The following is a 57,671-nucleotide window of genomic DNA, read 5'->3' as shown; positions in this document are numbered from 1 at the left end:
TGGCCGAGTCGGTCAGCACCCTGCTACCGAGCATCTTGTTCGCTGCCTCGAACTTGGCCGCGCGGTTCACCGCGTCGCCGATCACGGTGAACTCCAGCCGCCCCGCCGCGCCGACGACGCCCGCCGTGACGGACCCGGCGGCAACCCCGGCGCCCGTGCGAAACACGCCGGGCCATCCGAGCGCTGCAAACTCGGCGGCATGCCGATCCATCTCGGCTATCGCCGTCGAGGCCGCCAGCAGCGCATCGGCCGCCGGTGTCGCGCTGTCGCGTACCGCACCGAAGGTCGCCAGGATGCCGTCGCCCAGGAACTTGTCGATCTGCCCGCCCCGCGCCCCGATGACGTCAAGCGCGATCTGCTGGTAGCGGCCGAGCACGGCCATCACGGCGCCCGGCTCCATGCCTGCGGCGGTCGGTGTGAACCCCCGCACATCCAGAAACAGGATCGCGGCCTCGCGCACCTCGGACTGTCCCGCAACCGGCATCGCCTCGGCATGGGTGATGGTCCGCGCCACATCGGGCGCGAAGAACTGCGACAGGTCATCGGCCGCGCTGCGCGACGCTATCGCATCCATCAGCACGGACCTTGCCCGGTAGAGCGCGAAGGACAGGATCAGGGTGACCGACAGAAGCGCCGCCGCCTTGTCGATCTCTGCCCCGACAAGGATGGCGTTCGAGGTCAGGTACTCGACGTAGTTGCGTGTCACATACATCTTGCCCATGTCCGACAGAAGCGCATAGGCGACCATGCTCATCCAGCCGGCCACCGAAGCCAACCCGGCGAGCAACACGAAGCGCGGATCGAAGCGCAGCGCGCGAAGGCTGATGAAGATGAAGAAATGGATCATCGTCGGCGCCTTCAGATAGAAGGCGGGCGGCTGCGCATACTGGATGTGGAACGAGAAGATGAGCCCGCACAGCAGCGCCACGTCGACCAGGATCGACAGCATCAGGAACCAGTCGGGCAGCACACGCCGGTAGGACAGGATCAGCCGGAACAGCGTGAAGACGAAATATGCGGCCAGCGTCGCGGGCACAAGGCTCTGCCCCTCGCCACCTTCGGCCCGGGGTGCGATGGCGTACAGCAGGCTGAAGAACAGCACGAATACCAGCTGCGCCCAGCCGATCGTGCGTTCCGCTGCGGCTTCGCGCCGGGCGATCTCGGCGCCGACGCGCGCGGGCAGGGCGGCAGGGCCGGGTCCGGCTGTCGCCGTCCGTTCCTGCCCCGCCTCGACTGCGCGCCGCAGCGTTCCGTCCAATCCGGGCCACCCCATGCGTCCGCCTGTCGCCGCAGTGTCGCACGCCACCCGGGCGCCGCAAAGCACTTCGCCATCCGCGCCAAGGGTGACCGACGCACGATGCGGTGAAGCGGGCGGCTAGCGGGGCAGACCGACCGGGCGCAGGGGTGGCGCCGGGGGAAGAAGCATGCGGATATCGGCAAAGGGAAAGCGCGGGGCAAAGTGGAATGCCTCGGCCCGCGCCTCGGGCGGGGCATTGCACTCACCGGCGCGGAAGGCGGCGGTGCGCTCTGCCAGGGCGACGAAGCGTTCCGGCCTCTGGCTGGCATGGGCACGGATCGCCGCGCATTTCGCGGGCCAGTGCGCCGTCACATCCACCCAGTGCGTCGGTGCAAAGCCGGTGCCGCCCATCGTGTCCATGTGCAGCACAGGGGCCGCGAAGTTCGCGGCCTGGCTGACCGCCGCCGAGAGGGCGCGGTGGTCGGCGTGATAGTCACCCGGGGCATGGGTCACGATCAGGTCGGGGGACAGGTCTGCGATCACCTCGCGCAGCGCGCGGTCCAGGGTGGCATCCGCCATCAGGCGACCATCTGGAAAGTCCAGGAAGCGCGGCATGGTGCCTAGCGCGGCGGCTGCGGCCTCGGCCTCGGAGCGGCGGGTGGCGCGCAGCGCGTCGGGCGGTGCCTGCCCGCCTGCCGCGCCATCGGTCGCAACGGCCACCGAGACTGCCGCGCCCATCGCGCGCCACGCCATCAGGCTACCGAAAACGAATATCTCCACATCGTCCGGATGCGCTCCGATGGCGAGGATCTTCACGATTCCAACCTATCCATCGCCAGGAACTCCAGCACCATTGCGGCAGTCCAGGTGAAGCGCCCGCCTCCCAGCGGTTCGCCGGTATGGGGATCGTAATACTCTGCGAACCCCGATGTCCGGATCAGGTCGAGCGAGGCGCGCGTGATCGCCTCGGCGGCGGCCGTCTCGCCCGCGCGGGCCAGCCCGTCGGCGATCATGTAGTTCACCACCAGCCAGACCGGGCCGCGCCAGTAGCGCTTGGCGTCGAAGCGAGGATCGTCGGGGGCGTGGCTGGCGACGCGAAAAGGTGCCCCATGCGCGGCAATCGACCGCGCGATTGCCCCCGCACGGGCAGCCGGGACCGCGGCAAACGCCGCCAGCAGCCCGCCGATCGAGCGCGAAGGGACCAGTTCGCCACTCACCCGGTCGCGGCACAGATACTGCCCGTCCGCCTCGGACCAGAGCGACTCCATCGCTGCCACGCCACGTTCGGCGAAGGCGCGGTTCTCGGCGGCGACATGGCCATCGCCCAGCGTCTCGGCCAGATCGGCCAGATCGGCGCAGGCCCGCAGCAGGATGGCGTTGAACCCCGGATCGACGATGCGGAAGGGCGAGGCGTCGTGCAGCTGCGCGGTATCCCATCCCAGGCTGCGGAAGTGTTCGACCAGCCAGAGATAGCGGTCGTACTGCGCCTTGGTCGGGCGGTGTTCGGGGTTTGCGTGCTGGGTGTCACGGCGGGTGTAGGGGGCAATGCCCTCGGTCGGGACGCGGTCGAAGGCGACGTCCCAGTCGATCGAATTGTCACGCCCCGATTCCCAGGGATGGATGATGGCCACCAGCCCCTCGGCCTCGGGATCGCGGGTCCGAAAGAACCAGCGGTGCCAGGCCGCCACCCTGGGAAGCAGCGCGCGCACGCGGGTTTCGGCCGCGGCGCGGTCCGCGGCACGGTCGAACAGGCGGCGCAGGGCAAAGCCCGCGACCGCGGGTTGCGTGATGCCCGAGGTCGCCACCGGGCGCCCCGTTGCCCATACGTCGGGCCCGGGAAAGTACCCGTCGTCATGCTTGTGGAACACGATATGCGGCACCATTCCGCATGGCCACTGATGGGCGAACAGCGTCTCGATCTCGGTCCAGGCCCGGGCTTCGTCGAAATGTCGCTGGCCAAGCGCGGTCAGGCAGGAATCCCAGTTCCACTGAAAGGGATACAGACCGCGCGTCGGCACCGTGTAGGTCCCTCGGTCGTTTTCGCGCAGGATGTCGATGGCGGCGGCGGACAGATCTGTCATCACAGGGCCTTCTGTGTCTCGGGGTCGAACCAGCGGATGCGGTCGGGTTGCGGGGCCAGCGTCAGGCGGTCGCCCGGCGCCGGGGTGAGGTTGGAATCGAGAATGGCGCGCAGAAGGGCGCCGTCGGCATCTGCCGTGACCAGCGTATGCGGCCCCAGCGGTTCGACCACCCGGACGGTGGCGGTGATGCCGTCGGGCGCCGGTGCCATGTCTTCGGGGCGGATCGCAAAGTCGATGCGGTCCCGGGCGGTTTCGGGGCCGGGAAACAGGCGGCCGGCGACCTGCCAGCCACCCGGTGCGCGTGTCGCGGGCAGGAAGTTCATCGGCGGGTTGCCGATGAAGCTGCCGACGAAGCGCGCCGCCGGGTTGCGGTAGACCTCGACGGGCGGGGCCGCCTGCACGATCCGCCCGCCGTTCATCACCGCGATCCGGTCGGCCATGCTCATCGCCTCGACCTGGTCGTGGGTGACATAGATGGTCGTGGTATTCGATTCCGCCAGCACGCCCTTCAGTTCGGCGCGCATCTCCATCCGCAGCAGTGCGTCAAGGTTCGACAGCGGTTCGTCCATCAGGATGACATCGGGCTCCATCGCCAGGGCGCGGGCAACCGCCACGCGCTGCCGCTGGCCACCGGACAACTGGCCCGAATAACGCTTCAGCAGCATCTCGATATGCATCAGTTCGGCGGTGCGCTTGACGCGCCTGTCCACCTCGGCCTGCGGCAGCCGCTTCATCCGAAGGCCGAAGGCGATGTTCTCGAACACGGTCAGATGCGGAAAGACCGCGTAGTTCTGGAACACCATGGCAATACCGCGTTCGCGCGGGGGCAGGTGATCGACCCGCCTGTCGCCGATCCAGACCTCGCCCTTCGAAGGCGTCTCGAGGCCCGCGATGATGCGCAGCAAGGTGGTCTTGCCGCAGCCCGAGGCCCCGAGCAGGACCATGAACTCACGGTCGGCGATCGTCAGGTCCACCTCGTGCAGCGCGGTGAAGGCGCCGAAGGACTTGGCGACACCCCTGATGCGGATTTCGGCCATGGCAAACTCCTATCGGTTGGCGATGCCCCACATCGCGAACAGGTATTTCCGCACCGCAAAGATGAACAGCAGTGCCGGGATCACGAGCGCGGCCCCGCCCGCGAACTTCAGGTGCAGGGGCGACACGTCCAGCGATTGCAGGAGGAACGCCGTCAGCGTGCGGTTCTCGATGGTCAGGACAGCGGCGGCAAAGACCTCATTCCACGAGATCACGAAGGCAAAGACCGCGCTGGCGGCGATGCCGGGGGCGGCCAGCGGAAGCACCACCTTGATGAATGCCTGCACCCGCGTGCACCCCAGGGTCCAGGCGGCCTCTTCCAGCTCCAGCGGGATGCCGGAAAACAGCGAAAAGGTGATCAGCACCGCGAAGGGCAGGGCCAGCGTGGCATGGACCAGGGCCAGGCCCAGGATCGTGTCATCCAGCCCGGTGCGGATGAACATGACCGCCAGCGGCAAGGCGAGCAGCGGCAGCGGAAAGGCCCGCGTCATGATCACCAGAAAGCGGAACGCCTCCTTCCCGGGAAAATCGAAGCGGGACAGCGCATAGCCCGCCGGTGCGCCAAGCCCGATCGCCAGCACCATCGTGACGGCGGCGACCTTCACCGAGTTCCACAGCGCATCGACCACGCCGCGGAACCCGAAGAAGAATTCGAGCGAGGCGGTATCGAACGATGGCCAGAACCGTTTGGGGAATGCGGTCACCTCGGCCGGGGCGGACAGCGCGTTCACCATCAGCAGGTAGATCGGCACCAGGACCCAGAGGCAGAGCAGCGTCACGCCGGTGACGAACACCCAGCGACCTGACCGGCGGATCGCATCGGGGGCATTGCTGGTATCGGTCATGTCCGGGCCCCCTTCGGCACGTGAAGCAGGCGCAGCAGGACCAGGGTGAAGGCGATCGAGATTCCAAGGATCACCATGGCATAGGCGGCGGCGACACCGCGTTCCTGCATCGCGAACTGCCAGTGGTAGGTTTCGCCCATCAGCACCGGGAAATTGGTGCCGCCAAGGGCCGCGACGACCGCGAACACCTCGAAGGCAAGGATCACCCGCAGGATCAGTGCGGTCTGCAGGCTTGGCTTCAGCATCGGCAGCGTGACCCGCGTGAAGCGCTGCCACCGCGACGCGCCGAAGACCTCTGCCGCCTCGCCGTATTCCTTGGGGATCAGGCCCATTCCCGCGACGATGATCACCATCATGATCGCGGTCGCGCGCCAGACCTCGGCCAGCACGATGGCGATGAAGATCGCCCAGGGGTTCTGGTAGCCGAGGAACAGGACAGGCTTGTCGAGCACCCCGAACCCGGTGAGCATCGAGTTGAGGAAGCCCGACTGTTCGAAGATCGTGAGCCAGACCAGACCGGCAGCCAGATCCGAGATGCCGAGCGGTATTGCGAAGATGTAGAGGATGGTGGACCGCCCCCGGTCGAGCTTCGTCACGACCGAGGCCATGGTCAGCGCCATCACCAGCTGGATCGGGACCACGACGGCGGCCAGCAGCATCGTGTTCCAGAAGGTCGTTCCGAACTTCCAGTGCCCGGTCATCCGGGTGAAGTTCTCGGTCGTCCAGGCGCCGTTCCGCGTGAAGGCGTCGATGGCGACCAGAACGAACGGATACAGGAAGAAGACGCACAGGAACAGCGTCGCCGGCAGAAGCAGAAGATAGGGAAGGCTGCGGGGCATGGCCGATCCTCGCGGCGGGCGGTGAGCGGGGGCGCGGGCGCCCCCGTGGGTCGGTCGCGTTCGTGGCCGCGCCCCCAGCGATGCAGGAGGCGCGGCGGGGCCGGGCGTCAGTTGACCGGGCAGGGTCCCTCGGACGGCTTGTCGGGCGCCCAGCAGGGGGCGTTCGCCTCGACCATCAGCGCGCGCAGCACCTCGGCCTGGGCATCCAGAACCTGCCGAATATCGCGGCCGCCGAGGACGATCTGTTCGAACGTGTCGATGTAGATCTGGTTGAACTGGCCGCCCTTGTCGCCAAGGCCCATGGGCAGCAGGGCAGGCAGCGCATCGGGCGCTCCGGTCATCGCCGCGATGGCCGGACCGGATGCCTTGACCGATGGCGGCATGTCGTCGGGCAGTTCGACATCCTTCACCGGGAAGAAGTTGGTGGCACGCAGCGTGGCGACCTGCGTTTCCGCCTTCAGCATGTAGTCGACCAGTGCTTTCGACTGCGCCTGATCCGGCGCTGTCACCGGCACCGCGATCCCTGCGATGACGGGCATGAAGGCCCGGCCCTTGGGCCCTGCCGGGGCCGGGAAGGCCACGAAATCGTCGGGCCGCTGGTTGAAGGCATCGGCGATCCGGGCGACGTGGTCGAAGGCCAGCCAGACCTCCTCGGTCACCAGCTGTTCCTGCATGAAGTTGTAGTTGGTCGAGGCGGGGTTGGTGTGCGCCCAGAGTTCCCTGAACTTGCCCCATGCTGCCTCGGCCTCGGCCGAGCGGAATTCGCTGACCGTCGATGCGGTGTAGGCGGGCAGCATGAAACCCTGGAAGAACCGGTGCTTCAGGCCGCGCGGACCGGCGGGAAATCCGAACTTCGGCCCACCCGTCGCGGTGTTCAGCGCGGCGGCCCATTCGATCAGCTGGTCGTAGGTCAGGGCGTTGAGGTCGGCCCCGGCAGGCAGATGGTCAAGCGCCTTGCGGTTGGCCACCATCAGATAGGTCGCCTGCATCCAGGGAATGTACTTCTGTTCCGAGGTGCCCAGCTTGCCGAGGTCCATGAGCGCGGGACCGACGCCATCGGCGGCGGCGCCCGAAAGGTCCACCAGGCTTGCGCCCAGTCCCGAAAGATCACCGTGCAGCCCGCCCAGAACGGCAATCGTGCCGGAACCGGCCTGCACCTCGGCCTGAAGGCGTGTCAGCCAGGGGCCCTCGTCCGAAGGCTGGTAGTCGACGCCGCCCGGAAAGCCCGACAGCACCTGCTCGCGCATCTTCTGGCTTTCCTCGACGGGCTTGGCCTGGGTGGACCAGAACAGCGGCTCGGCGGCGGCGGTGCCTGCCGCAAGCGCGCCAAGTCCGATGACGAGCGTGAAGGTCTTCAGGGGATGGTTCGGTCTCTGCATCGTATCCTCCCGTTGTGCAGATGTTCTTGTCAGTCGATCAGTCGGGCACCGGCCCATGGCTGTGGCGCAGCACAAGGCGCGGTGTGATCAGGCGATGGCGCGGCGGCGCGGCGGGCCGGGTGATCCGGTCGGCCAGCATGTCGGCAAGCGCATGGGCGGCCGCCAGCGTGTCGCTGTCGAATGTGGTCAGCGCCGGGCGGGCGTGGGCGGCGGCGGCGATGTTGTCGAAGCCGATGACGGACAGGTCGCGCGGAACGGAAAACCCCATCTCGGCGGCTTCTTCCAGCACGGCGAGCGCCAGGCTGTCGAACAGGCAGAGGATCGCCGTGGGGCGGTCGGGGCGTCCCAGCAGATCGCGGATCACCTCGCGGCGCCGCTGCGCATCGTGGCGCGGCGACGTGGCGACGCGCAGTTCCGCATCCCCGGCCCGGGCGAGCGCATTGGCCAGGCCCTCGGTGCGATGGCGGCGGAACGCCATCGGTTCCTCGATCGTGACCAATCCGAAGCGTCGATGCCCGAGTCCGTAAAGCAAGTCGAATGCCCGGGCGAAGGCGGCTTCGCCATCGGTGTCGATCCAGTCGAACGCGCCGGTCTCAGCGCCGGTCCGGCCATGGGTCACGAAGGGAAAGCCGTTGCCCAGAAGCCAGTCGACACGCGGGTCCACCTCGGACGTTCGCGCCAGCACCAGACCGTCGGCCCGGCGTGTCGTCACGATGTTGCGGATGATGGCCAGTTCCGACTGGCCATTCGGAATGAAGCTGAGAAACAGGTCGATGCCGCGCTCGGCCAGGCCCTGGCCCAGACCCTGCACGAACTCACCCAGATAGCTCGGCTCGCGGCCGTAGCCCGGGTCCTGCAGCACAAGACCGGCGAAGCCGGATGCCCGGCCCGATACCAGGGACTGCGCCGCGCGATTGGGCACATAGCCTGCGGCCCTTGCCGCCGCTGCCACCCGCTTGCGCGTTTCATCCGAGATGCGGGGGTTCCCGGCCAGGGCCCGCGACACGGTGGCCGGGGATATCCCCAGTTCCGCCGCAAGCGCCTTGAGCGTCGTACCACCGTCTGCCACGTCCCCTCCCAAGGTGTCTGCGGCCGCCCGTCGTGTTCCACAAGAATAGCGCAGACGGCCCGGTTGCGCAATCGTTTGCGCAAGACCCCAAAACGAAAGAAAAATGCGGCGCCAGCGCGACGCCGCATCGGAACCGGTCAGGGGGCGTGGGAAGGTGCGCCGGTCTTACGTCCTGCGGCCCGCGAATCGCGTCTGCCAGTCCTGACGCTCCTCGTCGGTGATCTTGCGGAACAGGTTTTCCGGCACCGCAAAGGCGTGGCCGACCGGAAGCAGCGACAGGGCGGCCGCCATGTCGGCGGGCCACGTCCAGTCGTCACACTGCATCGCGGCCATCATCGCCGCCGCAGCGTCGGGGATGAAGGGGCGCGACAGCACGGCATAAAGCCGGATCAGGTTCAATGCCAGCCGCACCTGGGCGGCGGCCTGCGCCGGGTCGGTCTTGACGACGGACCACGGTGCCGCGGATTGCAGGTATTCGTTGCCGGCAACCCAGATCGCCCGCAATTCCTGCGCCGCGCGGCGCACCTCGATGGCCTCCATGGCGGCCTCATAGGCTGCCAGCCGTTCCGCCAGCTCCCGGACCAGGGCGTCTTCCCGCTCGCCCCATGCCCCGCCGTCCGGCAGGGCCTCACCGAACTTCGAGCGAGCGAACTTGGTGACGCGGCTCACCAGATTGCCCAGCACATCGGCCAGATCCTTGTTCACGCCCGCCTGGAAGTTCTCCCAGGTGAATTCGCTGTCGGCGGATTCCGGAGCATGCGACAGCAGCCACCACCGCCAATAGTCCGCCGGCAGGATCGACAGCGCCTGATCCATGAACACCCCGCGGCCCTGCGAGGTGCTGAACTGGCCGCCGTCATAATTCAGGTAGTTGAAGGATTTGATGTAGTCGACCAGCTTCCACGGCTCACCCGAGCCCATGATGGTGACGGGGAAGGACAGGGTGTGGAAGGGCACGTTGTCCTTGCCCATGAACTGCACGTAGCGCACGTCGCCGGCTCCTTCGTCCAGCCGCCACCAGCGGCGCCACGCGGCCTCGGGCAGGCCATGGGCATCGGCCCATTCGGCGGTGCCCGCGATGTACTCGATCGGCGCGTCGAACCAGACATAGAAGACCTTGCCCTCCATCCCCGGCCAGTCGCTGTCGCCCCGCTTGACCGGCACACCCCAGAACAGGTCCCGGGTGATCCCGCGGTCCTGCAGCCCCTCGCCGTCGTCCAGCCATTTCAGGGCGATCGAGGTGGTCAGCACCGGCCAGTCTGTCCGCGTGGTGATCCATTCGCGCAGCCGGTCACGCAGGGCGCGCTGCCGAAGGTAAAGGTGCTTGGTCTCGCGCACCTCCAGATCGGTCGAACCCGAGATGGCCGAGCGGGGGTTGATCAGGTCCGTCGGATCGAGCTGCTTCGTGCAGTTCTCGCACTGGTCGCCGCGGGCGCGGTCGTAGCCGCAGTTGGGGCAGGTGCCCTCGATGTAGCGGTCCGGCAGGAACCGGTTGTCGGCGTTCGAGAACATCTGCTTCTCGGACACCTCGGCGATCAGCCCGGCATCCGCAAGCCGACCGGCAAAGTGCTGGGTCAGGCGGTGATTGCGGGCCGACGACGAACGCCCGAAATGGTCGAAGGACAGCCGGAACCCCGCCGCAAGGTCCGCCTGCACGGCATGCATCTCGGTGCAGTAGTCCGCCACGGGCTTGCCCGCCTTGGCAGCGGCCAGTTCGGCCGGCGTGCCGTGTTCGTCGGTCGCGCAGATGAACATCACCTCATGGCCGCGCGCACGCATGTAGCGCGCGTACAGATCGGCGGGCAGCTGCGATCCGACCAGGTTCCCGAGATGCTTGATCCCATTGATGTAGGGAATGGCGGAGGTGATCAGTATGCGGGCCATGCGTCTATCCCTGCCTTCGACGCGCATCGTCTAGCCTATGCGCAAGGCAGGTGCCAGCATCGGTTGCCGCGTGTCGGGCGCGGCGCTCCCCGGCGGAATTCAACGCGTTGTCGCTGCCTGACCGCGGCCGGTCAGTCGCGGTCGCGCTCGCGCGCCCGGCGCAGCAGCCGTCCGATCAGGAACGAGGTGCGCGGCTCGTAGGTATAGGCCGTGCGTTCCCGGCCCGCGGCAGGGCGCGACCGCATCCGCGCGATCCCGAAGATGATGAGCGCGACATGCGACGCGGCGATCATCAGGAACATGGCCGAGGGACCGAAGCCCTCGATCACCAGCGAGGCCAGCCATGGCGCGGCAATCGCGCCGACCGCATAAAGAAACATGTGCGCCGCCGACAATTCGACGCGTTCGTGGCTTGCCGCAAAGTCGTGCGCATGCGCGGTCGAGACGGAATAGACCGGCATCGTGGCAAATCCGAAGGCTGCGGCGGTGACGAAGACGGCGACAGTACCCGACCCGGACAGCAGCACGGTGGCGGTGCAGGCTGCGATCGCCGCGACCGAAAGGCCGATCAGCACCGATCGTCGGTCATAGCGGTCGGCAAGCCAGCCCACCGGCACCTGCGCAAATGCGCCCCCCAGCACATAGGCCGCAAGGAACAGCGCGATCTGGTCGGCGCGCAGCCCGACCTCGATGCCATAGACAGGGCCGACCATCCGGAACGAGGCGCCGGTGATGCCCGAAACCACCACCCCGGCCGCGGCGAGGGGGGACCGGTCCCATGCCAGGCGCGGACGCAGGCGCGGCGCGGCGCCGGTTTCCGGCGCCTCGGCCCGGGTCAGCGTGAGCGGGAAGATTGCCGCGCAGCACAGCAGGGCCAGCAGGTTGTAGGACACGTAGGACGCCGGTTCCAGGACCCCGATCATCAGCTGGGCGCCCAGGTTTCCCATGATGTCGACCACGCGGTAGACGCCCATCGCGCGGCCCCGCGTCGCGTTCGTCACCTTGGCCTGCATCCACGCCTCGATGATCGTGTAGCACCCCGCGACGCACAGCCCCGAGGCCATGCGCATGATGCTCCAGGCATAGGCGTCGACCACGAGCATGTGCGCAAGGATGCCGATGGTGCCCGCGGCCGTGAAGGCCGCGAAGGCGCGCGAATGCCCGACCTGGCCCATCAGCCGCGGCGCCCACCAGCATCCGATGAAGAAGCCGAAGAAATGCGCGGAACCCAGAAGCCCGATCTGCCCCGTCGAGAAGCCGAGCGTGACACCCGATATCGCGTCGAGCACCGCCACCCCGCCCGAGCCAAGTTGCAGCAGGACGACGGACAGGAAGAGGGCGGCAAAGGAAATCATCAGGCGCATGGCAAGTGCCATCCTGACCGTGTTTTTCGGATGGGGTCCAGTGGCGTTGCGCCCGAAGTCCGCCGTCGGGCGTTTCTTCGGGGTGCGGACGGCGGGCGCCGACCGGCCGCCCACGCCCTTTTTGCTTGCCCCCGCCGTGACGACGGTTAGGGTCCGGCCATCCGACGACACAGGACAGGAGAGCACCATGCGCCGGATTCCCCTTGGACACAGCGGGATCGAGGTATCCGAGGTTTGCCTGGGCACGATGACCTGGGGCAGCCAGACCACGACGCGGGCAGCGCATGACCAAATCGCGCTGGCGCTCGAGCGGGGCGTGACCTTCTGGGACACCGCCGAGATGTATCCCACCAACCCTGTGCGCGCCGAGACCGTGGGCGAGACCGAACGCATCATCGGCACATGGTTCGCCCGCGAAGGCGGCCGCGAACATGTGCAACTGGCGACCAAGATCTCCGGTGCGGGGCAGGCGGCGGTGCGCGACGGCGCCCCGATCACCGGCGCGCAGGTCCGCGCCTCGGTCGACGCCTCGCTCGCGCGGCTTCAGACCGATTACATCGACCTCTACCAGCTGCACTGGCCGAACCGGGGCAGCTATCACTTCCGGCGCATCTGGGGCTATGTGCCACCCTCGGATCGCGCCTCGGCGATCGCGCACATGGATGATGTGCTGGGTGTGGCTGCGGACCTGATCGCCGAGGGAAAGCTGCGGGCAATCGGCGTGTCGAACGAAACCGTCTGGGGCGCCAGCCAGTGGATCGCGCGCGCCGAGGTCACGGGCGGACCGCGGATGATGACCGTGCAGAACGAATACTCGCTGCTCTGCCGTCAGTTCGACAGCGACTGGGCCGAGTTCTCGGCCATGGAGAACATGCCCCTGATGGCATTCTCGCCGCTGGCGGCGGGGCTTCTGTCGGGGAAGTATGCGGGCGACGTGACGCCCGAGGGGACACGGCGGTCGATCACGCCCGACCTTGGCGGGCGGATCACGCCACAGGTCTTTCCTGCGGTCGCGGCCTACCTGGGTATCGCCGCGCGCCATGGAATCGATCCCTGTGCGATGGCCATCGCCTTTGTCCGCACGCGGCCCTTCCCCTGCATCCCGATCCTCGGGGCCACGACGCTTGATCACCTGGCCACCAACATCGGGGCTGTCGATCTGGAACTGACGCCCGAGGTGATGGCCGAGATCGCCCTCGCGCGGCGCGATCATCCGATGCCGTACTGACGGGGTGCCGGTGTGCGCGGGCTGGTTCTTGCCGGGTTGATGCTGGCGGCCTGCACCCTGCCGGGGGCAGAGCCGCGCCCCGTGCCGCCCGATGCCGCCGCGATCGAGGTGACGACGCTGGATGCCCCGGCGGCCGAGGCATCGGCGGCTGCCGGGCCGCCTGCGGCGCCCGAGACCGCCGCGCCGTCCGCACCCGGGCCCGAGGCCGCGCCGCCTGCGCCCGAGGCAGTGCCCCCGCCGGTTCGTCCGTCGCCCCAGGCGGCGGCGTGCACGCGGCAGGGCGGCACCTATCTGTCGCTCGGGAAGGCCGGGCTTGCCGCGTGCCAGCTGCCGACGCGCGACGGGCTGCGATCCTGCCGCCGCAAGGGCGACTGCGAGGGGGAATGCCTGGCGCGTTCCGGAACCTGCGCGCCGGTGCGGCCGCTGTTCGGCTGCAACGAGGTGCTGGACGACATGGGGCGGCGGATGACGCAATGTCTCGACTAGCGGGGCTGATCCTGCTGCTGGGCCTTGCCGCCTGCGCGGCGCCGGCGCCATCGGTTGCGCCCTTCCGGGCGCCTGCCGCGCCGATCTATTCGGTGGCGGCCTTCGACCCCGCGCGCCTGCCGGGCGCGTGGCGGCAGGTCGCGGCCTTCGCGGCGCCCGGGGCAGCGGAATGCGCGGGCGTCCTGCGCATCGGGGCGGACGGGCGGGTGGCGGGGCAGCTTTGCCTGAACGGACGGGTCGTCCCGGTGGGGGGAGCCCTGCGGCCCGCCGGGCCGGGCAGGCTGACCGTTGCCGGGATGGCGCCCTGGTGGGTCGTCTGGTCCGACGAGGGCTATCGCACGCTGGCCGTCGGCACGCCGTCGGGCGAATTCGGCTTTGTGCTCGACCGGTCCGGCAGTCCGGCCGAGGACCGGCTGCGGGCCGCTGAGGAGATATTCGACTTCAACGGCTATGACCGGCGGCTGATGCGGCGCCTGCGCTGAGCGTCCCATCGTGGGACGCTTCCTGGCGTCAATGATTTCAATGGTTTGAGGTGGTGATCTTCATCACTTGTTAACATCCGTCCGTCACCCCAGCCCCGCCCGCAGCGCGGCCAGGTGGCCCGGCACCTCGCGCGCGCCCATCGTCGCCTCGCGCACCAGGCTGTCGAAATGGGCCGCGATCCGGTCGACCCGCGCGCGGTCGCGGAAGGCGAAGTAATACCGCCCCAGGTAGATCACCGCCAGCAGCGGGCCGAACACGGTGACCGGGGCGGAAAAGACCCGCCGCGCATCGAAAAGGTAGAGCCGCAGCGAGGGATAGAGCGTCTGGGTCAGGTCGATCAGGTGGTCAAGCTGGTCGCGCCGCATCCCGGCCGAAAGCCCGTCGTAATATCCGGTGCCGGAGGCAAAGGCCGCCAGTTCGTGCAGCGGCAGCGCGATCTCATAGTCGCTGCGGGCCTGCCGCATCCATGCCTGGCGATCCTCGGAGGCGCCGATGGCCTGTTCGGCGGACCGGCCCAGCTGCATTTCATATTCCCACATCAGCATCGCGCGGGTCTTGAGCATGTCGGGCAGGGTCGCGGGAACATGCCGGATCTTGTAGCCCGCCGCCTCGCGGTGCCAGGAAAAGATCGTCTCGTCGATCAGGGCGCGCGGCGCCTCGGCCACCGAAAGCGAGGCGGCAAGGATGTCGGCCAGGGGTTCGGGGCGTTCGGAAAGGCCAAGCAGCCAGTCTGCCGAAATGCCCAGGGCCTGCGCGCAGGCGGCGGCCAGGTCGGCGTTCGGCATGCGCTTGCCCGGCGCAAGCAACTGCGAGACGGTCGAGCGGTCGACGCCGCAGGCGCGGGCCAGTGCCGATTGCGACAAGCCACGGTCCGTCATCGCCTCGGCCAGCCGGGCGCGGAACAGCGTTGCGCGGTCGCGCTTGTCATGAATTTCCGACATTGCTGATATTTATCACCAACGATGACCATATGTTGCGTATCTACCCGATATCGCAACAGCCGCGCAAGTGTTACATCATGCTGAATTCCCTTTCGGAGTCATCATCTTGCGCGAACGCGCCCGAGTCGAATGGCCAACAATCCTGATGATGGCTGCCACCTGGGCGGTCTGGCTTGTGGGCACCAGCCTGGCCTGGCAGGCCTCACCGATCCTGGCGATCCTGCTGACCGGCCTTGCGATTGCGCAGTATTCCTCGTTGCAGCACGAGGCGCTGCACGGCCATCCCTTTGCCGATGCCCGGCTGAACGAGGTGCTGATGACGCCCGCGCTGTCGCTGACCGTGCCCTACGGCCGGTTCCGCGACACCCACCTGGCCCACCATCACGACCCGATCCTGACCGACCCCTATGACGACCCGGAGTCCAACTATCTGGACCCGGCGGTCTGGTCGCGTCTGCCGGGCCCGGTGCGGGCGGTTCTGTGGATGAACAACACCCTGCTGGGGCGAATCGTGATCGGGCCGGTCCTGGGAAACGCGCTGTGGCTGCGGGCCGAACTGCGGGCCATCGTTGCGGGCGACAGGGCAGTACGGCGCGACTGGCTGCTGCATCTGGCGGGGCTGCTGCCGGTGGTTGCCTGGCTGTGGATCGCGGCGATGCCGTGGTGGGCCTATCTGCTGGCCGCCTGGATCGGCCATGGATTGCTGAAGATACGCACCTTCCTGGAACACCGCGCGCATGAGGCCGCCCGCGCACGCACCGTGGTGATCGAGGATCGCGGGCCGCTGGCGCTGCTGTTCCTGAACAACAACCTGCATGTCGTGCACCACATGCACCCGGCCGTGGCATGGTATCGGCTGCCTGCGCTTTATGCCGCGCAGCGCATGCACTATCTGCGGCGCAACGACGGCTATGTCTACCGGTCCTATGCCGAGGTCTTCCGGTCCTTCCTGTTCCATGCCAAGGATCCGGTGGCGCATCCGCTGTGGGTTCCCGGCTGGACGGCGCGGGGCCTGTCAGAGCAGGCGCCGGAAGGTGGGGCGGTCGGTGCGGTTGTCGAAGAACGGCACCCCGACCGGATGGCCCCCGGCGCGTAGCAGCACCGTCACCTCGGCCAGAACGACCTCGGTGATGAAGGGCAGGTCGAGCGCGCGCGCCGCGTCGAGGCCGATCCATCGCAGGTGGGCCAGTTCCCCGGAGGCTCCGGCGAAGCGGTCGGCATCGCCGGTCGCCGCCGCCGCGGGTGCAAGAAAGAACCTGGCGTCGAAGCGGCGGCTGCGCCCGGGCGGCGTGATCGCGCGGAACACGAAGCGCAGGGGGGACGCGGCGGGCGCCGTGCCCATGCGGCCGAACACCGCCCAGCCGGGCGTATCCGGCACCGAAACGGGCGCCGGCGCGGCCATCGCGAGACCGGTTTCCTCATGCAGTTCGCGGATCGCCGCCGCTGCGAGCGCCTCGGGTGAGGGGCCATCCGGCGCCTCCTGGCGCAAGCGGGCATGGCAGGGGGCGGGCAGCGCGCTGGCCAGCGGCACGGCGGCATCATCGGCATCGACGGCGCCGCCGGGAAACACGAATTTCGACGGCATGAAGGCCGCGCCGCTGCCGCGCTGGCCCATCAGCACCTGATGGCCATCCGGCCCGGCCCGCCACAGGATCACCGTGGCGGCGGGACGGATCGCCTGGTGGTCACGCGTCATGGCCACCGAAGCCGTGCATCCGCCTGGCCCATTGCATGCCGATCAGCGCGCCCTTCAGCCGCGGCAGCAGGTAGAGCGACAGCGCCACGGTGCCGACGGTGAACACCGAAGCCAGCGTCAGCGGATCGGGGCGCCACGCGGTGAAGACGTACAGAAGCAGCGGGGCCATCACATGCCCGACGATCAGGATCGTCAGATAGGCCGGGCCGTCGTCTGCCCGGTGATGGTGCAGGGCCTGCCCGCAGGACGGGCAGGTGTCGCGCACCGCCAGATATCCGCGCAGGATCGGGCCCGCGCCGCAGGCGGGACAACGGCCGCGCCATCCCCGCATCAGCGCCTGTCCGACGGGGCGTTCTGCGCTGACCATGTCCGTGGCGTCGGACCGGGAAACGGACGGGGTGGATGACATGGCGGACCTCGGGACTGCGAAGCGCCAGACATAGTCCGCGGCGCGCGCAAAGGGGAGGGGGCGCGGTGGCCTTGCGTCGCGATGTCGCGAAACCGCCGGCCGCACCGCGACGGAAACCCCGGGATGCCGCGTAGAATGGGCATGAAGACGGCAGGACGACCTGTCGCCGATCAGGGATCAGGAGAGATCGATGACCCTTTCGCGCAAGTTTGTCATGGTGGCCCCCGCGGTGCTGGCTGCCGCATTTGGCCTGTCGGTGGCGGGTTCCGCCCTTGCCGACCGGGACGGCCCCCGCATGGGCGGTCACGGCATGGAGCGCGGCGCCGGGCCGATGTTCGACTTCGACACGCTGGACGCCGACGGTGACGGCCGCGTCACCCGCGACGAGATGAACGCCGCCCGCACCGCCCGCGTGGCGGCGCTGGATGCCGATGGCGATGGCCGGATCAGCCGCGACGAGCTGAAGGCCGCCCAGATGCGCGAGTCCGAGGCGCGCGCCGACCGCATGGCGGACCGGATGATGCAGATGATGGATGCCGATGGCGACGGGTTCCTGAGCGCTGCCGAAATGATGGTGCGGCCGGCGCCCGCCATGCTGTTCGACCGCATCGACACCGACGGGGACGGCGCGATCTCGAAAGCCGAGGCTGACGCGGCCCGCGCGCGCTTCGCCGAGCGGAGCGGTCGGCGCGGTGATCATCGGGGGCACGAGCGGCGCCCGCAGGCGAACCCCGAGAACTGATCGGGCCGGTATCCGCCCCCGGGGACTGTTCCCGGGGGCGGGCAGGATTGCGCGGACGGTGGTGAAGGTTAAGATCGCACACGATGATCCAGGGCCGGACAGCGGGAATGCAGGCGTCTGTTGCGGCGCAATCCGGCGATGCCCGGTTGCTGGCGGCCTATGCGGCGGGCGATGCCGCCGCGGCCCGCGAACTGGCCGCGCGCCATCTGCCGCGCGTCCTGTCCTTTGCCGCGCGCATGCTGGGCGGCGACCGGGCCGAGGCCGAGGATGTGGCGCAAGAGGCGCTGCTGCGGCTGTGGCGCATCGCGCCGGACTGGCGCGAGGGCGAGGCGCAGGTGTCGACCTGGCTGTACCGCGTGGCCGCCAACCTGTGCACGGACAGGCTGCGGCGGCGCGGCCGGCGGAACGCGGTGACGCTGGACGATGCGCCCGAGATCGCCGACAGGGCGCCGGGCGTGCTGGCCGACATGATGGACCGGGACCGCATGGCGGCGCTGCAGATGGCGCTTGATGCCCTGCCCGAACGACAGAGGCAGGCGGTTGTCCTGCGCCATATCGAGGGCTTGTCGAACCCCGAGATCGCGGCGGTTCTGGGCACCGGGGTCGAGGCGGTGGAAAGCCTGACGGCACGCGGGCGCCGGGCGCTTGCCGGGATTCTGGCCGGGCGGCGCGATGAACTTGGCTATGCGGGAGAGGAGTAGGGTGATGTCTGGACGCAATGACCGAACCGACGATGCAATGCTCGACGCGCTGTTTGCCGAGGCGCGTGCCGACCGTCCCCGTCCCGGTGCCGACCTGATGGCGCGGGTGATGGCCGACGCGGCCGCCGTGACCCGCCCGCCGGTGCCGCGGGTGCGCCGCGCGTCCGGCCTGCTGCGCGGTCTTGCCGCCGCATTCGGCGGCGGGCTGTCGCTGGCCGGGATGGTGACGGCGGCGGCGGCCGGTGTCTGGATCGGCCTTGCCGCCCCCGAGCCGGTCGGCGGCCTATTGGGCAATGCGACGGACGAGACGCTGGACATCATTCCGGACGTCACCGCGATGCTGGACGAGGCAGGGGAAGGATAGGAGGCGACCATGGTCGACACTGGCGAGATGAAGGCGACCCCGCCCCGTGCCCCCGGACGCTGGCTGCGGGTGGCACTGGCGGTGTCGGTGGCGCTGAATCTGGCGGTGGCGGGTGTCATTGTCGGGGCGGTGGTGCGCGACGGGCCGCCGCGCGGCGCCGCGATGCGCGACTTCGGGCTGGGACCGGTGGCCGGGGCGCTGTCGGACGCGGATCGGGCGGCGCTGCGGCGGGCGTTTGCCGCGCGGGCGCCGGACCTGCGGGCGATGCGCAGCGGCTGGCGGCAGGATACGGCGGCGCTTGTGGCCGTGCTGCGCGCCGAACCCTTCGACCCCCAGGCGATGCGCGACACGATGGAGAGCGGGGCGCGCCGGGTCGGGGACATGATCGCGCTGTCGCGTGGGTTGCTGGTGGACCATGTTGCCACCATGGACCCGGCCGCGCGCCGGGCCTTTGCCGAACGGCTGGAGGCGATCGGCAACCGGCGCGGGCCATCGCGCGACCAGCGGTCGGACCGGCCCTGAACGGGCCGCCCTAGGCCGCGCTGCGTGCGACCGTCACCTGGTTGCGCCCTGCGGATTTCGCCGCGAGCAGCGCCCGGTCGGCCCGGTCAAGCAGCGCCTGGAACGACCCGGCGATCCCGGCGCCCGAAAGGTCGGCGACCGCCAGTCCGATCGACGCGGTGATCCTCAGCGGCTGCGCGGCCGGCAGCATGACCGGCCGGGCCTGGATCACGTCGCACAGCCGTTCCGCGATGCGCCGGGCCTCGGGCAGGGCGGTGTCGGGGAGGGCGACGAGAAACTCTTCGCCGCCGATGCGGGCAATCAGGTCCGACCCGCGCAGCGCGCCGCCCAGCCGCCGCGCGACCTCGATCAGCACGGCGTCGCCGGCAGCGTGACCCCAATCGTCGTTCACGCGCTTGAAACGGTCCAGATCGAGGATCAGGATGGCCAGCGTGCTGCCCTTTTCATGTGCAGCCTCGGCCATCGCCGCAAGCTCGCGCACCGCATAGCGACGGTTGTGCAGGCCGGTCAGCGGATCTGTGACGGCAAGGCGCAGGCCATCGCGGACCGAGGCGCGCAGACGGTCGGCCGCCAGTTTCCGCACCAGCACGCGGCGCAGCCGCAGGGCAACCTCGCGCGGGTCGGTTCCGGTATCGACCAGATCGCCCGCCCCCAGATCGAGGCCGACGGGGTCGATCGCGGCATCGCTGCCCGATCGCAGAAGGCAGAAGGCGGCATGGCGCCCGGCCGCGCGGCTGCGCAGTTCCGACATCAGGCGGAGCGCGCTGTCGGTGTCCTGTGGCGCGGCGTGGATCACATACAGGTCCGGCCCTGCGCAACCGGCGGAATATTGCGGATCGCCAAGCGCCTCGGCGGCGGTCATCACACGCGGCGGCTGCGGCAGATGCACCGCCAGATCGCGCCGCAGGTGCAGCGCCGCCTCGCCCCGTTCCATCACCAGGACGATGTCGGCGCGCGCGGCGAACCCGGTGTCCGCCTCGGCGAACCCGAAGCCGCGCACGGGTTCGGCATTGGCGCCGAGTTCGGCCAGCGTGTCGCGGTGGCGCAGAAGGCTGCGCAGGCGGGCGGCGAGCAGCGCCTCATCCGGATGGCGGATGACGTCGTCGGCGCCCGCCTCGAACGCGGCGATGCGGGCTTCCGGGCCGCCGTCGTCACCGATCACGAGAACCGGCATGTCGGCCCGTGGAGCGCAGGCCCGCAGGCGCCGGACAAGTTCGGGCGCGGGGATGTCGGGCAGGTCCTGATGCACCAGGATGGCGTCATGTTCGCCCGCAGCCGCGCAGGCGAGACCCTTCGCCCCCTCGGCCAGGCTGGTGATGCCATGGCAGGTCGCCGAAAGACGCGCCTTGAGCATGATCCGCGCCGCCGCCGATCCGCCGATGATGAGAACCCTGCCGTCCATCGCGCCCGATCGTCCTGTCCTGCCGGGCGACCCCTGGTCCGCCCCGATCCCGGCCACCGATCGCGCCGGGACATCTCCGTTGTCCGACCGATTGGTTAAGAAAGTCTTGCGGAGCGTCGGGGCGCCGGGGCACAGCTGCGTGACCGGCGGTCGCGCCGTGGAAAACCCTGGGGAAAACGCCATGAACCGGCAAGAAGCCGCTGAGACGCTCGCCTTGCAGGCTGTCGGCTGGCTGGCCTCCGACGCCGATCGGCTGGGCGGTTTCCTGGCCGCGACCGGCGCGTCGCCCGCCGACCTGCGGCGCGGCATGGGCGATCCCGCCTTCCTGGGGGCCGTGCTCGACTTCATCCTCGCCGAGGATGACCGGGTGATCGACTGCGCCAGGTCGCTGGGCGTCCCGCCCGTCCGTGTCGCCGAGGCGCGGGCGGCGCTGCCGGGGGGCGACAGCCCGCACTGGACCTGACGCGCGCCAACCGGCGATGCCGCCGTTGCAAAGCCGCCGTGCCACGGCCATGGTGGCGCGGACTGACCGGGGGCTGGCATGATCGCGGGAATCGTCTTTGACAAGGACGGCACGCTGTTCGATTTCCGCAAGAGCTGGGGCGGCTGGGCGCGCCGCATGCTGGCCGAGGTGGCCGGCCCGGATGCCGACGTCCGGCGGCTGGGGCAGGCCATCGGCTTTGATATCGACAGCGGCCGTTTCGCGCCCGACAGTCCGGTGATCGCCGCAACCGCCATCGACATCGCGGGCGTGCTGGCGCCGCTCCTGCCCGGGGCGACGGTCGGGGCTTTGGCCGACCGGATGAATGCGCTGGCCGAGACGGCGGTGATGGAACCGGCGGTGCCGCTTGTCCCTGTCCTGACCGATCTGCGCGGGCGCGGGTTGCGGCTGGGCCTGGCAACGAATGATACCGAGGCCCCGGCGCGGGCGCATCTGGCGGCACAGGGCGTCACCCATCTGTTCGACTTCATCGCGGGCTATGACAGCGGCCACGGCGCCAAGCCGGGGCCGGGGCAGTTGCTGGCCTTTGCCGCCGCAACCGGCCTTCCGCCGTCCCGCGTGGTGATGGTGGGTGACAGCCATCACGATCTTGTCGCCGGCCGTGCCGCCGGGATGCGGACGGTCGCCGTGCTGACAGGGATCGCCACGGCGGACGAACTCTCGCCGCTGGCCGATGTGGTGCTGGCGGATATCGGCGGTCTTGCGGGCTGGATCGACGCGCAGTCTGTCGCCTGACCCGCGAAAACGACGTGTCCGCGTCGGAAACGATACGGCCAGTCAGCCGGTCCATCCGTCATTCTGCGCCCGAACGCACCACGGGGACCGATCATGACCGACGACATGGGCCGCAAGCGCCGCGCGGGCGGACGCGCGGGCAACAAGACGCGCGCCGGAACGGCGGTCATCGACCAGATGCCCTGGCGGATCCCGGTGAACCCCGACGCACCGGTGGAACCGCTGTCGCCCGAGGGGGTGGAACGCATCCATCAGGGGGCCATGCGCATCCTGCGCGAGATCGGCATCGAGATGCTGAATCCCGAGGCGGTGAACATCCTCAAGGCGGCGGGCTGCCTGGTGAACGGCCAGAACGTCCGGATGGACGAGGATTTCGTGATGGAGATGGTCGGACGCGCCCCGGCCGAATTCACCATCACCCCGCGCAACGCCGACCGCCGCATCGTGATGGGCGGCAAGCACATGGTGTTCGTGAACGTCTCGTCGCCACCCAATGCCTGGGATCTGGAGCGTGGCAAGCGCTCGGGCGACTTCGAGACGTTCAAGGAATTCATGAAGCTGACGCAGTATTTCAACTGCATCCATGTGGCGGGCGGCTATCCGGTCGAGCCTGTCGACATCCACCCTGCGATCCGCCACCTCGATTGCCTGTATGAAAAGCTGACGCTGACCGACAAGGTGGTGCATGCCTATTCGCTCGGCCCCGAACGGGTCGAGGACGTGATGGAGATGACGCGCCTTGCGGCCGGGCTCAGCCATGCCGAGTTCGACGCCACGCCACGGATGTACACGAACATCAACTCGGTCAGCCCGCTGAAGCACGACCTGCCGATGCTGGATGGGGCGATGCGGCTGGCGCGGCGGGGCCAGCCCACGGTCGTGACGCCGTTCACCCTGGCCGGGGCCATGGCGCCCGTGACAATGGCGGGGGCGGTGGCCCTGTCGATCGCCGAGGCGCTGTCGGCCATCGCACTGATCGAATACATCCGGCCCGGCTGCCCCGTCGCCATCGGCACCTTCACCTCGAACGTCGACATGAAGTCGGGCGCGCCTGCCTTCGGCACGCCGGAATACATGCGCGCCACGCAGATGACCGGCCAGCTTGCGCGCCGCTATGGCCTTCCGCTGCGGTCCTCCGGGGTCTGCGCGGCCAACATCCCCGACGGGCAGTCGATGTGGGAAACGTCGAACTCGCTCTGGGCGGCGGTGCAGAGCCGCACCAACATGGTCTATCACGCGGCGGGCTGGCTGGAGGGCGGGCTGATCGCAAGCCCCGAGAAATTCGTGATGGATTGCGAAGTGTTGCAGATGATCCAGCGGTATTTCGAGGAGGCGACCTTTGCCACGGGCGAGGAGGATATCGCCTTTGACGCGGTGCGCGAGGTCGGTGCCGGGGGGCATTACTTCGGCTGCGCGCATACCCAGGCACGCTATCAGACCGCCTTCTACGCGCCCATCGTCAGCGACTGGCGCAACTACGAGGCCTGGCAGACCGATGGCGCGCACTGGACCCCCGAGCGCGCGCACCGCATCTACAAGGCGATCATGGCCGAGTTCGAGCCGCCGCCGATGGACCATGCCGCGCTTGAGGACCTGACGCGGTTCGTCGCCGACCGGAAGCAGGCCGGCGGGGCGCCCACCGATTTCTGAGGACGCTGCCGCTGCCCTGCAAACATTTGGCCTTTGTTAACGGGCGGTGCGCTAGGATGGCGGCCGGCTGAGGGCGGGGCTGGCGGTGCATGGTCTGGTGAACAGGGCGATACAGGGATACCTGCGCGACACGTTCGGGCCGGAGGTCTGGGTTTCGGTGGCCCGGTCCGCCCAGCTGGGTCATGACAGTTTCGAACCGATGCTGACCTACGAACCGGCCGAAACCCGGGCCCTGATCGACGCGGCGGCCCTGCTGCTGGACCGTCCCCGCGAGGCGCTGCTGGAGGATCTGGGAACCTATCTGGTGTCGCACCCGGGGCTGGAGCGGCTGCGCCGCCTGCTGCGGTTCTCGGGCCACGGGTTCACCGATTTCCTGCAGTCGCTTGAGGACCTGCCGGATCGCGGGCGGATGGCGGTGCCCGATCTGGACCTGCCGGAGCTGTCACTGGCGGAAGAGGGGTCGGACAGGTATCTCCTGACCTGTCGCTTTCCGCTGCGGGGGGCGGGGCATGTGATGCTGGGCCTGCTGCGCGCGATGGCCGATGACTATGGCGCGCTTGTGGTGCTGGACCACCGGGGGTGCGGCCCCGAGGGGGAAAGGGTGGCGATCCATCTTCTCGACAGCCGCTTCGCCGAGGGCCGCCGCTTCGAACTGGCGGCACGGGCCTAGCGATGGCGGACGGCTGCCAGATCGGCGCGACGCCGCAGGAGGGGGACGGCCCGCCCCCCGCCGCCGGGCCGGTGGCGCTGGAGGCGCGGGCCCTGGGGCAGCTGATGCCACTGCATCTGGTGGTGGCGCCGGACGGCCGCATCATCGGTGCCGGGCCCACGCTGCGCAAGCTGTTCCGCGCGGCGGGGCCTGCCGGAACCCTGCATGATCCGGTTCAGGGGAATGATTTCTTTGCCCTTTTTGACGTGCGCCGCCCCGGCGGCATCACCACCTGCGCCGACCTGCGCCGCCGCGCGGGCGAGCGGCTGACGATCTTTGCCCGCAGTCCGGGCGGCCCGGGGTTTCGCGGTGTCGCCCTGCCGCTGGCGGAGGGCGGCGGGATGCTGGTGAACCTGTCCTTCGGGATCGGGGTGATCGACGCGGTGCGCGACTACGGTCTGACCGACGGCGATTTTGCGGCTACCGACCTGGCCATGGAACTGCTGTTCCTGGTCGAGGCGAAATCGGCGGTGATGGAGGAATTGCGCAACCTGGCCCAGCGGTTGCAGGGCGCGAAGCGGACGGCCGAGGCGCAGGCGCTGACCGACACGCTGACCGGGCTGCGCAACCGCCGGGCGCTTGACCTGACGCTGGCCGACCTGATCGGCCGGCGGCTGGACTTCGGGCTGATGCACATCGACCTCGACTACTTCAAGGCGGTGAACGACACGCTGGGCCATGCGGCGGGGGACCATGTGCTGCGCGAGGTCGGGCGGGTGCTGACCGAGGAAACCCGCAAGGGCGATCTGGTGGCGCGGGTCGGGGGGGACGAGTTCGTCGTGGTGCTGCCCGGCCTGCCGGACGCCGCCGCGCTGTCGGCGGCCGCCATGCGGATCGTGGGGCGTCTTGTCGAACCCATTGATTTCGAGGGACATGCCTGCGTGATCTCCGCCTCGATCGGCATCGCGATATCCACCGCCTACCAGGACCCCACGCCCGACCGGATGCTGAACGACGCGGATGAGGCGCTCTATGCCTCCAAGCATGCGGGGCGGGGGCGGGCGCTGGTGTTCGGCCAGACGCCCGAGGGGGCCGCCGCGGCCCCGCCGGTGCCCGGCGTCTGACCTCCCCGCCCTTCGGTCCCATCCCCTGTGCGGCTGCCGCCCCGGCCCGCCCATCCCGCCCCTCCGGCGCGGGCGGCCCCGCCTGTCCATCCGGCTTTGGCCGGTGCCGTGCATTGCGATCGGGGGCGGTGGCCGGGCAGCGCCGCGCGGGGCGTTAACCCGGGGAATTTCAGCGGGTTGCGGGAAGGGGCCGGGGCCGCCCGGCGTATGGCGCGCGTCTGGCATGCGTATGGCACCCGTCCCGACAGGCGCGGGCGGTGGCGGAGCCGCGGGGCCGCGTAACCATCGGGGCCGAATCGGGGGGAGACGATTCAAGCGTCCGTGGCGCGGCTGGAAGGGGGGCGGGTGTCGCCCACGGTGGAGACGCTGCGGAAACATGCGGCGGCGGTGGGGAAGCGGTTGAAGGTGGAGATGGTGTGAGGGGGGTAGGGTGGGTTAGTGCCCACCCTACCCTTGTTGACCCAAGGTTGTTGACCGAAATCCGTACGTGCGGGTAGGCCTAACTTAAGAAGCACCGACATCGTGAATGGCAGAAATTATCTTCTCAGTTAAAAATATTCTCTGTCCCGGGTGCATACTCCTTATGTAGTCCCGATTCATGGGTCGCTCATGGATGTAATTGAACGCAATGTCAATATCGTCAAGCTCAAGAAAGAAAGACCCATCATAGTCCTTTTTCTTCTCCAAAACTTGAACAGGGGTAAGTTGAATTTCGAAGTCCCATTTAAATTTCCTCAATGACTGAAGGACCTGCCAAGCGAAGGTTCTGTCTTTGCCGTCATAGAGTGTCATGTGAGGTACGGACTCGTTGAAATCCCGCTTCCAAGACACGAACAAGTCCTCATAGCTGGTGAATTCAATCGAAAGAAACACTGTGTTCTGAAAATCGTTGAAAAAGCAGGATGGTCTCGAAATCCTTACGTCAGCAAGCTCATGCCGAATCCATTTCGACCTTGAAGATGGTCTCTTATCATACGGGCCGCGCAGCGTTATGTGCATCTTCCTTGCGAAATCAGGCTGTAGTATCAATCTTGCGAGATCAAACAGTCTCGCTAATTCCTTTCTCGACGGATATGCCCCAAAGAAATAGCTCATATCACCAAATACCGAAGGTATCCTGTTTGATCTGCAACTTCACGGACAATCCTGAACATGCTGTCACCAAATGCCTCGGCACGTAAGAATGCGTTTTCTCGAAATGCCTTGTCGTGAAACTGCCTGAGCAACTCGTCTTCATGAACATTTGTTGTTTCAAGAAACCATTCGTACTCACGAGCAATTATCTTGAGTTCGCTCATCAAGGTAGTTCGGCAATCGACAGTTTTTTTAAGTCGATCAAACGGTGAAACTCTGCTAAGTTGGAAGATATCTTCAGGGCCACTATGTAGGGGCAAATCAATTAATGACACAATGCTCCCGTAACACGTTAGCATTCTACTGAATTTGAGCTTGAAGTTCTTTATCTTCTGTCTTATGCGTCGATCTAAGTCGGCTTCAGGTTGATTTCTCTTGTGTTCGTAATTCAGACAGAGCGTTTTCCAAAATCGAATGATATCGTTCACCAAAAAAATGGGCCGAAAATCTCTTGGGTGATGCGTATAGTCGCGAAAATATGACGATAGTATCTCACGCACAACGTGATCATATGTATTGGAATTAAAGATTGGGACACTCTCAAGTAGCATTAACATTCTTGCGGTAAAATAATTCTGGTGATCATCGTTGCGACCACCTAACTCTTTTGCTATCTGCGGATACTCTAGAATCTTCAAGAACTCGCCATCGTTCGAGAAGGCCGGAAATCCTAGCTTATCTGCCTCTTCAATTATCCTCGAAAATGCACGCATCGTTACGATATTTGGAGTCGGAACGTCAGCTAGAGCGCCATCTAGAACAAAGAACAAGTCAATATCCGAATGAATGGACGCTTCGTTTCTAGCATACGAACCCGCCACAAACACTGTAAGCTTGTTTAGCTTGCGTAGCTCTTCTACGCTATTCAGCGCTGCCCTGAGTTGCTCGATCCGGGTGATCGAGTTCGCCTTCTTTGCTACGAGGATAGACATCGTTCCTCACAAACAGGGTTCTTGTGCGCAGATCGTTACAATTACTCATTTTTCTGTCAACGCATTTCGGATTGAGTTCCGAAGAGGGAAAATTGCTAGCAAACCCCTCACACCAGCCTCGCCCCCTCCACCGCCGCCCGCACAAAATCCGCGAACAGCGGGTGCGGGGCGAAGGGTTTCGATTTCAGTTCGGGGTGGAACTGGACGCCGATGAACCACGGGTGGTCGCGGACCTCGACGATCTCGGGCAGGCGGCCGTCGGGGGACATGCCGCTGAACCACAGGCCGCAGGATTCCAGCCGCTCGCGGTACTGGATGTCGACCTCGTAGCGGTGGCGGTGGCGTTCCTCGATGGTGGTGCCGCCATAGACCGAGGCGACGCGCGACCCCTGGGCCAGCAGCGCGGTATAGGCGCCGAGCCGCATGGTGCCGCCCTTGTCGTCATCGGCCTTGCGGCGCACGGTATGGTTGCCCTGCACCCATTCCTTGAGGTGATAGACGACGGGGGTGAAGCGTTTCGCCCCGGCCTCGTGGTCGAATTCCTCGGAGCCCGCGTTGGCCATGCCGACGAGGTTGCGCGCCGCCTCGATCACCGCCATCTGCATGCCAAGGCAGATGCCGAGATAGGGCACGCGCTTTTCCCGCGCGAACTGGGCGGCCTTGATCTTGCCCTCGGTGCCGCGTTCGCCAAAGCCGCCGGGAACGAGGATGGCGTGGAAGCCTTCCAGCCAGGGCGCGGGATCCTCGCGCTCGAAGATCTCGGCGTCGATCCACTCGGCGCGGACCCGGGTGCGGTTCGCCATGCCGCCATGGGTCAGCGCCTCGGCAATGGATTTGTAGGCGTCTTCCAGCTGGGTGTACTTGCCCACGATCGCCACGCGCACCTCGCCCTCGGCATTGGTCAGGCGGTCCATCACGTCGGTCCAGCGGGCGAGGTTGGGGCGGGGGGCGGGGGAAATGCCGAAGGCATCGAGCACGGCCTGGTCGAGCCCGGCCTGGTGATAGGCCAGCGGTGCCTCGTAGATCGACTTCAGGTCATAGGCGGGGATCACGGCCTCGGGGCGGACGTTGCAGAACAGCGCGATCTTGGCGCGTTCCTTTTCCGGGATCGGGTGTTCGGAGCGGCAGACGAGCACGTCGGGTTGCAGGCCGATGGAGCGCAGTTCCTTGACCGAGTGCTGGGTGGGCTTGGTCTTCAGTTCGCCGGAGGCGGCGAGATAGGGCAGGAGCGTGAGGTGCATGAAGATGCACTGGCCGCGCGGACGTTCCTGGGCGAACTGGCGGATCGCCTCGAAGAACGGCAGGCCCTCGATGTCGCCGACGGTGCCACCGATCTCGCACAGCATGAAATCGGTCTCATCGTCGCCGATGCGGATGAAATCCTTGATCTCGTTGGTGACGTGGGGAATGACCTGGATGGTCTTGCCGAGATAGTCGCCGCGGCGTTCCTTTTCCAGCACGTTGGAATAGATGCGCCCCGAGGAGATGCTGTCGGTCTGGCGGGCATGCACGCCGGTGAAGCGTTCGTAATGGCCAAGGTCGAGGTCGGTCTCGGCGCCGTCGTCGGTGACGAAGACCTCGCCATGTTCGAAGGGCGACATCGTGCCGGGGTCGACGTTCAGGTAGGGGTCGAGCTTGCGCAGGCGGACCGAGAAGCCGCGCGCCTGAAGAAGCGCTCCGAGGGCGGCGGACGCAAGGCCCTTGCCGAGCGAGGAGACGACCCCGCCGGTGATGAAGACATATCTGGCCAAGGGAAACCTCCGCGAAGGCGCCGCAGAATCACGGCATCACGGGATTCGACCTGTATACCGGCCAGTCCCCCGGCGCAATCGGTCACAACATGATGCCAGTCAGCACCGGAAGGCCGCAACCTGTGGTGGCTGCGACCGCAGCCTACTTCAGCATCTTCGTCATCTGCTTCATCTGTTCGTTCTGCTGCTTCATCATCATCTGCATCATCTTGAGCATCGAGATGAACATCACGTCGCCGGCGGCCAGCTTCATCATGTTGTCGACCTTCTTGCTGACCTCCTTCATCAGCTTCGTGAGCGAATCCGCCTCCTTCTTGATTTCCTTTTTCTTGTCGTCGTTCGGCATGATTCCTCTCCCCTGCTTTACGCAAGGGAAGCCTATCACGTCACCGCGAGGTTGAGAACGCGCGCGGCCGAGGCCGCCGGCGGGTTCAGCCGGGACGATTCAGTTGTCGGCGCGCGGCGGTGTCAGCGGCGCGTCGGCCGGAGCGGGCGGCAGCAGATCGGTGCCGAGCGGGGCCGCGGGGGCGGCCGGGGCGCGCGACGGCAGGCTGCCGCCGAACTGGTCCACCACCGAGGTATGGGCGGCGTTCTGCGCGGCGAACACGGTCAGCGTGAGCGAGGTGATGATGAAGGCAATGGCAAAGACCCAGGTCAGCCTGGCGAGCGCGGTTGTCGCGGACCGGCCGCTCATCGCGCCGCCGCCACCGCCGCCGATCCCGAGCCCGCCGCCTTCGGACCTTTGCAGGAGCACCACGCCGATCAGGCAGAGCGCAAGGATCAGGTGGACGGTCAGGACGAGGTTTTCCATGGGCGCGGGCGTTCCTTGAGGATCGCGCCTAGATAGGCGGAAGGGGCGTTGGGGGCAAGCCCTGCAGGCCGGGGCGCGGCAGGGCTGCTTGACGCCCCCCGGAGCGGCGCGCGCAGCCGTGCGATCACGGCGGCGTGACGGGGGGGGTATGGAGGCCGAGCCGGGGGACGGCGGCGGGGAGGGGCGGCCCGAGCCGGGCGCGGCGATCTTTCCTGTTTCGCCCCGGCGCGGCCCCCGGTATACCGCGCGGGGTTTGCCGCAGGAAAGGTTTCAGCCATGGCCAATGTCGTCGTCGTCGGCGCCCAGTGGGGCGACGAGGGGAAGGGCAAGATCGTCGACTGGCTGAGCGAGCGGGCGGACATCGTGGCGCGGTTCCAGGGCGGCCACAACGCCGGACACACGCTGGTGATCGACGGGGTGACCTACAAGCTGTCGCTGCTGCCCAGCGGCATCGTGCGCGGCGGCAAGCTGAGCGTCATCGGCAACGGGGTGGTTCTGGACCCCTGGGCGCTGCTGGCCGAGATCGAGCGGCTGGCGGCGCAGGGCGTGGCCGTCAGCCCCGAGACCCTGATGATCGCCGAGAACACCCCGCTGATCCTGCCGATCCACGGCGAGCTGGACCGGGCGCGCGAGGGTCAGAATTCGGTCGCCAAGATCGGCACGACGGGGCGAGGCATCGGTCCGGCCTATGAGGACAAGGTGGGGCGGCGGTCGGTGCGGGTGGCGGACCTTGCGGACGCGCCGACGCTGGACCTGCGCATCGGACGGCTGCTGACGCATCACAACGCGCTGCGCGCGGGGCTGGGCCTGGGCCCGGTGGACGGCAACGCGCTGAAGGCGCAGCTGATGGAGGTGGCGCCGAAGGTGCTGCCCTATGCGCGCCCGGTGTGGAAGGTGCTGCACGAGGCGCGGCGCGCGGGCAAGCGCATCCTGTTCGAGGGCGCGCAGGGGTCGCTGCTGGATGTGGATTTCGGAACCTATCCCTATGTGACCAGTTCCAACACGCTGGCCGGCATGGCCGCCACGGGCACCGGGCTGGGCCCGACGGCGGTGGATTTCGTGCTGGGGATCGTGAAGGCCTATACCACGCGGGTCGGGGAGGGACCGTTCCCGACCGAGCTGTTCGATGCCGACGGCGAGCGTCTGGGCGCGCGTGGCCACGAGTTCGGCACGGTGACGGGGCGCAAGCGGCGCTGCGGCTGGTTCGATGCGGTGCTGGTGCGCCAGACCTGCGCCACGAGCGGCGTTTCGGGCATTGCGCTGACCAAGCTGGACGTGCTGGACGGGTTCGAGACGCTGAAGATCTGCACCGGCTATGCGCTGGACGGGCAGCGGCTGGACTATCTGCCGACGGCGGCCAACCTGCAGGCGCGGGTGACGCCGGTCTACGAGGAGATGGAGGGCTGGAGCCAGTCGACCGCCGGGGCGCGGTCCTGGGCCGACCTGCCGGGCGCCGCCATCAAGTATGTGCGGCGGATCGAGGAGTTGATCCAATGTCCGGTCGCGCTACTGTCCACCTCGCCCGAGCGGGACGACACCATTCTGGTGACCGACCCCTTCGCGGACTAGGCAGGACCCGATGACGCTGAGCTATCGCGCGCGCCGCAGACTTTCGCTGCTGATCCTGCTGGTCGGTCTGCCGGTCTATATCGTCGCGGCGGTCAGCCTGGTGAACTGGCTGGACCGGCCGCCGATCTGGGCCGAGTTCCTGGTCTATGTGGTGCTGGGCTTCCTGTGGATGGCCCCGTTCCGCTTCGTGTTCGTCGGCGTCGGTCAGCCCGACCCCGAAAAGCCCGAGACCCGGCAGGCGCCGGGCGAAACGCCGCGCGGATAGGTCGCCCGGCCGGTCATCCGGCGATGCGGCGCCCCTCGGTCAGCAGGCGCGAGCCTTCGCGCACGGCGAACTGGCCGCGCCGCACCTTTTCGATGCGCCCGTCGCGCAGCAGGCGCCCGAAACTGCGCAGCATGTCCTCGCGCGAGGGTTCCTCGTCGCCGAGCGCGCCGATGACGCGGCGGATCATCTGCGGCCGGGTCACGCTGGGGCGGCCTTCGACACAGGTGGCGAAAACGGCGGCGGCCTCCATCAGGTCGGCCAGGTCGGTGGCGCCCAGACGTTCGGCGAATTCGGCAAAGCCCTCGGACTGTTCGAAGATGTTGTCGGTGTCCTCGACATCGTCGGCCAGCATGTCATCGGCCAGATCGTCGTCGTCAAGGTCCTCGGTCTCGGGCTGCATCATGGCGATGCTGGCGGCCGCGGTGCCGCGGGCCCCGATCCGGCGGGGGCGCACCGGCTGCACCGGGCCTGCGGCGGGCGCCGCGGGGATTGCGGTTTCCGGGGCCTTGGGGCGGTCGATCCGCTGCGCGGACACCAGAACCAACGGCGCGGGGCGGCCGGGCGCGGGCTGTGCGGCGGCGGCGGCCGAGGACGAGACCGGGCGACGTGGCCGCACGACCTGTTCCAGGTCGCTGCGATAGGCGGTCTGGCGGGTCTGGTCCGATGCCGCCTCGGACGGGCCGCCGACCTGGCGGTCGGCCACGGTGGCGGCGACAGCGGCCTTCAGATGCGCGATGGCCGACAGGCGGCGGCGGCTTTCAGGATCTTCCATCTGCGAATTCGCCGTGTCGAGCAACCGCTTGACCGAGGGTTCCTCGGCCGCCTCGGGCAGGGCAGGGCGGGCGGGCGCGGGATCGCGGCGCTGGATGGCCGGCAGGGCGGCGGTGGCCGGGTCGGCCGCGCCGCCACGGAGCGCGGCCAGTTCGCGCGCCAGTTCGGCCTCGGCCTCGGGCGTCAGGGCGACCGGGGCGGGCGGCGGCGTTGCGTCGATCCGGCGGATCTTGATGACGCGGGCGCGGGCGCGCTGCACCTTTTCGGGCATCTCGGGCTCGGTCGATGCCGCGGGTTCGGCCTCGACCGACGCGGCGGCGGGTTCGAGCGGCATCGGGGCCAGCGTCGGTTCCGCCTTGGCTGCGGGGTTGGCGAAGGGGCTGTCGGTGACGGTGGGCTTCATCGCCGCCGGTGCGACGGTGACCGGCGGTTCCGGGTGGTCCTCGGCGACGGTCTCGGGTTCGGGCAGCGGCGACCCGGGCTCGACAGACGGCTCGGGCTCGACCATCGCCTCGAACGGCGCGTCGGTCTCGACCGTCGCCTCGAACGGCGCGTCGGGCTCGACCACCGCCTCGAACGGCGCATCGGGCGCGACGGTGGCGGCGGAGCTGTGGGAGGGTTCCCCCATCAGCGCGGCGATCAGGGCGTCGTCGTCACCGGCATCGGCGGCGGGGTCGATGCTGTCCTCGGGCAGCGGATCGTCGTCGATCAGGGCGTGGATCAGCGCGTCGTCGCCGGTGCCCTCGGCCGCGACCTGCGGGGCGTCGTCTGCCTCGGGCAGGGCGTCGGCGGCGGCCGGCTCCTCTGCCAGGTCGTCCATGTCGATCAGTTCGGCAACATCGGCCATGTCGTCCGTGGCATGCGCGACAGGCTCCGGCCCGGCTTCGGGCAGGGTGGCCGCGATCATGCCGTCTTCCGCATCCACCTCATCCGCGGCGGCGGGGGCCGCTGCCGCTTCGGTGCCGTCAAGAACCGGCTCTTCGGCGGGGGCGTCGGGCAGAAGGGCGATGTCGTCCGCGAATGCCGCGTCCGCGTCATCCGCAGCGGCGACGATGGCCGCGTCTTCGGCGACCGCGTCATCGGCGACCGGTTCGTCGGTCATCGGCTCGACGGGTATCGAATCGTCCGCGATCAACCCGGCCGGGACGGGTGCGACTTCGGCAACGGTGTCGGCCGCTTCGGGGGCAGCTTCGGGTTCGGCCAGGTCAGGCGCCGGGGCGTCGGTTGCCTCGGCGGCGGCTTCGGGCAGGTCCGGCGTTTCGGCGGCTTCCTCGGCCAGCGTGTCGGCGCGCATCAGGTCGTCGGCCCCGACCGGCGCGGCCAGGGCATCGCCCTCGACCGGCGCCGGTTCGGGCAGGTCTGCGGTCGTGTCCGGTTCCGCGTCCGTATCGGCGGCCGGAAGGTCCGGCAAGACATCGGCGGCCACGGGCACCGCCGCATCCCCGGCCACCGGATCGGTCGCCGGTTCGGCCCCGCCGCCGGTCCGGGCGACGATGAGATCCTCGTCATCGGCAAAGGCGGCGGCGATGGCGGCGGCCTTTTCGTCCGACAGGATCGCGGCCGCAGGCACTGCGGCGACAGCGAGGGGCGCGACCGGCAGCGCGGCGGACCGCAGGCGGCGCAGCTTTTCGGCCACCGAATCCGCGAGGATGCCACCGGCGGGGGCAAGCGACGGTGCATCCGTGATGGCGATGTCCTCGGCCGGGGGCGGTGCGCGGCGGGCGGGTTCGGCCGGTGCCGCAACCGGGGCGGCGGCGGTGACGGGTGCCGCCACGGGTTCGGGCGTGACAGGTTCGGACGCGACAGGTTCCTGCGGGGCGGGTTCGGGCGTGGCGACGGGCGCGGGCGCGGCCGCCGGGGCCTGCGGTTGGGCGGCGGGCATGTCGGCGGCGCGCAGGATCACGCCATTGTCCTGAATCTTGGCCTCGACCCGGCGCTGGACCTCGCGCTCGGCGATCCGGTGCAGCATGGCGGCATCGGGCTGGGGAGGTTCGGCGCCGAAGTAGCGGTCCTCGGCGGCGAGATCCCGGAAGTATTCCGCGATGGCCTTCATCGTGCTGAACGGATCCTCGAACCCCTCAAGGGTGCAGGAGAATGTCCCGTAGGATACCGTCAGGATCTTGCTGGCACCGACCATGGCAGGCTACCTCTGTGTTCACGACGCCCTTTGATCACCCGGGCTGCCGTCCAATAGGATGGACAGATATAGGTGATTTGAAGGATTGATTGTGGCCCCGCGCCCTTTCGGGTGCCTTAATCGCGAACAGTATCCCCATGAACAGGCCGATTGTCGAATCCGACTGCGGAGTCACGCTGGTTGCGGGCGGCCCGGTGACGTCGCGCGACCTGTCGGACTGCCTGGACCGCGCCCCGCGCCTGGTGGCTGTGGACGGCGGGGCCGACCGTGCGCTGGCGCTTGGCCACCGACCCGTCGCGACGATCGGCGATTTCGATTCGATCGGTGCCGCCCGGACGGTGCTGCCGCGCGAGACGCTGCATCCGATCGCCGAGCAGGAAACCACCGATTTCGACAAGGCCCTGCGCAGCATCCGCGCGCCGTTCGTGCTGGCGCTGGGCGTGCTGGGCGGGCGGACCGATCATGCGCTGGCCGCGATGACCGTTCTGGCCGCCCGGACCGGGCGCGACCCCTGCCTGGCGCTGTCGCGGCAGGATGTGGTGCTGGCGGCACCGATGCGGCTGCATCTGTCGCTGCGGGCGGGCGACCGTCTGTCGTTGTGGCCGATGGACCGGATGCGCGGTGTCTCGACGGGGCTGGAGTGGCCGATCGACGGACTGGAGATGGCGCCGATGGGGCGGATCGGCACGTCGAACCGGGTGACGGAGGGGCCGGTGACGCTGGAGTTCGACCGTCCCGGGATGCTGCTGATCCTGCCCCGGGCGCGGCTGGACGCGGCGTTGCGCGGGCTGACGGGGGCCTAGGCGCGACGCCGCGCGGCCAGCCGTTCGCGGCGCACGACGTAAAGACCCGAGGCCATGATCACCATGATGCCGACCCAGGTGATCGCGTTGGGGAAGTCGCCGAAAATCCAGTAGCCGAGCGCGACCGCCGCGACGATTTCCAGATAGTGCAGCGGCGCCAGCGTGGCCGATGGCGCGTAGCGCAGGGCATAGGTCATGCACATGTGGCTGAGCGCGGCCCAGAAGCCGACGCCGAACAGCCAGAGCCAGGTGAGCCCCTGCGGCATCACCGGCGTGATCGTGGGGATGGTCCAGACCGAGGCCGCCGCGAGCACCGGCAGGCACAGCAGCAGCCCGGCGAACGAGGTCTGCGCCTGCATGGCGACCGGGTGCATCGCCCGCATGTGGCGGGTCACGAGCATGTAGAAGGCAAAGAAGAACGCCGTGCCAAGAGGCCAGAGCGCGACCAGGCCGAAGGCGGCAAGCGAGGGCTGGATCACCAGGAGTGCCCCCCCGAAGCCGACCGCCGAGGCCGCGATGCGGCGGGGGCCGACCTCGTCGCCAAAGATCAGGCTGCCGAGGATCAGCAGCACGAAGGGCTCGACAAAGGCAATCGCCAGCGCATCGGCCACCGGCATCACGGCGATGGCGGCAACAAAGCTGTAGGTGGACAGGATCAGAAACAGCGCCCGCAGCGTGATCAGGCCCCAGAGCGCGCGGGGCAGCCGCCAGCTGATGCCGAGGGCCAGCATCACCGGCACCATCAGCAGGCCCTGCACCAGAAAACGCGCCACCACGATCTGCCCGACCGGCACGGTTGCGGAGGCAAGCTTGGCCGAAACGTCGAGAAGGGGCGCGATGATGCAGAACACCACCATCAGCGCGACGCCGGTCAGGATGCGGTCGGGGGCATGGATCACGGTCATGTCCTGCGCCTAGCGCGGCTGCGCGGCAGGGTCCAGTGCAGGCTGTCGTCCGGGGGGGCTTGAAGCCTGCGCGCGAGGGCTAGCTATCGGCGGCGAAGTGGCCCAAGGCAAGAAGATGACCGTTCCCCCCCTGCTGCTCTGGTTTCGCCGTGACCTGCGGCTTGCCGACCATCCGATGCTGGCGGCGGCCGTGGCCAGCGGCCAGCCCCTGGTGCCGGTGTTCGTGCTGGACCCCGAGACCGAGGCCATCGGGGCCGCGTCGAAATGGCGGTTGGGCCTGGCGGTTGCGGCCTTTGCCGAGCGCCTGGCCGAGATCGGTCTGCGGCTGGTGCTGCGGCGCGGGGCGGCGCTGGACGTGTTGCGCGCGCTGGTTGCCGAGACGGGAGCGTCCGGCGTGCATTGGTCGCGGCAGTATGATCCGGCATCCAGGGCGCGCGACACCGCCGTGAAGGCGCGTCTGCGCGAGGCGGGGATACAGGCGGTCAGCCACCCCGGGCACCTGCTGCACGAGCCCTGGACCGTCGAGACGGGCGAAGGCGGGTTCTACCGCGTCTATTCGCCCTACTGGCGCGCGGTGCGCGACCGCGACGTGCCCGCGCCCCTGCCCGCGCCGGGCAGGGCGCAGGGCCCCGGCGTCTGGCCGGTTTCGGACCGGCTGGACGACTGGCGGCTGGGCGCCGCGATGCGTCGCGGGGCGGCGGTGGTCGCGCCGTATCTGGCGGTGGGCGAGAATGCAGCGGCGCACCGGTTGGCCGCGTTCCTGGATGGCCCGGTCGAGGACTACCGGACGGCGCGGGACTACTGCGACCGTCCCACGACGTCGCGGCTGTCCGAGAACCTGACCTATGGCGAGATCGGGCCGCGCACGATCTGGCATGCCGGGATGGCTGCGCATCTGGCCGGGGCAGGGGGCGCGGAACATTTCCTCAAGGAACTGGTATGGCGCGAGTTCGCCTGGCATCTGATGCACCACACCCCCCATATCGCCACCCGCAACTGGCGCGACGACTGGGACAGCTTTCCCTGGCGCGCCGACAATGCCGATGCCGAGCGCTGGCGCCGGGGCATGACGGGCGAACCCTTCGTCGATGCGGCGATGCGCGAGATGTATGTGACGGGCACGATGCACAACCGTGGCCGGATGATCGTGGCGAGCTATCTGACCAAGCACCTGATGACGGACTGGCGCGTGGGCCTGCGCTGGTTCGAGGAGTGCCTGGTCGACTGGGACCCGGCCGCGAATGCGATGGGCTGGCAATGGACGGCCGGATCGGGGCCCGACGCCGCCCCCTATTTCCGCGTGTTCAATCCGGCCACGCAGGCCGAGAAGTTCGATGGCGCGGCGACCTATCGCCATCGCTGGATCGCCGAGTTGTCGGCATCGCCACCGGCGACCGCGCTGGCCTTTTTCGACGCGGTTCCTCGTGTCTGGCACCTTGATCCCGGTGCGCCCTATCCGGCGCCGATGATCGACCTCGGCGTCGGGCGCGAGCGGGCGCTGGCGGCCTATGCGGCGCGAAACTCTTGAGAATTGCGGTCGTATCGTGAACATGGGGGCGGGGATGACCGCCCGCCCAACCAGCCGGGGAGTGGCATGACGGCATTGACGACGACGGAGGGGCAGACCGATCTGCCGCGCTATTTCGCACGCGTGTTCGACGTGGCGCGGCGGGGGCTGGCGCGGGGACGGCTGGACTTCGTGCTGGATGACGGGCGACGGTTCCGCGCCGAGGGGGCCGCACCCGGACCTCTGGCGGAACTGCATGTCCACAATGCCGACCTGTTTGCCCGGCTGATCCGCGAGGGCGACCTGGGCTTCTGCGATGCCTATCTGGAGAACTGGTGGAGCACGCCGGACCTTCAGGCCTTCATGGACCTGGTGCATGCCGACAACGACGGCCTCTATGACGGCTTTCCCGGCATGGCGCTGGTGCGCGCCTTCGAGCGGATGCGCCACTGGCTGCGCTCGAATTCCCGCGCGCAGGCCCGCAAGAACATCGCGCATCACTATGATCTGGGGAACGATTTCTATCGCCTTTGGCTGGACGACACGATGACCTATTCCTCGGCGCTGTTCCGGTCGGGCCAGGAAAGCCTGGAACGCGCGCAGATCGAGAAATACGCCAGCATGGTTGACCAGATGGGCGCCGATCCGGGCGATCATGTGCTGGAGATCGGCTGCGGCTGGGGCGGCTTTGCGGAATATGCGGCGCGAGAGCGGGGGCTCCGGGTGACCGGCCTGACGATCTCGCAGGCACAGCACGATTTTGCCGTGGACCGCATCGCGCGGGCCGGGCTGTCCGACCTTGTGCAGATCAAGCTCCAGGACTACCGCGACGAGCGCGGCAGCTATGACGGGATCGCCAGCATCGAGATGTTCGAGGCGGTCGGCGAGAAGTACTGGCCGGTCTATTTCGACGTGCTGCGCGAGCGGCTGAAGCCGGGCCGCCATGCCACGCTGCAGATCATCACGGTTCAGGACAAGCGCTGGGAGGTCTATCGCAGGGGTGTCGATTTCATCCAGAAGCATATCTTTCCCGGGGGCATGCTGCCCTCGCCCACCGCGTTGCGACGCGAGATCGACCGCGCTGGCCTGCGGCTGAAGGGGTCGATCGAGTTCGGGGAAAGCTATTCGCACACCCTGCGCCGCTGGCATGACACGTTCAACGCGCGCTGGGACGAGGTGGCGGGCATGGGGTTCGACGACCGGTTCCGGCGGATGTGGAATTTCTACCTGACCTCTTGCGCCGGAGCGTTTCAGGGCGGAAACTGCGACGTGACGCAGATCACCGTGACCCGTCCGCACTAGAACGGGGGGCCGGTTTCCAGGGGCAGGAGCAGGGCCATGCCGACCGCCGCGAAACTGTTTGCCGCGATCGCCTTCTTTGTCGTGGGTTTCATGGCGGCCGAGGCGTTCAAGCCCGGAATGCCCGAAGGCACGCCCTTCGGCCATTTCAGCCTGATCGTCGGGGCCATCGGCGGGCTGACCGGCTGGATGGTGATGGGGGCGCTGGCGGGGCGCGGCTATGGCGCCTCGGCGGGGTTCGGCCTGCGCACCAGCGTCACGCTGACATTCTGGGCGCTGCTGGTGTTCTCGGTCTACCAGATGATCGGGCTGGCGACGAAGATGCGCTATGACGGGCCGATGGATGCCATCGTCGGGGTTTTCGAACTGATGCTGGAAAACGGGCAGATGCTGCTGAACGCGCCGGTGCTGATCGCGCTGGGCGTCGGCGGCATACTGGGCGGCTTCAGCGCGGAATGGGCCGCGCGGCGCTGGCGATAGGGGCCGCTTTGGGCGAGACGTTCTTTTTCTACGGCACGCTGTGCCATCTGCCGCTGCTGCGCGTGGTCATCGGACGCGAACCCGATGCCGTTCCGGCGCAACTGTCCGGTCACGCCGTGCGCTGGGCCGAGGGGCGCGATTTTCCGATGATCGTCGAGACCTCGGGGGCCGAGGCCCCGGGGCTGCTGGTGCGGGGACTGACTGCCGAGGACCGCGCGCGCCTGGATTTCTACGAAGGCGGGTTCGGCTATCACACCCGCGTGCTGTCCGTGACATGCGCCACGGGATCTGAGGCCGCACAGGTCTACTGGCCCGATCCGGGACTGTGGCAACCGGGCGCGCCCTGGCGTCTGACGGACTGGGCGGCGATCTGGGGCGATGCGGTCGCGGCCTCGGCGGGCGATGTCATGGCGCTGTACGGCCGGAAGCCTGCGGCGGCGGTTGCGGCACGGCGCTGGCCGATGCTGGTGCGCGGTGCAAGCCGGGTGCGCGCTGCCGCGCCGCTGCCCGCGACGCTGCGCCGGTCGCCGGGCGCGGCGGATGTCGAGGTGGCGGACCGGCGCGAAGCCTATGCCAACTTTTTCTCGGTCGAGGAATATGACCTGCGGTTCCGCCGGTTCGACGGGGGCCACAGCGCGACGGTCACGCGCGCGGCCTTCGTGTCGGGCGATGCGGTGACGGTGCTGCCCTGGGACCCGTTGCGCGACCGTGTGCTGCTGGTCGAGCAGTTTCGCGCCGGTCCCTATGTCCGGGGCGATGCGAACCCCTGGTCGCTGGAGGCCATCGCGGGCCGCGTGGACCCGGACGAGTCGCCCGAACAGGCGGCGCGGCGCGAGGCGGTCGAGGAGTCGGGCCTGCGGCTGGCGGACCTGTGGCCGGTTGCCGCCTACTACCCGAGCCCCGGGGCGAAAACCGAATACATCTACTCCTTCGTGGCGCCGTGCGACCTGCCCGACGGCGCCGCAGGGATCGGCGGCGTCGAGGGCGAGGCCGAGGATATCCGCAGTCATCTGGTGCCCTTTGACCGGCTGCTGGAGATGATCGGCACCGGCGAGGTGGGCAATGCGCCGCTGATCCTGACAGCGTGGTGGCTGGCCGCCGAAAGGGCGCGGCGTGGGACAGGTGCGGCGAGGGGATAGCTGCGAAGGGGGGCGGGGCGATGCTGGGCGCGGTGGAGCAGGGACTGCTGGCGGCGATGATCGGGATCATCATGCTGGGCATGGGGGCCACGATCGGGCGTGCGGAGATGCGGGCGGCGCTGGCCGCGCCGCGCGCCTTCGCCACGGGCATGCTGTGCCAGTTCGGACTGATGCCGCTGATCGCGCTGGGCCTGGCCTTCGTGTTCGACCTGAGCGCGCCTGTCGCGCTGGCGCTGATCATGGTCGGCGCGACGCCCGGGGGCACGACATCCAATCTGTTCGCCTACTACGCGCGCGGTGACGTGGCGCTGTCGGTGGCGATGACCGTCGCATCAACCCTGGCGGCGGTGGTGATGATGCCGCTGCTGATCGGGCTTTATGCCGGTGGCGCGCTGACGGGTGGCGTGGCCGTTCCCTTTGCCAACATCGCGGTGACGCTGGTGCTGGTGCTGGTGCCCTGCCTGATCGGCATGGCGGTGCGGGCCCGCTCCGCCGGCCTGGCGGCACGGCTTGAAAAGGCGGGCGCGGTGCTGGGCATCGTGCTGATCGTGCTGCTTATCCTGAATTTTGCGGTGTCGAACGGCGCGCTGGTGCGGGCGACCCCGCCCGGCGAGATCGCGGCGGCGGTGTTGCTGTCGGTGGCGGGGTTTGCCGCCGGACTGGCGGTGGCTGCGGCGCTGGGCCTGACGGGGCCGCAGATGCGCACCGTGTCGCTGGAGACCGGCATCCAGAACACGCCCCTGACCATCGCCGTCATCGGCCTGAGCTTTCCGGCCGGGCCGGTGCAGGATGCCATGCTGCTGGCCTGTGCGCTCTATGCCGTGGCGGTGGTGGCCACATCGGCGGTGGCCGCGGCGCTGTACCGTCACCTCGCCGTGGCTTGAAGCGGCCCCCGCGCCGGGCCTATACCGGGACACCCGGGAAGGAGCCTGCATCATGCGACTGTCCAGAACGCTGGCCGAGGCCATCGGCAACACACCCCTCATCCGGCTGCGCAAGGCGTCGGAAATGACGGGCTGCGAGATACTGGGGAAATGCGAGTTCCTGAATCCCGGCCAGTCGGTCAAGGACCGTGCCGCGCTGTTCATCATCCGCGACGCGGTGGCAAGGGGCCTGCTGGGGCCCGGCGGCACGATTGTCGAGGGGACGGCAGGAAACACCGGGATCGGGCTGGCGCTGGTCGGTGCCAGCATGGGGTTCCGCACGGTCATCGTGATCCCCGAGACGCAGAGCCAGGAGAAGAAGGACATGCTGCGCCTGGCGGGTGCCGACCTGGTTCAGGTGCCTGCGGCGCCCTATCGCAATCCCAACAACTACGTGCGCTATTCCGGACGTCTGGCCGAGGCGCTGGCCGCGACCGAACCGAACGGCGCGATCTGGGCCAACCAGTTCGACAATGTCGCGAACCGTCAGGCCCATGTCGAAACCACAGGCCCCGAGATCTGGGACCAGACCGGTGGCAAGGTGGATGGGTTCATTTGCGCGGTCGGGTCTGGCGGCACGCTGGCGGGCGTCGCCGAGGCGTTGCAGCCGAAGGGTGTAAAGATCGGGCTGGCCGATCCGGAAGGTGCCGCGCTGCACAGTTTCTATACCAGCGGGGTTCTGGAATCGCCCGGTTCCTCGATCACCGAGGGCATTGGACAGGGCCGCATCACCGCGAACCTGGAAGGCTTCCGGCCGGATTTCAGCTATCGCATCCCCGATGCCGAGGCGCTGCCCATCGTCTTCGACCTGCTTTCGGATGAAGGGCTTTGCATGGGGGGCTCGACCGGCATCAACATCGCCGGGGCGGTCCGGATGGCGCGCGAGATGGGGCCGGGCCACACGATCGTCACCATCCTGTGCGACTACGGCAGCCGATACCAGTCGAAGCTGTGGAACCCGGCATTCCTGAAGGAAAAGGGATTGCCGGTGCCGGCATGGCTCGACCGGGCGCCGCGCGCCATTCCGGCAGTGTTCGCGGACACATGAGGGATTTCCTGCGGACGCGGATAACGGCGGCGGCAGTTGCCGCAGCGCTTGGCCTGGCGGCCCCTGGCGGCATCGCCACGGCGCAGACGCCCGAGGCGAATGTCACCCCGCGCGAGGCGGTGGCCGATCCGGCACCGCAGTCCGAGGCCCTGGACTACGCCGCGTGGGAGGAACTGGCGGCGCGGGCTGAGGAGGTTCTGGAAGCAGGGGTCACGACCCCGATTGCGCTGGAACAGTTGCGCGCGCAGATCGCCGACTGGCGCTCGGCATTCCTTGTCGCGCAGGGAACCAATGCCACGCGGATCGCGACAATTCGCGGGCAGATCGATGCGCTGGGTGCGCCGCCGACCGAGGGCGCGACGGAGCCTGACGAGATCGCCGCGCGCCGACGCGACCTGTCCGAGCAACTTGCCCGCGCCCAGGCCCCGGTCATCGCGGCCGACGAGGCCTATCGCCGGGCCGATGGCCTGATCCGGGAGATCGACCGCAGCACGCGCGACCGCCAGGCGGCGGAACTGACACGTCTCTGGCCCGCGCCGATCAATCCCGCGAACTGGCCTGCGGCCGTTTCCGCCGGGGTGGAGACGGCCGAGGCGCTGTGGGACGAGACGGCGGCCCGCGCCGCTGATCCGGCCATCCGGCGCGATCTGCTGGAAAACCTGCCGATGATCCTGGCGCTGCTGTTCGTTGCGGTGGCAATGGTCTGGCGCGGGCGGCAGTGGTTCGAGGGCTGGCCCAACCGGCTGCGCCAGCGTGCCTCGGACCGTGGCGCAGAGGTCTGGGCGCTGCTTGCATCGCTCGGACAGATCGTGGTGCCGGTCGTTGGCGTCTTTGCCTTCGTGCAGGCGGTGTTGCTGAGCGGTCTGGCGGGGCCGCAGGGCGCTGTGGCGGTGGCGTCGCTGACGGTCGTCGGGTTTTCGGTCTTTGCGGCGCGCTGGCTGGGGTTCCGGGTGTTTCCCAAGGGCGAGCCCGGCGGCGACGTGCTGCGCCTGCCCGCAGACCGGCGCACCGAGGGTCGGCTGGCCGCCACCGCGCTGGGGTTCCTGCTGGCGGTCGAGGCGCTGCGCGCCGTGCTGTTCGACCCGCTGCGCATCACGGACGAGGCGTCGGCGGTTCTGTCCTTCCCCGGTCTTGCGCTGGCGGCGGTGCTGCTGTTCCGCATCGGACAGATGCTGCGCCAGCATGTGCAGAACGACACGCCACAGGGCGAAGCGGCCAGCTATCGCAACCGCCTGATCCGGATTGTCGGCAACGCCGCGATGGCGGTTTCGGTGGCCGGCCCCGCGCTTGCGGCCGTGGGTTATGTCTCGGCCGGCGTCGGGATGGTCTATCCGGCGGTCGTGTCGCTGGGCCTCGTGGCCCTGCTGTTCATCCTGCAGAAACTGGTGCGCGACATCTTCGTGCTGATCGCGGGCGGCGAGGACGCGGCGCGCGAGGCGCTGATCCCGGTGCTGATCGGGTTCCTGCTGACATTGGCCACGCTGCCCCTGTTCGCGCTGATCTGGGGCGCGCGGCTGTCGGATCTGACCGAGGTGTTCAATCGCCTGCGCGAAGGATTCCAGATCGGGCAGACGCGCATATCGCCCACGAACTTCCTCTATTTCGCGGTTCTGTTCGGCGTCGGCTTCATGATGACGCGGCTTTTCCAGGGCGCACTGAAGCAGACGATCCTTCCCAAGACCACGCTGGACCAGGGCGGCCAGAACGCCGTTGTGGCGGGCGTCGGCTATGTCGGGATCTTCCTTGCGGCGCTGATCGCCATCAATGCTGCGGGGATCGATCTTTCCGGGCTTGCCATCGTGGCCGGTGCGCTGTCGGTCGGCATCGGCTTCGGGTTGCAGAACATCGTCTCGAACTTCGTGTCGGGCATCATCCTGCTGATCGAACGCCCGGTTTCGGAAGGCGACTGGATCGAGGTCGGGGGCGTGCAGGGCACGGTGCGGGCGATTTCCGTCAGATCGACACGCATCCAGACCTTCGACCGCACCGACGTGATCGTGCCGAACAGCGACCTGATCGCCGGGCGCGTGACGAACTGGACCCGGTTCAACCTGACCGGACGGTTGATCGTGCCTGTCGGGGTCGCCTATGGCACCGATACGCGCAGGGTCGCCGCCATCCTGAAGGAGATCGCCGAGGCGCAGCCGCTGGCCATCCTCAACCCGCCGCCGATGGTGACCTTCATGGGCTTTGGCGCGGACAGCCTGAACTTCGAGATACGGATGATCCTGCGCGACATCAATTTCGGCCTTTCAGTCCGGACCGAGGTGAATCACCAGATTGCCGAGCGGTTCGCGAAAGAAGGCATCGAGATTCCCTTCGCGCAGCGTGACATCTGGTTGCGCAACCCTGAAGCGCTGGCCGCGCTGAAACCGGCGCAGGCGGTGCCCGCCCAACCGGCCGACCTGCCGGGCGCCCCCGAGACAGGGCTGCGCCCCGATCCGTGGCCCGAGGACGAAGCGAGCCCCGAAGCCCCCGGCGAACCGAAGGACAGAGCAGGATGACCGAACTGTTGTTCCGCGACGATCCCTATCTGACCGAGGCCGATGGCAGTGTCATCGGGCATACGGCGGAAGGCGGCCTGATCCTTGACCGCAGCGTGTTCTACCCCACGGGCGGCGGACAGCCCGGCGACAGCGGCTGGCTGGTCTGGGATGGTGGTCGGGTGCCGGTTGCCACCGCGGTGAAGGTCGAGGGCGGTGGCGTGGCGCTGGTTGCGGCCGAGCCCGTTGGCCTTCCGCCCGTCGGGGCCGCGGTGCGGCAGATGCTGGACTGGGAGCGGCGGCATCTGCACATGCGCGTCCATACCGCGTTGCATCTTCTGTCGGTCGTGATCCCCCTGCCGGTGACGGGCGGGCAGATCGGGGCGGGGCGCGGGCGGCTGGATTTCGACATGCCCGACCCGCCTGGGAACGTCGAGGCGCTTGAGACGGCGCTGAATGTCCTGATCGACCGCGATCTGGCCGTGACCGATGACTGGATCACGGATGCCGAACTTGCCTCCAACCCCGGACTGATCAAGACAATGTCGGTGATGCCGCCCATGGGTCAGGGTCGCGTGCGGCTGGTCAGGATCGGCGACGGCGATCTGCAGGTCGATCTTCAACCCTGCGGCGGCACGCATGTGGCGCGCACCGCCGAAATCGGTCGGGTCGAACTGGGCCGGATCGAGAAGAAGGGCCGCCAGAACCGTCGGGTCTCGATCGCCCTGGTCTGAGCCTGCGCGGCGCTCAGCCCCGACGCCGCAGCATGGGCATGGCTGCAAAGGCGATCTGTCCGGCAAGGCCCAGCCGGTGGGCCGGTTCGGCATAGAGCGCAAGGTGCTGCGCGGCGGTCCTGCCGAACAGCAGCACGGACAACGCCGTCTCGGCCAGCATCAGCAGCAGGAAGGCAGCCCCGCCCATGACTGCCGCCCCGCCCCGCGACAGGCTGTGCCCGCGCAGCAGATGGCCGCAGATCATCCACGCAACGGACAGGATGAGCGGCAACTCCAGTGCCACCGCCGCCGGTTCCCCGATCCGTGGGGCAAGGCCGATCGCCCGCACCGTGCCGAAAGCAAGGCCGAGCGTGAAGACGGCCGCGAAGTAGAGCAGTCCGAGGCGCAACGCGGTCACGGCGGGTGTCAGGGGGGGCCGCTCGGGGTGTGGCAAGGTCATCCGGTTTCCGGCCAATGGCTGCGGCCGCAGCCTCGCTGGCCATGCGGCGCGGCGCATTGACCCAGATCATGCCCGCCCTGCACGACGGATCCTGCGGGGGAGCATCTGCATTTCGAGCAGATCGCCCGGCGGTCCGGCGCCCCGGCAAACCATGATTGACTCGGCCGGGGACCACGCCAAGATGCAGCATGAAGTCATGCGGTGTTCCTGCGTCTGTCGCGGGTTCTGGGGGAGAGGATCGCCGATGGGAACCTACGACGTCGCGGGCGCCGAACTGAAGAAGATGATCAAGGTCGCCAAGAAGGGGCCGATCTCGTTCGGGTTCAACCCGGCGAAGGATGACGAGGCAAGCTATTGCGGGATGCACCGCACCAAGCCGCCCGCGACCATCGGCAAGGAAGCCAAGGAGGAAGGCGAGGGTCCCAAGTTCACCTTTGGCACTGCCGAGGTGTCGGGCAAGCTGATCACGCTGACCGTGCTGCGCGAGATGCCGGGCCTTGCCAAGAAGTTCAAGCGGTTCCTGAAGTCGCACAAGGTCATGCTCAACGTCCAGATCCTGGACGAGGACGGCAACGTCATCGAGTCGGACATCGAGGAGGATCTGCCCGAGGACCCCGAGCTTGACGGTGAAACCGCAGAGGATGAGGGTGAGCAGGCGGATGGCGAGCCCGAGGCCGATGCGGCCATCGACACGACCGCCCTGCTGAAACGTCTGGCCGAAATCCGCGGTCGGATCGGCGCGCTGCCGCCCGAGGCCGCGGCGCGCCTGGCCGGTCCGTTCCGCGAGGTGGTCGAGCTGGCCAAGGCCGGCGAGGTGGCGCGTGCGGCCGCCGGGGCGGACCGGATCGAGGCGGCCATCGCGATGCTGGGGCGCCAGGCGACTGCCGACGCCACCGCACCCGACCCCGAGATGCAGAAACTGCGGCAGCTGGTGCAGGCGATGCGGGACAAGTCCGGCTCGGTGGCCGACGACGCCACCCGCGCGGCGATCCTTGAGGCGCTTTCCCGGGCCGATGGCCTGATCGCGCAGCGCGAGGCCGAGCAGGCCGTTACCATCCTCAAGAAGGTCCAGCAGCTTTTTGCCCGGCTGGCGGGCGATACCGTGGCAGCCGGACCGGCGGACAGCGCGGCCGCGGCGTGGGAGAAGCGTTTCCGCGAGCTTGAGCCGCGGGTCAACGCAGCCCTGTCGCAGGGGCTGGTCGCGGATGTGGATGGGCTGCGCCGCCAGTGGAACTGGGCGACGGGAAATGCGGCCGAAGGCGCCTTTGACAAGGCGATCGCGGCGCTTCCCGCAATCGAGGCGCTGCTTGCCGCCGTGCCGCAGGGCGGTCAGACGGCGTTCGAGACCGGCATCGCGCCCGATGCGCAGCCGTTCGCCAAGGCCCGCGTGCTTTGGTCCGGCGCGCGGGCCCGGATGCTGAGCGAGGTGAAGCGCCTGGAGGCCGCAATCCTGGCCGCTTGCGCCGATGACGAACTGATGACCGAGGTGTCGCAGTCGGTGTCGATCCTGACGCAGCATGTGCTGCAGCTGGACGCTCGGCTGGAAGACAAGATGGATGAAATCGTGAATGCGCCCGCGGGCCCCGCACGGGACCAGCTCAAGCAGCAGGCAAGCAGCCTGATCGCAGAGTACCGCAAGACGCTGGAAGCCGAATTCTTCCAGGACGTCGATCAGGCCAGCGGGTTCGGTTCGTTCGCCGTGACCGCAACGGCAACGGCGGCGCTTGCAGAGATTTCGTCCGTCCTCGCCTGAGCGCTGCCGCTCAGTCGCCCGCAGTCATCGGCACGGGGTCATACTCCGGGGCGTCAAGCGCCGACAGGGTGGCGGTCACGCGGTACGGTGCGCCGATCTGGCGGTTGACGGCAAAGAAGACCAGCAGGTCGTCCGCGATCATCGGCGCCGTGATGCTCGCAAGGTCGGGCATGCCAAAGTTGCGCAGCCCGTAGCCACCTTCCGGCGACACCTTTCCGGGCGGTTCGGCGGCATAGCGCTTGCGGTACCATTCAGCGAACCGCGCCGGATCGTCGATCACGGTGTAGGTCTGCGCATGTGCCAGGTGATTGACGGCCTGCGCGCAGAGAAGCGCACCGCCAGGGGTGCATAGCCATGGTGCGGCATCGGACAGGTGCCGCGCCGACTCGACGGGCGTGACATCCACATAAACCGCAGGCGCGCCGCTTTCGATGTAGCCGAGCGAGATCTCGGGAAGGTCGTCGGCCATCTTTCGCCGTTCCTCGTGCTGGTTGGACCCTTGGGGTTACTTTGTAATGTGCATGCCTTTGTCGACCCAGTCACCGCGCTCCTTGGGCGACAGATCGCCCGGCGGATCGGTCCGCTGCCACATCCGCAACTCGCCCGTCGTCGGATCGGGCATCATCACGAAATAGACATGGCTGGACCCGCTGCCCCAGTTCGTATCGGCAAAGACAACCTGCGGCGGCGCGAGGTCGATGGCGAGTTCGTTCAGTGCCTGGCCCTCGGCATATGCGCGGAAGGCGATCTTGCGCTCGTCGATCTCTTCAGGCGTTCCGCCACGGCGCTCGGCCAGTTTGTCCATGGCGACGTTGTTGGCGGCCGCGATCCGACGTTTCAGATCTGCCGGGGTCAACGGTGCCGTAGGGCGATTGATGTCAACGGCATCCTGCATCTCCTGCTTGGCCACAGGATCGCTTTCGTCGTCCACCCAGGACTGCGTCTGCTTTTCATAAAGCGCCAGCGCACGATCAAGCGCGAGCGGGGTGTTGGCGATGTCGGTTCCCTGCCGGACGAGCGCGTCGATGTTGTCGGAGGTTTCCTGTGGCGTGTTTCCGATCAGGGCACGCAGCGATGGCTCTTGCGGAAGGGCGTTGTATTCGTGGCACCCACGGCTGTCGATCGTCTGGTACATCGCCGTCAGTTCGGTCTCGGCCTGTCCCAGGATGTTGAGCAGGACCTCCTTCGATCTCTCGCCCTCGGACGGCGGCGGGGTCGTCGGCGCAGGCTCCAGCGTGCGCGTCGTTTGTACCGTGTCGCCGTAGAGCGCGCGCGTGGGCCCCAGGCCGAGCCCGCCGCTCTGCAGTTCCCAGGGCTTGTAGCCGCTGGAGTCGAGTGCCTTGTAGGGCTGCTTCGGCGGTGGCGGCGTGATGGTCACCAGCATGTCGTTCTGAATGAACCCGGCGATCTTCACGCCCTCTTCCGATGTCGGGTCCACGTTCAGCCTGGCCAGCATGCGGCGGGTCATCACCGCGATGAACTCGTCTTCGGTCTCGATGGGGGCGCCCGTCGGTGCCCCGAATTCATCCGTCTCGACAATCTGGTAGCGGCCGGTTGACGATGATCCGTCGTTTGCGTCGGTCACTTGCTTTGTCGGATTGTACGCAAAATTGAACGCATCGCGAATTTCGGTCTGCACGGCGTTGCGCGTTGCGACGATCCGGCTGGGTGTCGTGCCGCCGACGAGGTCGGCGATCTTGCCCATGGCCCGGTTTCCCCGGAAGCCGTCTGCCAGAATGTCGCGCTCGCGCGAACCGGCCTCGGTGGCCGCAGCCGTCGCGATGCTGTATTCCCAGCTGCGAAGGATCGGATCCTCGCCCGGCAGGACGCTGGCAACGGCCGGAACCTTGACGCCGGTGGCCGAGGTGAACATTCCAGTCGTGGCCACCTCGGTCATGCCGCGCAGTGCGCCGATCGGGTCCTCCTCGCGGAAGCGGCGGGTTGGTGCCGTCGTGAAGCATGAACCCACTGGGCCCTGGTCCACCGGTGTCATCAGCGATTTCAGGACGGCGGTGCGCGTCTCTTCATCGGTGACGCTTCCCCCGGTTCCGTTGCCCATGGCAAGCCCGACCAGATCGGACGAGGGCAGACCGGTCGGCGCCGTGATGCCATTGATCAGCGTGGCGGCCTGCAGCGCATTGTCGCCCTGCGCAAGCTGGTCGAACGTGTGCATCATGTGCTGCGTCAACACCGGCGTCGGGTTGAGCGCGGCGTCGGGCGAGAACTTGAGCTGCTGCATCACCTTCTGCGCATCGGCGCTGCCGAGGTCGAGTTCGCCATTGACGTCAAGCAGCGCCCCCGCCAGGGCCCGGCTGCGATTGCCGGTGATCTCGCGTTCCTCAAGCCCATCGCCGGAGCCGATCACGCTGGCCTCGAACTGGCCGCCGTTGTCGAGATAGTCCTCGAGGTCGTCGAAATAGGTGCCGCCCAGGAAATCGCCCTGCTTCAGAAGGCCCGCACCATAGCTGCGCGCAAACTCCGGGCTGGAGAACTGGGATCCGTCCTGCTCGAAGCAGTCCCCGACCCTGCCGCAGATCATCGGCAAGGCATTGGCCAGCGTATCCGGATCCTTCGAGCGCTGCGCGAGGTCAAGCGCGGTCTTTGCGATATCGGGCTGACTGCCGAAAGCCTCGATGATCTTCTGCGCCGCGTTGTCGGGCAGCGGACGTCCTGCGTCGGGTGACAGCGCGCCGAAGGTCAGGGCGTCGGTCAGCATCTTCTTTCCGAGGATCGCATTCGACCGCTCGGTGACCGTGAGAAGCTGCTGGTTTGCCAGGCGCAGGGCCTCCTCGGCAAGCCGGATCGCCTCGTTGCGCTGGCGGACTTCCTCGGGCGTGTCCTGCGGCAGCGCTTCCGCGTCGTCCAGGTCGCTCGTCGCCTGCGCCACGTCATTCTCGGCCCGGGTCCGGTTGGTACGGGCGTCTGCGACAACCTGGGGTGTCAGTTCCAGACCGCCGAGGACCCTATCGAACTGCGCCATGGTCTCGCGGGCCTTGGTCGCAGTTCCGCCGGGCAGGCGCGCGACCTGGGCAACCGTGCGGATCATCGTTTGCAAAGCTGCCATGGCCTTGCGCGCGGCGGCAAAGTCGTCTGGGGCGGGCCAGTCGGCACCCATGGCAAGCGTTGCCGCATCACGCAGCCGCCCAAGCTCGCGCAGTTCATTCGGTGAGGCGCCCACCGGGTCGACCAGCCGCGACAGTTCCTGCAGAAGCGCGGTCTTGTCCCCGGCGATGGTGATCTTCAGCTGCGCGCATTCCTGCTGGAGCGTGCCAAGCGTGATGACTGCGGCGGGCATGTCGGCCAATACGGTGACCGCGAGCGGGCCTGCGGCCCGGCCGATGATGCCACCCACGCGGCCGTCCGCGACGGGCAGTCCCAGCAAGCTGTCCCGATAGGCCTGCGCAGCCTGTGAATGGGCCTGACGAATCTCGCCGGCGCGCGTGGTTGACGACAGCGTCGCCTGTTCAAGCGTGCGGATTGCCGCCGGAACGGCGGCTGGCAGGGCGATCAGCGCGCCGCTTGCCTGGTTGGCGATGACAAGCGCCTGCGGATCGTTCGGCGGCAGGGTGTTGAACGCCGTCTGGTATCGCTGCACGGCCGAGAGATGCTCGCGTGTCAGCGTGGTGCCCAGGTTTCGCGCCTCCTGGATCAGGGGCGTCAGTGCCTGCGCGGCTTCGTCGAACTTGCCGTCGTTCTTCAGTTTCATGGCCGGTGCCGACCGGCCGCCAAGCGCCTGGACCCGCGGTTCCTCGCCGGGCAGCAGCAGCATCTGCTCCTTGAACTCCGCCTCGACAGGCAGGTAGCGCTCATAGGCCTGGGTGACCGCCTTGTCCCTGCTCTTGCTGAAGAAACTGAGCTTCAGATACTTCTGGAGGAAGGCTTTCTGCTGCTCGGTCAGGTTTTCCCCGGCCATGGTCACGAATCCCGACGTATGAATGCCGATATGCACTCTAGGCGAGCGCAGGGCGGCTGTCTGCATTGTTTTGGCGGGCAGGGTGGTGCCGGTTCGGCGCGGATCGAGGAACCGCGAGGCCCTATGCGAACAACCGGTCGCCCTGTTCGTCGATGATCTGGCGCGCCTTGCGCAGCGAGGCGGCGGCGGCCTCGTCGGCCGAGGCCATGGTGTCGGCGCGGATCAGGTCGTGGCGGCGCCCATCCTTCTCGATGCGGGCCGAGACCCGGAACTGCCCGCCCTCGCGGATCGGGGTGGGGGTGATGCGGAAGCCGTTGTAATCCTCGCCGGGGGCGGGGGCGGCATCGGCTGCGTCAGGTTTGGCGCCGAAGAGGCGTTTCCAGAAGGACATGCGGGTTCCTTTCGGGCAACATTGGAACGCGGCAGCGCGGGTGTCGTCAAGACAGTTGTCCCCTGCGTATTCGCCGGTGCCGCCTGCCGCGCCTTATCTTCTGCGGCCGCCAGAAGCCTCGTCGTCGGCGTCATAGCCTGCATCGTCGTCGGCGACGTCGCCGTCATCGTCCTCGCCCGCCAATGCATCGGCAATCGCCTGCTGCTGTTCCTTGAACGCCGCATGGCGTTCCCTGTCGTTGGCGCATTCACCCTGAATCATCTGGACCTGCGCGGTCAGGCTTTCGACAATGGCGACGAATTCCTTGTGGGCCGTGCCACCGGTCCAGTCGTCGCCGTCGGCGGGGTCGGCGTTGACCGGCTGATAGGCCCGGAGCTGCGTGATCACCGCCCTGGCGGCCTCATCGACATCGTCCAGAAACTCGTCATAGTCGGTGGTCTGGCGCGCAAGGTTTGTCGCGTCGTATTCCGGGAACCGGGCATCGCGGGTTGCGGCATAGTCGGCATCCGGGCCCAACACCCCGACCAGCCTGCCCAACGCGCCGTCGATGCCGGGTGTCTTGGCCGAGGCGGCGGCCAGCGGCGGAGTGGCCCGGGCGGTGGCCGCGGCCTTGAAGCGCAGCCAGCTGACCAGCGTCGGCACGGGCGTTCCCGGATGCCATTTCTGCGGGATGGGCACCCGTTTCAGCACCTTGGGGTCATCGCTGTAGAGCGTTTCGAAATAGGTGACCACCTTGGGGCAGACATTCTTCTGGTCGGCCAGAACCTCGGGCGTGATGCCGCAACTGCGCCCGACCTCCTTGGCGATCGGATCACCGTCGACGACGATTCCATAGGCGATCACGCATTTCGACAGGGTGGAATTCCACTTCATCGCCGAGCGGGCCTTCTTGCGGTCGCCGGGCGAGGCAAGGGCCATCTTGTACAGCTTCCACCCCGCCTCGATCTCGGCCTCCTTGTGCATCTTGTAGGCGAAATCGGTCAGCGCGCGGGCCATGGTGGCGCCCGATTGCAGCGCGATGCCGGCCGCCATGCCGCCGCCCATGCTGGCGCCGCTGGCATCGGCCAGCTTGATCGATTCCGCGGTCAGCCCGATCACGTCATAGATCACCCGCAGGACCTGCAGGCTGACCTGGACACGGGCCGAGTTCAGCCGCCCGTTGATGGCGGGGCCATAGACCGAACTGTTGCCAACGGTCAGCGCCATGTTGTCCATCCACTTGTTCAGTTGCATGGACTTGCGCATCAGGGTCGTGGCGTCGATCAGCAGCTTCTGGATGGCCACGGCGATGCCTGCGCCAGGCAGGGCGGCGGCCAGCACGGTGGCGCCAACACCCGTGATCACCTCGAGCGCCTGCCACATCATGTTGCAGCGGTTGGCCTCGGCGATCAGCTTGTCCATCGCCGCCATCGCGCGCTGTTCATCCTCGACCGTCCTGAGGTCCTGCGGCGGCTTGCCGGCATCGTCGAGCAGCTTGTTCAGCACCTCAAGCTCGCGGTCGCTGGCATCGGCGATCTGCTTGAAGAACTCGTCGCGGCGGGCCGGGTCATTCATCGAGGCCTTGAAGTCGCCCAGTGCCGCCGCCTTGCGCGCGTTCTCCTGTTCGGCGAACCGGATCCGCTGCTCCATGACATGGGCCGGGTCGTCGGTGGGCGCGGTCGGCTTCAACTGCGGACCGGCCTTGGCCGCGACACTGGAGGCTCCGTCGGCATTGCTGTTGAAGATCTCCATCTCGACGGTGGTCTTCTGGAACAGCGCCTCGGCGGTGCCGCGGTCGATCTCTCCGTCAGCCGGAACGGAATAGACCTTTCCGGTGATCTCGCCCATCGTGCCCGCCATGGCGCCGCTGATGGCCGACAGGCCGAGATTGGCGATGATCACCTTCACGTCCATCTTGCCGCCGTTCGACTTCACCACCTCGTAGATATGGTTGGCGATGGCCGGAATGTTGGCCGAGGCGGCGATGCCCGCCTGCACCGTGGCCCCGATCTGCTGCCACTGCGCCTCGGTGCCCAGCGAGGTGGTGGTCACGCCGTCCTGCACCACGGTGCCACGCTTGACATCGACCGCGGAAATGCTGGCGCCGACAGCGCCCGCGACGCTGGCGATGACATCCTGAAGCGCCGCGGTGCCCCCTGCCTTGTCGCCATCGGCGAATTTCTGCACGGCGGTCATCAGGCTGAAGCCTGCGTTGCCAGCGCCGAGGATCGCCTGGACCGACTTGGATGCGATCGACATCTGCGTCTGGAAGGCCTGGGAAAAGGCCTTGTCGGAATCGGTGGCGGTCACCTGTGCCGAATAGACCGAGATGCCGCTGGCCGCCGCCGCGCCAAGGGCGTTGAACATCGACTTGGCGATCCCCGCGACATAGGTCGACTTGCGCTTGTCATCCGGGTTGGTCAGCGCGGCATCAAGGACGGAAAACCCCCCGTTGATCACCGTGGTGGCCAGCGTGACGGCCGCGATCTGCATCGTCGCCTCGCGGGCCTGCTGCTTCATGTCGGTCATGCGGTCGATGTTGGCCAGCTGCTCTGCCGTGGCCGTGCCGTCGGCCGATGCCGCCTTGTCGGCCGCCAGCGTAAGGTTTTCGGCGCGGCTCATGTTTGACGCCTGCGCGGTCAGGCTTTCCAGCCGGATGGATTCGCTGGCCAGCGTTCCCAGCAGGCTGACAACATCCGTGCCGATGCGGATGACGCGCTTGGCTGTCTCGTGCTTCGAGGCTTTCTTGGAGTAGTCCTCAAGCTTCTTCTTGTAGATCTCGCAGGCGCCGTTGAACACCTGCGCCTCCTGGCTGTACTTGTCCGCGACCGCGTTCGACGGGATGACGTCGGCCTGGACCAGCGGCGTCCACAGTTCGCGGGTGATGTCGGCCGGCTTGAACAGCGGATTGCCGTCGGCATCGACCGCCTTCTCCATCCGTGTCTGCAGTTCGATCAGCTTCTCGTGCAGCTTCTGGACCTCTTTGGCGGCCGCCTCGTCAACCTGATAGTTCCCGGTCAGGTCATGCTTGGTGTCCACCTCGTCGTCGCGGTCGCCGTTCATCCAGTCCATCGACCGGTTCGAGCGTTCGATCAGGCCAAGAAACTTGTCCCGTGGCCATTCGACCTTGAGGTTGGTCGAGGCGGCGATCAGCTCGTCCTGAAGATCGGTGATCTCGTCTCGCATCTCGGCCAGCTTGCTGTTGCGTTCGTCCTGCCGGGCAAGGATCGCATCGAAGTCGGGCGCGCTGCTGACGGTATCTATCAGCCAGTCATGATGAGGTTGGGAAAAGGGCATGGTCTCTCCGAATTCCGGGGGGCCGGATCAATCCTTGATGGCGGTCAGAAGGCGCATCTCCAGCCGGGGCATGGCCTGGCGGGCGCTGGCGGCGCGGGTGCTTGCGTCCTTCGTCGCAAACGGATGGCTGCGGAAGTGCAGCATCGGCGGAAACGCGTCGAACAGCGCCATCAGCTTGCGCAGTTCCGCCAGTGCCGTTTCGCGCGCCTTCTTGCGGGCCGGGATGCCGGCGGCGCGGTCGGCGACGATGGCCGCGTTGGTTTTCAGCGTAGCGGTGCCGGTGCCGCGGACCGACTGGGCCAGCTTGGTGAAGAAGGCCGTGATCTTGGCCCTGTCATAGGCATCAAGGTCAGTGCCGTTGTCCGACTGGCCGGCGGGCACGATCACATCGGCCACAAAGGTATCCAGCTTGGCGACGAAGCCGTCGACCGCATCGACGCAGGCCGCAGCCGCATCGGCCAGTCCGGCATCCAGCACCGCGGCGGCGCTGACGGCATCGTCGCGCACCTGGATGACGCGGCTCTGCAGGGCGGCCACCCGCTCGACCCCTGATGCGAACTTGCCGGTCTTCTCGACATCGGCCTTGAGCGCCGTCCGTTGCGACTCGAGCGTCAGGATCTCGCCGGGGTCAGCCTTGAGAGGCTTGAGTTTCTTCTTCACCGACTCGATGTCGCTGCCCAGCTTCTTGACCGCGTCTTCATAGTCCGCCTTGGCGGCGGTGTCGGCGTCATGCGCGGTCTGCCCCTCGCGGGCATTGGTCAGCAGGCTGTCCAGCGCACTGAGCCCCGCGTCGTCCAGGTCCTTCTTCGCGGCCCAGGCCCGCGCGGAGTCCAGCGCCAGCAGAAGAGTGGCCTTCATCGTGGTGATGGCAGCCTCGGCCTGGTCCAGCGACTGTTCGGTCCGTTCGGCGATCTGGTCGCGGACCTCCATCATCCGGTCGACCTCGGGGCCATAGTAGCCCTTCAGGTCGACAAAGGCCTTCTTGCCCTTCAGCACCTTGCCGATATCCTTGATCAGCGTGTCGACTTCGTCGGCGGTCTTGGCCAGGGCGCGCTTGCGGGTCTGAAGGCCCTTGATCTCGGTCTTGAGGTCATCGACCCTGGTGCTCAGCAGGTCGGAGTCGGATTGCACGGAATCCTGCGGGCGGGTGTACTGGCCCGCGCGCAGCTCGGCCAGCTTTGCCAGCAGGTCCAGCCGCTGTCCCGGCAGGTACAGCGGATAGTCGCTTTCGAGTTTCCTGATCGCCGTTTCGATCTTCTTGAACCCGTCCTCCAGATGCACATACACCTTGGGGGCATTCTCGATCGTGGTGATGAAGGTCTTGACTCCGCTCACATATTCGTCCGCCGTGCGCAGCGCGTCGAGCGAGTCGCTGTCAAGCAGTTGCCGCGCCGCCATCAGTTGAAGTTCGATCTCGTCCAGTGCCGCGCGGGGAATGTCCTTGTTGGCGCGGACGTTCTTCTTTTCCTGCGACTTGGTGTCGGTCTGGGTGCGCACCTTGCCGGTGATGATGTTGTGGCTGAAGAATTTCTCGAACCGCGCGTCAAGGTCGTCGACATCGGCCGCCATCACACTGCGGTCCAGCTGCTCCAGCGCCAGATCGGCATCCGTCGCCGCCTTCAGTCGCCGGCGGATCTCGGCGGCCAGTTCATGCGCGCGGCCGACCGTGACGCTGGTCTGGGTCTGGGTCGCAGCATCCCTGACGAAATCGGCCACCAGCGCGCGTTCGGCGTCGACGGCATGGCCGTTGGCGACCATCGTTCCGATGTCGGTGTTGATGCCCAGAACAACCGATTGGATGGCGACCGCATCGTCGCGGCCCCGCTGCGCCCCCGACACGA

The 57,671-nt window shown here is 67.9% G+C and carries 52 protein-coding genes (2 of these 52 only partly in view); 25 read left to right on the top strand and 27 right to left on the bottom strand.

What is annotated here, in order from left to right; translation table 11 throughout:
* The 10 genes from KF887_17595 to KF887_17550 all read right to left on the bottom strand — a co-directional run.
* Positions 1-1,273: the 5' portion of an adenylate/guanylate cyclase domain-containing protein gene (locus KF887_17595; protein ID QYK41169.1), read on the bottom strand. The gene continues 110 nt to the left of window position 1, outside the view; only the first 1,273 of its 1,383 coding nucleotides appear in the window; its start codon is at positions 1,271-1,273; its stop codon lies beyond the left edge, outside the window.
* A gap of 102 nt (positions 1,274-1,375) precedes the next feature.
* Positions 1,376-2,053 (bottom strand): PIG-L family deacetylase, encoded by a 678-nt coding sequence (locus tag KF887_17590; protein ID QYK41168.1) that lies wholly within the window; start codon positions 2,051-2,053, stop codon positions 1,376-1,378.
* On the bottom strand, positions 2,050-3,318 hold the full coding sequence (locus KF887_17585) for a hypothetical protein (protein QYK41167.1): 1,269 nt from the start codon (positions 3,316-3,318) through the stop codon (positions 2,050-2,052). Before KF887_17585 ends, KF887_17590 begins: the two co-directional genes overlap by 4 nt.
* On the bottom strand, positions 3,318-4,355 hold the full coding sequence (locus tag KF887_17580; GenBank protein QYK41166.1) for an ABC transporter ATP-binding protein: 1,038 nt from the start codon (positions 4,353-4,355) through the stop codon (positions 3,318-3,320). Before KF887_17580 ends, KF887_17585 begins: the two co-directional genes overlap by 1 nt.
* 9 nt (positions 4,356-4,364) lie before the next feature.
* The gene (locus KF887_17575; protein ID QYK41165.1) at positions 4,365-5,198 is read right to left on the bottom strand and encodes a carbohydrate ABC transporter permease; all 834 of its coding nucleotides are present in this window, start codon (positions 5,196-5,198) and stop codon (positions 4,365-4,367) included.
* On the bottom strand, positions 5,195-6,037 hold the full coding sequence (locus tag KF887_17570) for a sugar ABC transporter permease (GenBank protein QYK41164.1): 843 nt from the start codon (positions 6,035-6,037) through the stop codon (positions 5,195-5,197). The genes KF887_17575 and KF887_17570 overlap by 4 nt, the downstream gene beginning before the upstream one ends.
* 107 nt (positions 6,038-6,144) lie before the next feature.
* Complete coding sequence (locus KF887_17565) at positions 6,145-7,416, bottom strand: carbohydrate ABC transporter substrate-binding protein (protein ID QYK41163.1); 1,272 nt, start codon at positions 7,414-7,416, stop codon at positions 6,145-6,147.
* A gap of 37 nt (positions 7,417-7,453) precedes the next feature.
* A complete protein-coding gene (locus KF887_17560; protein ID QYK41162.1) occupies positions 7,454-8,485 on the bottom strand; it encodes a LacI family DNA-binding transcriptional regulator in 1,032 nt (343 codons plus the stop codon).
* 165 nt (positions 8,486-8,650) lie between these two features.
* Complete coding sequence (gene metG / locus KF887_17555) at positions 8,651-10,369, bottom strand: methionine--tRNA ligase (GenBank protein QYK41161.1); 1,719 nt, start codon at positions 10,367-10,369, stop codon at positions 8,651-8,653.
* 131 nt (positions 10,370-10,500) lie between these two features.
* On the bottom strand, positions 10,501-11,733 hold the full coding sequence (locus KF887_17550) for an MFS transporter (protein QYK43633.1): 1,233 nt from the start codon (positions 11,731-11,733) through the stop codon (positions 10,501-10,503).
* Positions 11,734-11,920: 187 nt separating this feature from the next.
* On the opposite strand from KF887_17550, the gene KF887_17545 reads away from it, so the two are divergent.
* Genes KF887_17545 through KF887_17535 form a run of 3 tightly spaced genes read left to right on the top strand, consistent with a single transcriptional unit; the run spans position 11,921 to position 13,929 of the window.
* Positions 11,921-12,961, top strand: coding sequence for an aldo/keto reductase (locus KF887_17545; GenBank protein QYK41160.1), 1,041 nt, complete (start codon positions 11,921-11,923; stop codon positions 12,959-12,961).
* Between the two features lie 12 nt (positions 12,962-12,973).
* Positions 12,974-13,447, top strand: a complete 474-nt coding sequence (locus KF887_17540; protein ID QYK41159.1) for a hypothetical protein — start codon at positions 12,974-12,976, stop codon at positions 13,445-13,447.
* The gene (locus KF887_17535) at positions 13,435-13,929 is read left to right on the top strand and encodes a lipocalin (protein QYK41158.1); all 495 of its coding nucleotides are present in this window, start codon (positions 13,435-13,437) and stop codon (positions 13,927-13,929) included. Before KF887_17540 ends, KF887_17535 begins: the two co-directional genes overlap by 13 nt.
* An 84-nt stretch (positions 13,930-14,013) precedes the next feature.
* Here the strand turns inward: KF887_17535 and KF887_17530 are convergent, their stop codons facing one another.
* On the bottom strand, positions 14,014-14,871 hold the full coding sequence (locus KF887_17530) for a helix-turn-helix transcriptional regulator (protein ID QYK41157.1): 858 nt from the start codon (positions 14,869-14,871) through the stop codon (positions 14,014-14,016).
* A gap of 145 nt (positions 14,872-15,016) precedes the next feature.
* Between KF887_17530 and KF887_17525 the strand changes: the two genes are divergently transcribed.
* Positions 15,017-15,967, top strand: coding sequence for a fatty acid desaturase (locus KF887_17525; GenBank protein ID QYK41156.1), 951 nt, complete (start codon positions 15,017-15,019; stop codon positions 15,965-15,967).
* Here the strand turns inward: KF887_17525 and KF887_17520 are convergent.
* Positions 15,887-16,567, bottom strand: a complete 681-nt coding sequence (locus tag KF887_17520; GenBank protein QYK41155.1) for an NUDIX domain-containing protein — start codon at positions 16,565-16,567, stop codon at positions 15,887-15,889. The two genes, KF887_17525 and KF887_17520, sit on opposite strands and share 81 nt — an antisense overlap.
* Entirely contained in the window at positions 16,557-16,976 is a 420-nt protein-coding gene (locus KF887_17515; GenBank protein QYK41154.1) for a DUF983 domain-containing protein, read from the bottom strand. The genes KF887_17520 and KF887_17515 overlap by 11 nt, the downstream gene beginning before the upstream one ends.
* 190 nt (positions 16,977-17,166) lie before the next feature.
* Between KF887_17515 and KF887_17510 the strand changes: the two genes are divergently transcribed.
* The 4 genes from KF887_17510 to KF887_17495 all read left to right on the top strand — a co-directional run bounded on the left by KF887_17510 (position 17,167) and on the right by KF887_17495 (position 19,305).
* Positions 17,167-17,718, top strand: coding sequence for an EF-hand domain-containing protein (locus KF887_17510; protein QYK41153.1), 552 nt, complete (start codon positions 17,167-17,169; stop codon positions 17,716-17,718).
* A gap of 107 nt (positions 17,719-17,825) precedes the next feature.
* Entirely contained in the window at positions 17,826-18,419 is a 594-nt protein-coding gene (locus tag KF887_17505; protein ID QYK41152.1) for an RNA polymerase sigma factor, read from the top strand.
* 37 nt (positions 18,420-18,456) lie between these two features.
* Positions 18,457-18,783 carry a dihydroorotate dehydrogenase gene (locus tag KF887_17500; GenBank protein ID QYK43632.1) on the top strand — a complete coding sequence of 109 codons (327 nt, stop codon included), beginning with the start codon at positions 18,457-18,459 and terminating at the stop codon, positions 18,781-18,783.
* A 27-nt stretch (positions 18,784-18,810) separates the two neighbouring features.
* Complete coding sequence (locus KF887_17495; protein QYK43631.1) at positions 18,811-19,305, top strand: periplasmic heavy metal sensor; 495 nt, start codon at positions 18,811-18,813, stop codon at positions 19,303-19,305.
* A 10-nt stretch (positions 19,306-19,315) separates the two neighbouring features.
* Here KF887_17495 and KF887_17490 read toward each other — a convergent pair whose 3' ends face one another.
* Positions 19,316-20,707, bottom strand: coding sequence for a diguanylate cyclase (locus KF887_17490; protein QYK41151.1), 1,392 nt, complete (start codon positions 20,705-20,707; stop codon positions 19,316-19,318).
* Between the two features lie 181 nt (positions 20,708-20,888).
* Between KF887_17490 and KF887_17485 the strand changes: the two genes are divergently transcribed.
* The 5 genes from KF887_17485 (at position 20,889) to KF887_17465 (ending at position 25,367) form a co-directional block, all read left to right on the top strand.
* Positions 20,889-21,170: a DUF3572 domain-containing protein gene (locus tag KF887_17485; protein QYK41150.1), complete on the top strand. Its 282-nt coding sequence runs from the start codon at positions 20,889-20,891 to the stop codon at positions 21,168-21,170.
* A 78-nt stretch (positions 21,171-21,248) separates the two neighbouring features.
* On the top strand, positions 21,249-21,944 hold the full coding sequence (locus KF887_17480; GenBank protein QYK41149.1) for an HAD family hydrolase: 696 nt from the start codon (positions 21,249-21,251) through the stop codon (positions 21,942-21,944).
* A 93-nt stretch (positions 21,945-22,037) separates the two neighbouring features.
* Positions 22,038-23,594, top strand: a complete 1,557-nt coding sequence (locus tag KF887_17475; GenBank protein ID QYK41148.1) for a trimethylamine methyltransferase family protein — start codon at positions 22,038-22,040, stop codon at positions 23,592-23,594.
* A gap of 85 nt (positions 23,595-23,679) precedes the next feature.
* The gene (locus tag KF887_17470; GenBank protein ID QYK41147.1) at positions 23,680-24,264 is read left to right on the top strand and encodes a heme NO-binding domain-containing protein; all 585 of its coding nucleotides are present in this window, start codon (positions 23,680-23,682) and stop codon (positions 24,262-24,264) included.
* A 2-nt stretch (positions 24,265-24,266) separates the two neighbouring features.
* Entirely contained in the window at positions 24,267-25,367 is a 1,101-nt protein-coding gene (locus KF887_17465; GenBank protein ID QYK41146.1) for a GGDEF domain-containing protein, read from the top strand.
* A gap of 504 nt (positions 25,368-25,871) precedes the next feature.
* On the opposite strand, the gene KF887_17460 is transcribed toward KF887_17465, so the two are convergent.
* The 5 genes from KF887_17460 to secG form a co-directional block, all read right to left on the bottom strand.
* A complete protein-coding gene (locus KF887_17460) occupies positions 25,872-26,462 on the bottom strand; it encodes a hypothetical protein (protein QYK41145.1) in 591 nt (196 codons plus the stop codon).
* Positions 26,459-27,433, bottom strand: coding sequence for a nucleotidyltransferase domain-containing protein (locus tag KF887_17455; GenBank protein QYK41144.1), 975 nt, complete (start codon positions 27,431-27,433; stop codon positions 26,459-26,461). The genes KF887_17460 and KF887_17455 overlap by 4 nt, the downstream gene beginning before the upstream one ends.
* Positions 27,434-27,540: 107 nt before the next feature.
* On the bottom strand, positions 27,541-29,184 hold the full coding sequence (locus KF887_17450) for a CTP synthase (protein ID QYK41143.1): 1,644 nt from the start codon (positions 29,182-29,184) through the stop codon (positions 27,541-27,543).
* A 142-nt stretch (positions 29,185-29,326) separates the two neighbouring features.
* A complete protein-coding gene (locus tag KF887_17445) occupies positions 29,327-29,530 on the bottom strand; it encodes a hypothetical protein (GenBank protein ID QYK41142.1) in 204 nt (67 codons plus the stop codon).
* Positions 29,531-29,629: 99 nt separating this feature from the next.
* Positions 29,630-29,995: a preprotein translocase subunit SecG gene (gene secG, locus KF887_17440; GenBank protein QYK41141.1), complete on the bottom strand. Its 366-nt coding sequence runs from the start codon at positions 29,993-29,995 to the stop codon at positions 29,630-29,632.
* 276 nt (positions 29,996-30,271) lie between these two features.
* Between secG and KF887_17435 the strand changes: the two genes are divergently transcribed.
* Entirely contained in the window at positions 30,272-31,564 is a 1,293-nt protein-coding gene (locus KF887_17435) for an adenylosuccinate synthase (protein QYK41140.1), read from the top strand.
* A gap of 10 nt (positions 31,565-31,574) precedes the next feature.
* Complete coding sequence (locus tag KF887_17430; GenBank protein ID QYK41139.1) at positions 31,575-31,829, top strand: DUF2842 domain-containing protein; 255 nt, start codon at positions 31,575-31,577, stop codon at positions 31,827-31,829.
* A gap of 13 nt (positions 31,830-31,842) precedes the next feature.
* Here KF887_17430 and KF887_17425 read toward each other — a convergent pair whose 3' ends face one another.
* Positions 31,843-34,737: a hypothetical protein gene (locus KF887_17425; GenBank protein ID QYK41138.1), complete on the bottom strand. Its 2,895-nt coding sequence runs from the start codon at positions 34,735-34,737 to the stop codon at positions 31,843-31,845.
* 137 nt (positions 34,738-34,874) lie between these two features.
* On the opposite strand from KF887_17425, the gene KF887_17420 reads away from it, so the two are divergent.
* Positions 34,875-35,540, top strand: coding sequence for a thiamine diphosphokinase (locus KF887_17420; protein ID QYK41137.1), 666 nt, complete (start codon positions 34,875-34,877; stop codon positions 35,538-35,540).
* Here KF887_17420 and KF887_17415 read toward each other — a convergent pair.
* Positions 35,537-36,439, bottom strand: coding sequence for a DMT family transporter (locus tag KF887_17415; protein QYK43630.1), 903 nt, complete (start codon positions 36,437-36,439; stop codon positions 35,537-35,539). The genes KF887_17420 and KF887_17415 overlap by 4 nt on opposite strands.
* 121 nt (positions 36,440-36,560) lie before the next feature.
* Between KF887_17415 and KF887_17410 the strand changes: the two genes are divergently transcribed.
* The 8 genes from KF887_17410 to KF887_17375 all read left to right on the top strand — a co-directional run bounded on the left by KF887_17410 (position 36,561) and on the right by KF887_17375 (position 46,058).
* Positions 36,561-37,973, top strand: coding sequence for a deoxyribodipyrimidine photo-lyase (locus tag KF887_17410; GenBank protein QYK41136.1), 1,413 nt, complete (start codon positions 36,561-36,563; stop codon positions 37,971-37,973).
* 66 nt (positions 37,974-38,039) lie between these two features.
* Positions 38,040-39,254, top strand: a complete 1,215-nt coding sequence (locus KF887_17405; protein QYK41135.1) for a class I SAM-dependent methyltransferase — start codon at positions 38,040-38,042, stop codon at positions 39,252-39,254.
* A gap of 36 nt (positions 39,255-39,290) precedes the next feature.
* Positions 39,291-39,731 (top strand): TrgA family protein, encoded by a 441-nt coding sequence (locus KF887_17400; protein QYK41134.1) that lies wholly within the window; start codon positions 39,291-39,293, stop codon positions 39,729-39,731.
* Positions 39,707-40,870, top strand: coding sequence for an NUDIX domain-containing protein (locus KF887_17395; GenBank protein ID QYK41133.1), 1,164 nt, complete (start codon positions 39,707-39,709; stop codon positions 40,868-40,870). Before KF887_17400 ends, KF887_17395 begins: the two co-directional genes overlap by 25 nt.
* 20 nt (positions 40,871-40,890) lie before the next feature.
* Positions 40,891-41,754 (top strand): bile acid:sodium symporter, encoded by an 864-nt coding sequence (locus tag KF887_17390; GenBank protein ID QYK41132.1) that lies wholly within the window; start codon positions 40,891-40,893, stop codon positions 41,752-41,754.
* Between the two features lie 52 nt (positions 41,755-41,806).
* The gene (locus tag KF887_17385) at positions 41,807-42,841 is read left to right on the top strand and encodes a cysteine synthase A (protein ID QYK41131.1); all 1,035 of its coding nucleotides are present in this window, start codon (positions 41,807-41,809) and stop codon (positions 42,839-42,841) included.
* A complete protein-coding gene (locus KF887_17380; protein ID QYK41130.1) occupies positions 42,838-45,345 on the top strand; it encodes a mechanosensitive ion channel family protein in 2,508 nt (835 codons plus the stop codon). Before KF887_17385 ends, KF887_17380 begins: the two co-directional genes overlap by 4 nt.
* A complete protein-coding gene (locus KF887_17375) occupies positions 45,342-46,058 on the top strand; it encodes an alanyl-tRNA editing protein (protein ID QYK41129.1) in 717 nt (238 codons plus the stop codon). Before KF887_17380 ends, KF887_17375 begins: the two co-directional genes overlap by 4 nt.
* Positions 46,059-46,071: 13 nt before the next feature.
* Here the strand turns inward: KF887_17375 and KF887_17370 are convergent, their stop codons facing one another.
* Positions 46,072-46,497, bottom strand: coding sequence for a hypothetical protein (locus tag KF887_17370; GenBank protein QYK41128.1), 426 nt, complete (start codon positions 46,495-46,497; stop codon positions 46,072-46,074).
* A gap of 244 nt (positions 46,498-46,741) precedes the next feature.
* Here KF887_17370 and KF887_17365 point away from each other — a divergent pair, with 244 nt between their 5' ends.
* A complete protein-coding gene (locus KF887_17365) occupies positions 46,742-48,250 on the top strand; it encodes a hypothetical protein (protein QYK41127.1) in 1,509 nt (502 codons plus the stop codon).
* Between the two features lie 10 nt (positions 48,251-48,260).
* Here the strand turns inward: KF887_17365 and KF887_17360 are convergent, their stop codons facing one another.
* From KF887_17360 to KF887_17340, 5 genes are all read right to left on the bottom strand, one after another.
* Positions 48,261-48,719, bottom strand: a complete 459-nt coding sequence (locus KF887_17360; GenBank protein QYK41126.1) for a hypothetical protein — start codon at positions 48,717-48,719, stop codon at positions 48,261-48,263.
* 36 nt (positions 48,720-48,755) lie between these two features.
* Complete coding sequence (locus tag KF887_17355) at positions 48,756-52,229, bottom strand: hypothetical protein (GenBank protein QYK41125.1); 3,474 nt, start codon at positions 52,227-52,229, stop codon at positions 48,756-48,758.
* Between the two features lie 55 nt (positions 52,230-52,284).
* Complete coding sequence (locus KF887_17350; GenBank protein QYK41124.1) at positions 52,285-52,554, bottom strand: hypothetical protein; 270 nt, start codon at positions 52,552-52,554, stop codon at positions 52,285-52,287.
* A 93-nt stretch (positions 52,555-52,647) separates the two neighbouring features.
* On the bottom strand, positions 52,648-55,830 hold the full coding sequence (locus KF887_17345; protein QYK41123.1) for a hypothetical protein: 3,183 nt from the start codon (positions 55,828-55,830) through the stop codon (positions 52,648-52,650).
* A gap of 27 nt (positions 55,831-55,857) precedes the next feature.
* Positions 55,858-57,671, bottom strand: partial view of a hypothetical protein gene (locus KF887_17340; GenBank protein QYK41122.1) — the 3' portion only. It continues 973 nt past the right edge of the window; 1,814 of the gene's 2,787 nt are visible here — the last part of the coding sequence; its start codon lies beyond the right edge, outside the window; the stop codon is at positions 55,858-55,860.

The sequence above is a fragment of the Paracoccaceae bacterium genome (assembly GCA_019454225.1).
In the GTDB taxonomy this organism is placed as follows: domain Bacteria; phylum Pseudomonadota; class Alphaproteobacteria; order Rhodobacterales; family Rhodobacteraceae.
Note: the sequence above shows the minus strand (reverse complement) of the source record. Positions and strands in the feature narration are given on the sequence as shown.

Bases quoted from the DNA above. Each gene is read 5' to 3' on its own strand.
- KF887_17585 (QYK41167.1), bottom strand. From the start codon at position 3,318: ATGACAGATCTGTCCGCCGCCGCCATCGACATCCTGCGCGAAAACGAC.
- KF887_17580 (QYK41166.1), bottom strand. From the start codon at position 4,355: ATGGCCGAAATCCGCATCAGGGGTGTCGCCAAGTCCTTCGGCGCCTTC.
- KF887_17575 (QYK41165.1), bottom strand. From the start codon at position 5,198: ATGACCGATACCAGCAATGCCCCCGATGCGATCCGCCGGTCAGGTCGC.
- KF887_17570 (QYK41164.1), bottom strand. From the start codon at position 6,037: ATGCCCCGCAGCCTTCCCTATCTTCTGCTTCTGCCGGCGACGCTGTTC.
- KF887_17565 (QYK41163.1), bottom strand. From the start codon at position 7,416: ATGCAGAGACCGAACCATCCCCTGAAGACCTTCACGCTCGTCATCGGA.
- metG (QYK41161.1), bottom strand. From the start codon at position 10,369: ATGGCCCGCATACTGATCACCTCCGCCATTCCCTACATCAATGGGATC.
- KF887_17550 (QYK43633.1), bottom strand. From the start codon at position 11,733: ATGCGCCTGATGATTTCCTTTGCCGCCCTCTTCCTGTCCGTCGTCCTG.
- KF887_17545 (QYK41160.1), top strand. From the start codon at position 11,921: ATGCGCCGGATTCCCCTTGGACACAGCGGGATCGAGGTATCCGAGGTT.
- KF887_17535 (QYK41158.1), top strand. From the start codon at position 13,435: ATGTCTCGACTAGCGGGGCTGATCCTGCTGCTGGGCCTTGCCGCCTGC.
- KF887_17530 (QYK41157.1), bottom strand. From the start codon at position 14,871: ATGTCGGAAATTCATGACAAGCGCGACCGCGCAACGCTGTTCCGCGCC.
- KF887_17525 (QYK41156.1), top strand. From the start codon at position 15,017: ATGATGGCTGCCACCTGGGCGGTCTGGCTTGTGGGCACCAGCCTGGCC.
- KF887_17520 (QYK41155.1), bottom strand. From the start codon at position 16,567: ATGACGCGTGACCACCAGGCGATCCGTCCCGCCGCCACGGTGATCCTG.
- KF887_17515 (QYK41154.1), bottom strand. From the start codon at position 16,976: ATGTCATCCACCCCGTCCGTTTCCCGGTCCGACGCCACGGACATGGTC.
- KF887_17510 (QYK41153.1), top strand. From the start codon at position 17,167: ATGACCCTTTCGCGCAAGTTTGTCATGGTGGCCCCCGCGGTGCTGGCT.
- KF887_17505 (QYK41152.1), top strand. From the start codon at position 17,826: ATGCAGGCGTCTGTTGCGGCGCAATCCGGCGATGCCCGGTTGCTGGCG.
- KF887_17500 (QYK43632.1), top strand. From the start codon at position 18,457: ATGCTCGACGCGCTGTTTGCCGAGGCGCGTGCCGACCGTCCCCGTCCC.
- KF887_17495 (QYK43631.1), top strand. From the start codon at position 18,811: ATGAAGGCGACCCCGCCCCGTGCCCCCGGACGCTGGCTGCGGGTGGCA.
- KF887_17490 (QYK41151.1), bottom strand. From the start codon at position 20,707: ATGGACGGCAGGGTTCTCATCATCGGCGGATCGGCGGCGGCGCGGATC.
- KF887_17485 (QYK41150.1), top strand. From the start codon at position 20,889: ATGAACCGGCAAGAAGCCGCTGAGACGCTCGCCTTGCAGGCTGTCGGC.
- KF887_17480 (QYK41149.1), top strand. From the start codon at position 21,249: ATGATCGCGGGAATCGTCTTTGACAAGGACGGCACGCTGTTCGATTTC.
- KF887_17475 (QYK41148.1), top strand. From the start codon at position 22,038: ATGACCGACGACATGGGCCGCAAGCGCCGCGCGGGCGGACGCGCGGGC.
- KF887_17465 (QYK41146.1), top strand. From the start codon at position 24,267: ATGGCGGACGGCTGCCAGATCGGCGCGACGCCGCAGGAGGGGGACGGC.
- KF887_17460 (QYK41145.1), bottom strand. From the start codon at position 26,462: ATGAGCTATTTCTTTGGGGCATATCCGTCGAGAAAGGAATTAGCGAGA.
- KF887_17455 (QYK41144.1), bottom strand. From the start codon at position 27,433: ATGTCTATCCTCGTAGCAAAGAAGGCGAACTCGATCACCCGGATCGAG.
- KF887_17445 (QYK41142.1), bottom strand. From the start codon at position 29,530: ATGCCGAACGACGACAAGAAAAAGGAAATCAAGAAGGAGGCGGATTCG.
- secG (QYK41141.1), bottom strand. From the start codon at position 29,995: ATGGAAAACCTCGTCCTGACCGTCCACCTGATCCTTGCGCTCTGCCTG.
- KF887_17435 (QYK41140.1), top strand. From the start codon at position 30,272: ATGGCCAATGTCGTCGTCGTCGGCGCCCAGTGGGGCGACGAGGGGAAG.
- KF887_17430 (QYK41139.1), top strand. From the start codon at position 31,575: ATGACGCTGAGCTATCGCGCGCGCCGCAGACTTTCGCTGCTGATCCTG.
- KF887_17425 (QYK41138.1), bottom strand. From the start codon at position 34,737: ATGGTCGGTGCCAGCAAGATCCTGACGGTATCCTACGGGACATTCTCC.
- KF887_17420 (QYK41137.1), top strand. From the start codon at position 34,875: ATGAACAGGCCGATTGTCGAATCCGACTGCGGAGTCACGCTGGTTGCG.
- KF887_17410 (QYK41136.1), top strand. From the start codon at position 36,561: ATGACCGTTCCCCCCCTGCTGCTCTGGTTTCGCCGTGACCTGCGGCTT.
- KF887_17405 (QYK41135.1), top strand. From the start codon at position 38,040: ATGACGGCATTGACGACGACGGAGGGGCAGACCGATCTGCCGCGCTAT.
- KF887_17400 (QYK41134.1), top strand. From the start codon at position 39,291: ATGCCGACCGCCGCGAAACTGTTTGCCGCGATCGCCTTCTTTGTCGTG.
- KF887_17395 (QYK41133.1), top strand. From the start codon at position 39,707: ATGGGCCGCGCGGCGCTGGCGATAGGGGCCGCTTTGGGCGAGACGTTC.
- KF887_17390 (QYK41132.1), top strand. From the start codon at position 40,891: ATGCTGGGCGCGGTGGAGCAGGGACTGCTGGCGGCGATGATCGGGATC.
- KF887_17385 (QYK41131.1), top strand. From the start codon at position 41,807: ATGCGACTGTCCAGAACGCTGGCCGAGGCCATCGGCAACACACCCCTC.
- KF887_17380 (QYK41130.1), top strand. From the start codon at position 42,838: ATGAGGGATTTCCTGCGGACGCGGATAACGGCGGCGGCAGTTGCCGCA.
- KF887_17375 (QYK41129.1), top strand. From the start codon at position 45,342: ATGACCGAACTGTTGTTCCGCGACGATCCCTATCTGACCGAGGCCGAT.
- KF887_17370 (QYK41128.1), bottom strand. From the start codon at position 46,497: ATGACCTTGCCACACCCCGAGCGGCCCCCCCTGACACCCGCCGTGACC.
- KF887_17365 (QYK41127.1), top strand. From the start codon at position 46,742: ATGGGAACCTACGACGTCGCGGGCGCCGAACTGAAGAAGATGATCAAG.
- KF887_17360 (QYK41126.1), bottom strand. From the start codon at position 48,719: ATGGCCGACGACCTTCCCGAGATCTCGCTCGGCTACATCGAAAGCGGC.
- KF887_17355 (QYK41125.1), bottom strand. From the start codon at position 52,229: ATGCAGACAGCCGCCCTGCGCTCGCCTAGAGTGCATATCGGCATTCAT.
- KF887_17350 (QYK41124.1), bottom strand. From the start codon at position 52,554: ATGTCCTTCTGGAAACGCCTCTTCGGCGCCAAACCTGACGCAGCCGAT.
- KF887_17345 (QYK41123.1), bottom strand. From the start codon at position 55,830: ATGCCCTTTTCCCAACCTCATCATGACTGGCTGATAGATACCGTCAGC.